This is a genomic window from Roseivirga spongicola (genome assembly GCF_001592965.1).
Taxonomy (GTDB): Bacteria; Bacteroidota; Bacteroidia; order Cytophagales; family Cyclobacteriaceae; genus Roseivirga; species Roseivirga spongicola.
The window spans coordinates 1-57,671 of sequence record NZ_LRPC01000023.1 but is presented as its reverse complement, the minus strand read 5'-3'; the positions used below and the strand labels follow the sequence as shown (position 1 = coordinate 57,671).

Here is a 57,671-nt window from a genome sequence, read left to right as displayed (position 1 = left end):
GGTAGAGGTTCCATCGGCCAATTGACCTGCATTACCAGCAGTAGCCAGTTGGTTTCTATTTGGGTAAATCTCATTGATTTGACCTGCAATCCAGCTTTCGAACTGAGCCTTAATTTGAGACGACTCTGTGGTATTTGCAGCAAATAGATCTTGAGAAGCGGCTACTTTACTTTTGATGCTTTTGGTAGCGCTATTCAAGTCGGCATCTTCAAAAGGACTGACATCTCCGCCTTGTCCATCATCATTCCTAAACATTTCTAGCAAAAGCGCCTCTGTTGTATTGTCAAAATCCAAAAAGGCCGAATTCAATTCTTCTGCCATTTTTATTCTAGTTGTCTGTCCCGAGAAAGAAACTGTGCTTTGTGAGTTTCTCTCGAAGGAGTAACTCGAAGGAGCTTCAACTTCTGGTAAACCTTCATTATCATCACAAGAGAATAATGCTAAAACAAGGAGTAAAACAGCCAAGGGATAATTTCTGGTCATCTTTTGTTTTCTATTTTTATTTGGATTCATTTTAAACAGTGCGCAAAAGTATAACAGAGCACTCAGGCTAACAAGCATTAGGTTAACTTATTTTTAATCGATCTAAATAATAATAAAAATCAAAGGCCTATTCTAGATAACGGAAAAGTACCAGAAACAAGCAAGCTAGTCTATTGATTAGGTCTGCACTAGTTAAATAGCCTGGAGATTTAGGGATAGACTAGCAGGATGCTAAAGACTGGAAAGTTTTTTTGTAGTGCCCCAAACTTATTCGTCTGACCACTTTGAGTGGTCTGACGAATCCCCTCCTAGTTGAAGCGTCTCGCTTCAACTAAACACCAAGGCCTTGAACAAACACCTCGGTAACAGTCATGTTGAGGCCCCAAAGTATCGGGGGAAACATCTTATTACCCTTTGCTAAGCGCCTCTATTCAAGTATAAGATTCTTCGCTGCACTCAGAATGACATAGACGAGAGAGCATCTGGCAAAACAATCTAAGACAACTGCTATAATCCTTGTGACTACTAGTTGAAGCACCTCGACTCGACTAATCGCTGCGGACTTAGCGAGACACTAGAGACCAGCGTGCCTTCCACAAAAACCTCAATAACAGTCATGCTCAGATGCGAGCGATCAAATCCTTTTCCGACTTCTATTTAATAAATGTCCTAGCTCCATTCGTTTATCAGCAAACTAGTACTAACTGAAACACCAAATCCCACTTGTACTGAAACAATAATTGACACTAAAAATCATTTATGCTCATTTAATATTCGCATTTGTTATTTTTTGTTCATTATTTTGAATCACTTACTAGTATAGTATAGTTATGAATTACAATTTTATACAAGAAGCAATAGACAAAAGCGGGCAATCTATTACAAGCATTGCTGACAAAATTGGCATCAACAGAAACACACTATATAATTGGATAAAAGAAGGTGAAGACCTTAAGAAAAGTAAGCTTATCAGAATAGGCCAAGCAATTAATCATGACTTTACAGATGTAAAAAGAACCATTTACAATAAAAATGAAAATGAATTGATGATGTTGGACGAAGCTGAATTATTACAAAAGGTTCAAGCCCTGAGTGAGCAAATCCAACTATTAGAAAGTAAAGTGACACGTCTTGAGGTAGACATAATTAGGCTTAAAATGTATAAATAAATTAGGCAGTGGGTGGTGTACAAGTACATATACGCCAAGATTTGCAATTAAGTAAATTGAGATTTGCTGAACTACTCCATAAATAGCTCCAGCCACAATCACCCACTGCATCTAATTTGATATTATTAACCTAAAGAACCTTTCAATAAATATGTCTAGCCGATTTGAAAGACACATCAAAGAGGTAATCAGACCTACTGCTTACTGATTAATTCCTTTATAATCTTAGTCATTCCCTTCTCTGCTTTGAAGGCTGCTGCAAGAATATTGGCTATTTCAGCTTTCTCGAGGTTATCTGGATCGCAGAGATCTGTGATGGCTGACACCGCAAACACTGGCAAGTCCATATGCCGAGCCACAATCACTTCTGGAATGGTAGACATGCCTACTGCATCGCCACCAATTCTACCAATGAATCTGTACTCAGCTCTGGTTTCTAGGTTCGGACCGCTTACTCCGGCATACACTCCTTCGTGACAACGGATGTTATTAGCTTTGGCAATCTCTAGTGCTTCATCGATCATCTTACGCTCATAAGGCTCGCTCATGTCAGGGAAACGCCCGCCAAACTCATCAAGGTTTTTGCCTGTCAACGGGTTCTCTTTGGTTAGATCTATATGGTCTTCAATAATCATCAGATCGGCCACTTGATAATTCAGGTTGACTCCCCCAGCAGCGTTTGAAATAAAGAGCTTCTCGATGCCCAGTAACTTCATAACTCGTACAGGGAAAGTAACTTCCTTCATAGTATAACCTTCATAGTAATGAAATCGGCCTTGCATTGCCACTACCTTCTTTCCAAAAAGTTCTCCAAAAATGAGCTTACCATGATGGCTCTCTACCGTAGACACCGGAAAATGAGGAATCTCGTCATAGCCAATTTCAGAAGTGACATTAATTTCATCGACCAAGGCACCAAGCCCTGTGCCCAGAATAATTCCAAACTGAGGCACTACGTCAGTTTTAGATTGAATGAACTGAACTGATTCTTGAACTTTCTCTGTATAAGTCATGCCGTGAATTTAGTAGCTTATTTTTTATCAAGTAAGCTGAAAAACGACAAATAATCAGATTTCAATATCGATGATCCTTTGCCTCTAAAAGCCAACTCTGGCCGAATGAATGATGGAAGATTTACTAGTTAGCCTGAACTTTTTAGCTCAATTTAATTTTACCAATAAATACAAACAGATTTAGAGCCACCGAAACTCGGTCAATTAACTGAATGCCTTTAAGTTTGTAGCATAAGAAAAAGCATGATTAGTATAGTAGTTGGAACCAATAGAAAGAATTCAATGAGCACCAAAATCGCTCATTACTATAAATCGATTTTAGATACCAAAACCGACAGTGCCTGTCAAATAGTAGATTTGGTAGACTTACCCGAAGATTTCTTGTGTAATGCGTTATATGAAAACAACGGCAACAACGAGTCATTCAATGCTATTCGAGAAAAGGTTCAGGCTTCGGAAAAGATTGTTTTTATAGTTCCTGAATACAACGGTTCTTTCCCGGGTGTGCTAAAGGCTTTTTTAGATGGGTTGAAATACCCTGAAGGGGTTAGAGATAAAAAAGGAGCCTTAATTGGGGTTTCTTCTGGCGTACAAGGTAGTGTAATGGCCATGTCTCACTTAACCGACATACTTAACTACCTAGGTATGAATATTCTTGCTTTAAAACCTAAGCTTGCAGGCATTGAGCAACATTGGGACGGAGAGAAAATTACCCAGCCGTTGTACAACACTCTCCTACATCAACAAGCAGAAAAATTGGTGGCGTTTTAAAAAAGGAGACTGCCCCAAAAGCTAATCGTTATTCTCAACTACAGCCCGTTAAAGTCAAAAAAAGACTCTAAAGACCTATAGGGATTCCCAGTCGAGCTGGGAAAGACGAAAATAGCAGCACTTGAGGCAGTCTCATTCAATGAGAAGGCAAGTAGTTTATTGGTTATTTATATAAACTAACCTTGCCAATCTGTCCAATTCTTTCTCATCTACATACTTGCCGATTTCTTTGTAGAACCTATCCATATTATCGTAAGGTCTATACTCAAGAAATTCATGCACCATTTTATCGCTTAAGCCTGGTAGCGCCTTTATATCATCTTCAGAAGCAGAGTTTAGCTCAACTGGTACAAATACGTAGCTTTCGTACCTCTTCACTTCCGCATCGTCTACATACTTGCCAATCTCTCTTCTAAATTGTGCAATAGAAGTATATGGTCTGTATTCTTCGAACTCATGAGCCATTTTATCTCCAACACCTGGAATCATCTTGAAATCTCCTTCAGCAGTTGTATTCAAGTTAAAAGGAACAAAAATGCTTTTGTAAAGCTCTTCTTTGTTCATGTCTGCCGGCACTAGAGCATCAAAGTCATTCATGGTAATGAATGGACGATTTTCCATAACCTGCTGAATCATATCTGCTGTTAAACCAATCTGAGTGAGTTCTTCTTCACTAGCCAAATTAGCATTCAACACTACACTTGGAGCTACTTTTGATTCTGACTCTGTACTAACAGCATCGGTAGACTCTTCATTGCTTTTAGTATTACCACATGACACTAGACCAATTAGGGCTAAGGCCAAGAATAGAATGGAAATTTTATTTTGTTTCATTCTCGTTATTTATGCTTGATAAGTAAATAAATCCTAATAGTGTAAAGACCAACATGCTCATTGGAGCTAAGGCTGGCAGGGCTCCTGAAAAGCTAGCCCAAAACAAGTCTCCCCCAGAGTCATTTGGCCTCATCTCTTTTTCAAACTGGAAATTTGAGTCTAAATGAAAATAAACTCCGAGGACTCCAGCTACAGCACAAATACACAACACAACTCTGAAAATCTTTCTAATAGCTATAGTGTTATTGAGGAGTAGAATAATAAAAAGAAAGAGAGCCGACCCTATTGATATTATTGGTATCAGTTGGTTTGTGCCTTCATAATGCTCAATGAGAATTAACTCAAGCAAAGCTCCGACAGACGCCAGTACGATGCTAGTTACCACCAGAGAAATGGTCTTCGATTGATGATTTGAATTGAGCTTCTTTTCCAACGGTCACAAAAGTAGAAAAGGATTATTCTCACAGAAAATTATTTAGAACATTTCTAAATAATTTTCAGCTCGCACTCGTCTAGTAGCTTTTTCGATTCAGACAATGACCAGTTTTTATCAGCACTAAAAGAAGTAAGGCTTCTAGCCTTTAAGGACTGGAAGCCTTAAAGAAAAATTCTATCAACTAAAAAAGACAGCCCATGGCAGTAGGCTGTCTTTGTTCACATGTCTCAACTTTAACCGTTGATCAAGCTAAAAAAATGGATATCCTTAATCGACATTGTCATGAAGGAATTTATTGTCCCCCATAATCTCATCGTCATCATTTAGGTTATATCTTGAAATATTTCTCTCAGAAGATGGAGAGTTTTCACTCAAACGCACTTGTCTTCTTTGGTAAGCAGGAACTTCTAGTTTCTCCTTAAAATCATCGTTATTCATACCATAATTAGAAGAACCTCTGAGCCTTTCTTCTCTCAAACGTGCCTGCTCTTGAAGCTTCTGACGTTTCATTTCTAAGAAGTTCTTATTCCTGTCTTCATAGAAATCATTATCTAAAGACCTGCTTCTCTCTTCAGCCTCATCTTCTCTATCAGCATTAGATGAGTACTCTTCAATCTCATACTTTCTGGCCAACTTGGCTAAGAATGAATAGCCTGCTGGTAATTCGTTTTCATCCTCATCTTCTTGCGTATTCACTTCTGGACGAGACTCTTCTTTAGGCGTTTCTTTTGGAGCCTCGAAAAGAGTAGTCTGAGACTGTGGCTGTGGAGTGGTAAAGTTGTTTTCAGGCCTCATGTCGATCTCTCGATTACTCTCGAGATCAATCACCTTTTTTGTTGCCTCACTCGGACGTGTTTTCAACTCTGGAGATTCGAACCCCGTAGCGATTACAGTTACACTGATGTTCTGACCGTGGTTAGCATCGATACCATGCCCGAAGATCACCTCAGCATCATCACCAGCTTTCTCCTGAATGTATTCCGTAATATCGGTTAGTTCATCCATTTGCAACTCTGCTTCTTCTCCAGAAATAATGGAAAGAAGAATCTTGGTTGCTCCGTTAATATCTTTGTTGTTCAGTAACGGAGAAGAAATGGCCATCTCGGCTGCGCGAAGTGCTCTGCCCTCACCATCGGCAGTTGCTGAGCCCATTACTGCTGCTCCAGCTCCTTTCATTACCGTCTGAACATCCATAAAGTCCACATTCACATAACCAGGCACCGTGATTATTTCGGCAATACCTTTTGCTGCAGTGGTTAAGATGTTATCTGCTTCACCAAAGGCTTTACTAATCGGAAGATTACCGTGCACCTCTCTCAATTTATCATTGAGGATAACGAGCACCGTATCGCAATTCTCCTTGAGCTCCGCGATTCCTTGATTTGCAGCATTTGTCTTTTTCTTTCCTTCAAAACTGAAAGGAGCAGTTACAATACCTACTGTAAGCAAATCCATATCTCTCGCAATTTTAGCAATGATAGGAGCCGCACCAGTACCAGTACCTCCACCCATTCCGGCTGTTATGAATACCATTTTGGTATCGTCAGAAAGCATGGTTCTAATCTCTTCCTTACTTTCTATTGCTGCGTTTTTACCAATTTCAGGATTAGCACCCGCACCGAGTCCTTCGGTAAGGCCCATTCCCAATTGCAGTCGGTTAGGAACCGGACTACTTTTTAAAGCCTGCGCATCTGTATTGCACACTACGAATTCCACATCTTTAATCCCTTGATTATACATGTGGTTTACTGCGTTGCTTCCGCCACCGCCAACACCAATCACTTTAATGATTGATTTGTGGTGCTTTGGAAGTTCAAACATATATGAATCTGCCATGTCGTTATGTTTTGAGCTGGGAGCCAGAAGCTTGAAGCTTGAAGCTCACAGCAGTTATTTTAATCTTTTTCTAAATCCTACTATCATGTTCAAGAGGTTGAAACACCTGTCATAATTGACTGTAAATTCATCCTCAGTTAAATAACTCCTGTTCCTTGCTTTATAAAGACAAGTCACAACCTCTGCAATCGATCTTACAGAGTAACCTAAAAACCTACTGAACTCAGCGTCTGATTGACCAATCGATCCCTCTGAAATATTCAGAGCAACTGAATCTATCGCTCTTGTAATCTGACTAGAGAGATTGAACTTTTCCCGATCAGGGAACTTATAAGAAAGAGTATTAATCTCCTCACCTAAGTCCATCGCTTCTATCCAAATTTTCATTCGCTCAAACCTAAAGCTCATTTTGTGTGTGATCTAATTTCAAGTTTATAAGGAAGCCATTTGCTTCCCGCCTCATGCTCCTAGCTTCGTGCTAGTACTCTCCTTTATCATGGAAATCATCCATCAAAAGGCCTTTGGTTTTGTCTATCAGTTTGCTGAAAAACTCAGCTCCTTTTTTCTGTCCTTTGAACTCTTTTTTAACTCCCATGCCTGAAGCTTTAGTTTCGTTATAGCGATTTTCGCGCTCATCTAAAGCTCTAAAGCCTGAAAGGACCAAACCTACCGTTGTAGCATACATTGGACTTTTAATAGCTTCAATTTTAGATTTGCCCAAGTGTTCGTTAGGGTAGCCTATTCTCGCATCCATTCCTGTCATGTATTCGAACAGTTGCTGCACATAAGCCAGCATAGAACCACCACCGGTAATTACAATACCTCCGGCTAACTTATTGGCATAGCCTGAAGTAATGATTTCAGCATGTACCAACTCAATAATTTCCTCCATTCTAGCCTCAATTATGTGGGCCAGATTACGGATAGAAATCTCTTTTGGCGGTCTGTTTCTCAAGCCTGGGATAGACACAATCTCGTTTGGATTGGCCTCTTCGGCAATAGCTTTACCAAATTTGGTTTTCAACAATTCCGCCTGATTCTGCATCACCTTAAGGCCTTCCTTGATGTCGGTAGTTATTATGTTTCCACCGAAAGGAATTACCGCAGTATGACGAATAATATTATCGTGGAAAATAGCGATGTCAGTAGTACCACCACCAATATCCACAAGGCAAACACCAGCCTCTTTTTCTTCATCACTTAGTACCGAAAGGCTAGATGCCAATGGTTCTAAAATGAGATGTTCTATTTCTAAGCCACCACGCTTAACACACTTATTTATATTTCTAATAGCGTTAGTCTGAGCAGTAATTACATGGAAATCTGCCTCTAACTTAACACCAGACATACCTACAGGATCTTTAATGCCATCTTCATAGTCTACAATGTAGTCTTGTGGCATTACGTGAATAATTTCACAGCCCGGAGGCATTACTATTTTATGAATATCGTTGGTTAGCCTGCTAATATCTTCAACGGTAATCTCATCATCTACCCTATCTCTGGTAATGCTTCCGTGGTGTACTGAGCTCTTAATGTGCTGCCCAGCAATACCTACGTTCACCACATTAATTTCAATACCAGATTGCTCACCGGCCTCTGCAATGGCCTTTTCTATGGCAATGATGGTTTTGTCGATGTTGGTTACTATTCCACGGATTACCCCGTCTGAAACAGCTTTTCCCATTCCCAAGACTTCGAGCTTCCCGTACTCATTCTTGGTACCGACAATGGCACAAATCTTTGTTGTCCCTATGTCTAGTCCTACTACTATTTTATTGTGTTGCATGGCGTTGTTATTCACAAATTATCTGATCCTTATATTCTACATTTACCCTCTCATAGATGTTCCATCCTTTGCTTGGCATTATCTGCTTGAAGAATATCTCTAACTTCTTAAACTTCCTCTCCAAATCTTCAGCATAACCAAACTCCAGTCTCTGATCTCCCACCTGTGGGTACATTACTACTTTACCTTTACTATTAATATCTATCTGACCAATCTGCATGGCCCAAAACTTATGCTCATTGATGTAATTGATGAGTTCAAATACTTTCGAAGCATATTCATCTTCTGCCACTTCGCCTAAACCCATCAATTGCTCCGTATAACGCCCAGTAACAACCGGTACTCGAGCAGTATATTTAGGCGACACCGGAAGAATGTCTCCATCTTCTCCTATGTATGCATTTCTACCATTGTTAGAAATGAGTCGAGCCACAGGCTTATTCTGTCTTGCCTTTACTACCAAATGACCTTTCAGGTCTCTGTAAACCTCGGCATCCTTTACAAAGCTGTGCGACTTGATTCGTTGTTCAACGGCCTTTAAACTGACTGCATTAAAGCCGTCTCCAAGAATTGAATCGCTCTCATCTTGCATAATAAGCGCCATTACATCCTCTGCATCTACAAAGAAGTTCTCATAGGCATTTTCTATCTCCACATCGATATCTTCCATGTGATACCCCATGTCTCTGTTCTTCACAGAGCTTGCTAAAACCACCAAAATGAAGCACCCTACAACAATGCCTAGCACTCTCAAAACAGTATCTCTATTCTTCATGACAATGCATTTTTTATTGGTTGAACTAATTTGTCTATGTCGCCAGCACCCACGGTTAATAGCACCTCAGGCTGCCATGCTTTTATATTATCTATCAAGCTTTCTTTGCTTGAAATCATTTTCTTTTCACAGCTGATGCCTTCCATTAGCATCTCTGAATTCACTCCTTTAATTGGAAGTTCCCTTGCAGGATATATATCCAGCAAAATCACTTCATCGGCCAAAGACAGACTTTCAGAAAATTCTTGAGCAAAATCTCTAGTTCTGCTGAAAAGGTGTGGCTGAAAAACAGCAGTCACTTTCCTCCCTGCAAACAAGTCTTTCACAGACTTGAGCAATGCTGTAATTTCAACTGGATGATGCGCATAGTCATCTATGAACACCAAGTCATCTCTTTTGATGATGAACTCAAATCTCCTTTTTACTCCTCGGTAGCTTTCTACTCCAGCTTTAATGGAAGTATCATCTGCTCCTAGATGACGGCTTACTGAAATAGCCGCAAGCATATTCTCCACGTTGTGGTAGCCTGGAACATTCAGTCTTATCCCTTCAATAGTTTGTGCTCCATTCTTATAATCGAAGATGAAAGCGGCATCTTCAAAGCGAATATTTTCAGCAGTTATTGAAGCATCCGTCAAGGCGTAACCTTCATAGTTCAGCTCATCATCAGAAATCAATTCGGTAGCCAATTCATTCTTCACGAAGAGCTTACCTTCTTTCTTGATCTTTTTGATGAAATCCTTAAAAGAGTCTTTCAATGCATCCTTATGACCATAGATATCTAAATGATCTGCATCTGCTGCCGTCACCACCGCCCATTCAGGATGAAGTGTCAGGAATGATCTGTCGAATTCATCAGCTTCAATCACTGCGATAGCCTCACTGCTTTCGTTGAGGATCATGTTGGTATCGTAGTTGGCACTGATTCCACCAAGGAAGCCCGCCACATCGAAGCCAGATGCTTTGAGCAAGTGTACAACCATAGATGAAGTAGTAGTCTTTCCATGAGTACCTGCCACAGCAACGCTTCGCATATTCTGGGTAATAATTCCCAAAACTTGCGACCTCTTCAGCACTTCAAAACCATTATCCTTCAACCAATTCAACTCTGAATGATCTTTAGGAATAGCTGGAGTGAAAATGACCAAACTACCTTCAGGATTTGCTTTTACCTGATCATCTATCAGGTCGATATTATCTGTAAAGTGAACCTCAATTCCTTCCTGAGCCAATCGATTGGTTAACTCAGTTTGGGTGCGATCATAACCAGACACACGCTTGCCATTGTGCTTGAACCAACGGGCCAAAGCACTCATACCGATACCACCGATACCGACAAAATAGACGCTATGTATCTTTTCTAAATTCACGCGATGAGTTTCAATATTTCATCTACAATTTCATTGGCCGCATTTGGCTTGGCCATAGCCTTTATGTTAGAGCTCAATTGAGCTTTCTTCTCTTCATCTTTTAGCAACTCAATAGCTCTGTCAATAAGCGATCCCCTTGCCTCAGTATCTTTTACCAAGACAGCGGCATTGCTTTCTACCATGGCCTGTGCATTCTTAGTCTGGTGGTCTTCCGAGACATTGGGTGAAGGCACAAAAATGGTCGGCTTGCCAGCTATACTTAATTCAGAAACCGATAATGCTCCAGCTCTGCTAATCACCACATCGGCCACAGCATAAGCCAAGTCCATTTCTTTGAGAAACTCAAAAAGCTTAACAGAACCATTGTTAACCACCTTAGCAAGTTTTTCCTGCATTTCTGTGTGGTAGAACTTACCACATTGCCACAGCACCTGAACATTAGAATCTATTAGCTTCTCAATATTCTGAATCATACTGTCATTCAATGTTCTCGCCCCAAGACTTCCTCCTAATACCATTAGTACTGGTAAATCTGGATTCAGACCAAAGTGTGTAGCAGCAGTAGCTCTTTTATCGGCTAACTCGGTTATATCTTTTCTAACAGGATTACCCGTTAAAACCACCTTTTCAGCAGGAAAGAATCGATCCATATTTGGATATGCCACACATATCTTTTGGACCTTCTTTGCCAACATTTTATTGGTTAGACCAGCGTAAGAATTTTGTTCCTGTACTATGGCAGGCACCTTATTCTTTACGGCCATTCTCAATAATGGACCAGAGGCGTAGCCCCCAACCCCAACAGCCGCATGTGGCTTAAACCTTCTGATGATTTTTTTACTCTTCATCAGACTGTCGAGCACCTTAAATGGAAAAGAAAGATTGTCTAAAGTCAGCTTACGCTGAAGACCACTGATCCAAAGTCCCTTAATGGTGTAACCAGCCTCGGGCACTTTCTGCATCTCCATTTTACCCTTCGCCCCAACGAACAAAATCTCGGCATCTTCGAAGCGAGCTTTAAACGCGTTGGCAATGGCTATGGCAGGATACACATGTCCTCCGGTGCCTCCACCGCTAATGATCAATCGATATGGTTCTTTCTTTTCGATGATTAAGCTGTTCTTAATTTATTTTTCACTTCGCCATTCATGGCCGAATAATCTTCTTGTTCTCCACGGCTCACACTGAGGATAATTCCCAGAGAAAGGCCAGTGAATAGTAGGGAAGTTCCTCCCATACTTATCAGCGGAAGCGTTTGCCCCGTAACAGGACCAAGACCTACCACAACGCCAATGTTTACCAAAGCTTGAATCACAATAGCAAAGGTGAGCCCTGCCGAAAGCAAGCCGCCAAAAGCCCTATCACTGTTTGCCACTACTCGCATACCTCTGTAGAGCAAAACCAAGTAGAGGAAGAGTACAAAGACACCTCCTACCAAGCCATACTCTTCGATGATAATAGCGTAAGCAAAATCTGAATAAGCCTCTGGCAAGAAGTTCCTCTGAACACTACCACCGGGACCATTCCCAAAAACACCTCCTGTAGCAATAGCCATGTTGGCTACTTTAGCCTGATAAGGCACTTCCGTAGGATTAATGAACGATTCAACCCTGCTCAAAGCCGTAGCTCCACGTTGACCAACCTTCATTGCTATTAACCCGGCAAAAACACCCACTACTAAAAGCATAGCGAGGTATTTCACTGGTACACGACCAATGAAAAGCAAAAGCATACAGGTTGCAAAAAGCAACACCGCGGTAGAGATATTGGTCATGGCGATGAGGGCACAGATACCCCCACACCAAGCCAACATTGGAATTAAAGATTCTTTAAAGTCATCTATCTTTTGCTGGCGTTTGGCCAACATGGTAGCCAAGGCCGCAATCAATGCTAATTTTGCTAAGTCAGACGGTTGAAATTGTAATCCAATGAATGGTAATTGAATCCATCTAGAAGCTCCATTATGACTCTCCCCTTTTAGCCAAGCATAGAGTAAAAGCGGAACAGCCAAAAGCAAAGCATAACGAGTAAGCTTTGAATAATATCTATAATCAATCTTGTGGGCAATCCACATCACGAATAAGGAAAGACCAACCATAACGGCATGTCTTACCAAATACATTTCAGTGTTCACCCCTGCTCTGTAGGCTAATGAGCCTGTAGCCGAATAAACTACTAGAATACCAAAAACAGAAAGGCAAATAACCACCAGCCAGATGACTGGGTCACCCTCAATGTTTTTATCTGTCCAACTTTTTACTTTGTCTAGCATTCTACTTTCCCCCTTGTATCCCCCTGCTAAAGGGGAATTGGGTTTCGTTTATGTTTTTGGTCTCATCTTTACGATGAGGGTTCTTCTTTTCAAATTCCAACCAATCGATCGGAATCTAATTTCTCCCCTCTTAGGGGAGTCCCGAAGCTTCGGGACAGAGGGGTTACCCCCGACCCCTAAAGGGGTGCCTAGTAATCAGAGATCTAGAACAGCTTTCTTAAACTGTTTTCCTCTATCCACATAATTCTGGAACAAATCGAAACTGGCGCAAGCTGGAGAGAGCAATACTACATCTCCTGGCTCGGCAAGTTCTTTTGCCCAGCGTACTGCCTGAATTAAATCGTCAGTAGATTTTACTGTTGGCACCAGGTTTTCGAAAGAAGTGATGAGCTTGGAATTATCTTTTCCCAAGCAGATCAGCGCTTTCACTTTATCCTGCACCAATTGATTTACCAGACTATATTCATTTCCCTTATCAACTCCTCCGGCTATCCAAACAATAGGACTATCGAAGGCATCTAGGGCATACTTTACTGAATCTAGATTGGTTGCTTTAGAGTCGTTGATATACTCTACTCCATCGAGTTCGCGAACAGGTTCTAGCCTATGTTCAGCGCCTTTGAAAGTCTTAAGAGCTTCCAACAAAGCTTCTGGAGAAACGCCAGCTACCAAAGCTGCATTTCCGGCCGCGGCTGCATTCAACGCATTGTGTAGTCCCTTGATTGAGATATCTGCTCTGGGGGCAGATACCTCAATACCATTAGGGACATAAAACAACCTATCATTTTGTATATAAGTTATCTCAGCAGCGTCTCCGCTGAGCGAAAAGGGATGTGCATTTAGGCCATAAGTGGCTTTTGCAATGCCTTCCCCGATTTGGGTGTCATCCTGCCAATAAACAGCATGACGTCCCAGGTGTACAAGGTGAAATATGCGCATCTTAGATGCGATATATTTTTGAAAGTCATTGTCATATCTATCCAGATGATCTGGAGTGATATTCAATAGAACTCCTATTTCTAATTTCAATTCGTAGGAATCGTCTAACTGGAAGCTACTCAGTTCGAGCACATACCAATCAAAGTTTTCAGTCAGCACCTGACGTGCAAAACTTGTCCCTACATTTCCTGCCAGCCCAACATTAAACCCACCAGTTTTTAGTATGTGGTAAGTGAGCATTGCAGTGGTGGTTTTACCATTTGTTCCAGTAATACCAATCAATTTGGCATTGGTGAATTGCGCTGCGAACTCGATTTCTGAAATGATCAGATTTCCGTTAGCTCTAAGCTTTTGAATCAACTCAGCCTTTTCCGGTATACCTGGACTCTTTACAACAAGATCAGCCTGTAGTGCTTTTTCCGTTGTATGCTTCCCAGACTCAAACTCAATTCCATTATCCTGAAGCTCTTTGAGATATTGCTCTTTGATCGACCCAGCGTCAGACACGAAAACCTCATAGCCCTTTGCTTTTCCAAGCAAGGCTGCTCCGATTCCGCTTTCTCCAGCACCTAGTATGACCAACTTTCTTTTCAAGCCTATCTCAGTTTCAATGTTGCCAAAGCAATAATTGCAAGCAGGATTCCCACAATCCAGAATCGCGTAACGATTTTAGGTTCTGGGATTTCCATTTTCTGGTAATGATGGTGAAGCGGAGACATCTTGAAGATTCTTCTACCTTCACCATATTTCTTTTTAGTGTATTTGAAATAGCTCACCTGCAAAATCACAGAGAGGTTTTCTATCACGAAGATTCCGCACAATACAGGAATCAAAAGTTCTTTTCTGAGCACTAAGGCCAAAACCGCTATAATTCCACCTAATGACAGACTACCGGTATCTCCCATAAAGACCTGAGCCGGATAAGAGTTGTACCACAAGAAACCGACACAGGCTCCAACAAAAGCAGTACAGAAGATTACAAGCTCTCCTGAGTTTGGAATGAACATTACATTCAAGTACTCAGAAAATATGGCGTTACCCGATATATAAGCCAGTATAGCCAGCGTCAATCCTATAATAGCTGAAGTACCAGCAGCCAAACCATCGATTCCATCGGTGATATTTGCTCCATTAGAAATGGCGGTCACAAAAAAGATCACAATCAGAATGTAAATAGCGGCCGTAATCAGGTCATTCTCTGTTGGATTAAGTTTGCTGTAGTCCAACTCATTATTCTTAACAAAAGGGATTGTTGTGGTAGTAGACTTTACATCTTCATAATTAATAACAGTATCTCCGCTAGCCTGAATTTCTGTTGGCGTTTCACTGAATTCGCGCACCACTACATCTTCGCTAAAGAAAAGTGTAGCTCCAACAATTAAACCTACCGCAACTTGACCTACTACCTTGAACCTTCCGGCAAGGCCTTCTTTGTTCTTCTTAAATACTTTGATGTAATCATCTAAAAAGCCGATAGCTCCTAAAACCAAGGTGGTTACCAAAAGCAGAATGACATAAATATTTTCCAGCTTGGCGAACAACAGAGTAGGCACTACAATGGCCGCAATTATGATAAGCCCACCCATAGTTGGCGTACCCTTCTTCTGCATTTGACCTTCGAGCCCTAAATCACGTATGGTTTCCCCCACTTGCTTCTTTCTAAGCATAGTAATGAGAGACTCCCCAAAAGTGATAGTGATAAGTAAAGAGACCAATACAGCCATACCCGCCCTGAAGGAGATATACTGGAATACACCAGCTCCGATCAGGTCAAATTCTCTATCTAAGTAGTCGAATAAGTAGTATAACATGCTTAGTTAGGCTTATGTATTAGGTTCAACATTTCACTCAATACTTTTCGGTCGTCAAAGTCATTTCTCACTCCTTTAATTTCCTGATATGTCTCATGACCCTTTCCAGCCACAAGTATGATGTCATTTGGCTGCGCCATAGCACAAGCAGCCTTAATTGCCTCTCTTCTATCTTCGATAGTTAAGGTTTTTCTGAAGTTGGAAGGCGTTATTCCTGCCTGCATATCCTTCAGAATGTCGCCAGGCTCTTCGAAACGCGGGTTATCGGAGGTAAGAATTACCTTATCGCTTAAATCGCAAGCAATCTTAGCCATGATTGGTCGCTTGTCTTTATCACGATTCCCACCACAGCCTACAACTGTAATGACAGTTTCATTGCCTGTTCTGAATTCTTTTATGGTTGAAAGCACATTTTCCAGTGCATCTGGCGTATGAGCATAATCTACCAAAGCGGTAATTCCAGTATTGGTAATTACTTGTTCGAACCTGCCAGGTGCAGGATCCAAATTAGAAAGCTGCTCTAAAACCTCTGTTTCTTCCTCGCCCAGCAATACTGCAGTACCAAAAACCGCCAAGAGGTTATATGCATTGAAATCGCCAATGAGCTTAAACCAAACCGTGTAACCAGAAATATCTAGTTCTAAGCCCTGAAGGGTATTGGATAGTATTTTGGCTTTATAATCGGCAAATGACTTTAAGGCAAACTTATGCTTCCATGCTTTTGTATTCTGGAGCATGATTGGCCCTCGTTTGTCATCATAATTTACTAAAGCGAAAGAACCTGCTGGTAAATTATCGAACAGCAGTTTCTTCGCTTTAATGTACTCATCGAATGTTTTATGATAGTCCAGGTGTTCGTGTGAAAGATTTGTGAAGACAGCTCCTTGATATTTAAGTCCTGCAATTCTGTTTTGCACAATTGCGTGGGAGCTTGATTCCATAAAACAATGAGTACAGCCTTTAGACACCATCTGTGCCAAGGTTTCATTTAAAGTGATAGCATCCGGAGTGGTGTGTGTTGCCGGAAGCTCCTCTTCATTTATTTTGTTGACAACAGTTGAAAGGAGGCCTGTATTATACCCTAGAGCTCTGAACAACTGATGTAATAGCGTAACACAGGTAGTTTTACCGTTTGTACCTGTTACGCCAACTAATTTTAATTTCTCTGATGGGTTGCCGTAGAAGTTGGCAGCCATAAAGCCCAACGCTTTTGAAGAATCTTGCACCTGAATAAAGGCAACTCCTTCAGGTTGGTCTTGAGGCATTTCTTCGCAAATAATGGCAACAGCACCACTTTCAATGGAAGAAGAGATAAACTCGTGCCCATCTACCTGCGTGCCTTTAACTGCTACAAAAGCAGTTCCGTCTTGTACCTTTCTAGAGTCGAAGGCAAGCGATGTTACTTCAGTTTCCATATTACCAGAAACCGACTGTAAGGACACTTTATATAATATGTCTTTTAATGCCGCCATTACCCTAACTCCAATTCTATAGTCCGACCTTTTGAAGCCCTAACACCTGGCCCTAACGACTGCCTTTTGACACGTCCATTACCAGAAATAGAAACTTTCAACCCAATATTCTCGAGGATGTATATAGCATCGCGCAAAGTCATACCTTCCACATCGGGAACTAAGCCAGTATCCTCATGATTTTTTCGCCAAGTAATGGCATTGTTATTTACAGAGCTCCTCACCCATTCACCAGCCTCTTGGTTAGGGTGATTGGAAATACCTAAAAGATTACAAAGCTCATTCAACTCCTCTAATCTTCCCGCACGAATCACAGGAAACGTCCCGTTGTTAGCAGCCGTATATTCAGGAGTAAAGGAATCGTGAATCTCAAGATTCTGAGCATAGATCATGTCTGCAATTTCTTTGAACACCGGAGCTGAAACATCACCTCCATAGCGATTCCACCCCTTTGGGTTATCGATAACTACTATGCATGAATACAGAGGATCTTCAGCTGGGAAGTAACCCGCAAACGAAGCATAATAGCTTTGAGTCATGTAACGACCATTCACTAACCTTTGAGCTGTACCCGTTTTACCAGCAATTTTATAGTGTTCGTTTCTAACGTTTTTGGCAGTTCCTCTTTCCACAACCCCCTCTAACATTAGACGCAATTTCTCGAGTGTCTCGTCTGACGCAATCTTCTTATTCAACACTTTGGCCTTGAAAGTTTCAACAGGCTTATTGGCCCTGTTGATACTCTTTATAAGAATTGGCTGAATCATTTTGCCATCGTTGGCTACAGCGTTATAGAAAGCCAAAGTTTGAAGCGGAGTAAGATTAGTCTCATAACCTACTGACATCCAAGGCAATGTTGTACCATACCACTCAGGATCATCAGGCCCTTTGATTAACGGCTCTCCCTCACCAAGTAATTGAAAACCGAGAGGCTTACCATAACCTGTTCTCTTAATAAGATCTACATATTCTTGTGGATCATCGCCAAAATGATCAACCACAAGCTTTGCTATTCCTACGTTTGAAGACTTCTCAAAAACCTCCTGAACAGTAATCTTGCCGTAACCGCCATTCTTAACATCAGTTAATGTTCTATCGAAAAACTCAATTGTACCTTCACCAGTATCAACAGTATCAGACAAATCAACTTTTCCAGCTTCGAGTAAGGCTAGCATAGAAGCTAACTTAAAAGTGGACCCAGGGTCATTATTGGTTCCTACAGCATGATTATACAATTCAGCATAGCCACCAGAACTCGTTCTCTCAAGGTTAGAAATAGCCTTAATCTCACCAGTTTTTACCTCCATGAGAACAACCACTCCGTACTCAGCCTCATAGGTTGAAACAGCTCTTAACAAAGCATTTTGAGCAACATCTTGGAGGTTTATATCTATGGTAGTATGAACATCGTAACCATCGATTGGACGAACATCGGTTGAAGCATTTACCGGCTTCCAATTTCCACCAGCCACTCTTTGAAAGAGTCCTTCACCATTTTTACCCGCCAAATAATCTTCAAAACTTGCTTCGACACCAACAAGCCCTCTGCCTTCATTATCAAGAGAACCAACTGTTCTTTGTGCCAAGCGCCTGAAAGGCCTATGCCTTTCGTCCTCTTTTTCAAAAATAACACCACCCCTCATCTGGCCTTTTCTAAAAATTGGCCACTGTAACATCTCTAGCCTGTCTTGATAATTCACCAACTCTCGGTTAAGCACCAAGTAGCGGCTCTTCATTTGCCGAGCCTCCGAGATCTTCTTCTTATAGTAGTCTGAAGAATGATCTCGGAAAAATTTCGACAATAGGTATGAAAGGGAGTCTATTTTAGACGTAAATGTTTTATCATCGACCAACGAGGGATCAAATGCCAGCTTGTAAAACGGAAGTGATGTAGCTAACAGGTCTCCGCCATCGGCATATATATTGCCACGAGTGGCTTTAATAGTTCTATAATCGAGACTACTTTGCTGAGCCATTTCTCGCCAGTGATCTCCATCGATCATCTGAACCTCGACAAGCTTATAGACTACGGCCAAAACAAACAAAACCGCAACCAAGAAAGCTATTCGAACACGAAGCAGTATGGATCGCTTAATATTCATCTTTGTCTACAATGATTTTGATTGGCGGCTCTTTACTCTCTTCCAAACCAAGATCTTTAACCTTCTTGGCCACTTCAGACTGCTTACTGCTGTACATGTACTCCGCTTCTAGCGTAGTTACATCCGCGCGCAAATCTTCCACTTCTCCTTCTAGTTTATCCAGCGTTCTGGTAGACCTTTCGGCATAGTGGTTGTTCCATACGTAGACAATACCCAACAGAACTGCGAAAATCACCTTAGGCATATATTTAACAGGAAAGCCTGTCTCGAAGGCCTTGCCTAACTTTAAACCAGACGACAAAAACCCGAAGAATCCCTTCCCCGAGCCCTGATTTTCCGATTTAACTTTAAACCTGTTTTGTGCCATCTTCAATACGCTCAGCTACGCGAAGTTTCGCACTTCTCGATCGGCTGTTTTCTGTTAGTTCTTGTTGGTTTGCCGTTACCGGCTTTCTATTCACTGCCCCAAAGGGCTTTAATTCGTTTCCAAAAAAATCTTTCTCCACATCGCCAAAGACCTTGCCCTTGTTGATGTAATTCTTCACCATTCGGTCTTCCAGAGAATGGTAGCTCATCACCACCAATCGACCTCCTGGCTTCAGCACTTCTGCACTTTGACTTAAAAAGTCTTCCAACACAGCCATCTCTTCATTCACCTCTATTCTGATGGCCTGAAAAACCTGCGCGTAGTACTTGAATTCTTTTCCTCTTGGCGCAAACTTCTTCAGCAGCTCTATCAGATCGAAAGTAGTCTGAAATGGCTTCGAGAATCTTTGAGAGACAATTGCAGCAGCCACAGACTTTGCATTTCTGATCTCACCATAGATTCCGAGTATTTTATGCAACTCCCTTTCTTCATATTCATTCACCACGGTTTTAGCAGATTTAGCAGCCGACCTATCCATTCTCATATCCAATTCAGCATCACCGCGAGTTGAAAACCCACGAGAAGCCTCATCTATCTGATGAGAAGAAATTCCCAGATCAGCCAAAATTCCATCTACCTGCCTTACACCATGCAGTTTTAGGTAGCGCTTCAAATACCTGAAGTTGGCTTGTACAAATGTGAAAGAACGATTTTCTATAATCTCAGCATTCGCTTTTGCGTCCACATCTTGATCGAAACCAAAAAGCTTTCCGCCATCAGACAAATGCTTTAATATCTCTTTTGAGTGCCCTCCACCACCGAAGGTCACATCAACATAAATTCCGTCAGGTTTGATATTGAGCCCTTCAATACATTCTTTCAGCATTACGGGCACATGATATTCAGCCATCACTTGTTAATCTTCTGCCAAGTACTTTTCGGCCAATTTGGAGTATTCCGAAGTGTCGTTGATGAGGTTTTCTTCATACAGATCAGGATTCCATATCTCCACACGATTACCCAAACCCACCAAGACCACATCCTTTTCCAGCGAAGCAAAACTCATCATTCTTGCAGGGATATTAATTCTCCCAGAACCGTCCATCTCTATTTCTAGATTCCCACGGAAGAAGCTTCTCTGAAACCTCCTGTACTCTTCATTAAACTCGCTCAATGACCGAACGCGGTTGATAATCTTTTTATACTCGAGCATTGGATACAACACCAAACATGACTCAAAGCCCCTCCTAAGAACAAGCTCCTGAGCAGCCACATCAGGCAACGCTGCTTTCACCTTTGCAGGCAAAGCCAACCTTCCTTTTGCGTCTAGCTTACAGTCATATTCTCCAGTAAAAAAAGTCATTACACACCTGAACTAATACAAAGATAGAAAAACATTCCACTTCACCCCACTTTTTTCCCCTTTTTCCCACTTTGTGGTAGAAATTAAGAAAAAGCATTCAATTCAGCACTATTCAGCCAAAAACTAATCTGAAAATATTTCTAAGAAACATTTTACAAAATACTGTAAATCAGTTCTTTAACTCAATGCAAAACACCACAAGAAAGAAGAGTGTTAGAAAAGTGGAACTCGGTGGGAGATTTCCCCACACATGCTGTGGTTTACGAAAAAGAAGAAGCTAAAATGATTTTTAGAAGTGGGAGACTAAGGTTCTAAGCTAGTCTGGTTGTTCAAATTTTACAGATGAGAAATAACTAACTCATCGACCAACGAAAACAAATACTTTAACTACTAACAAATAGCACCCGTTGAGAAACACAGCGGGTGCTATCATTTTGAACGCTCGATAGTGAATTGAACAAGATCTAACAGACTCTGGCGGTATTTAGAATCAGGAAACTCCATTAATAGATTGCGAGACTTTTCGTAATACTCTTGCATTACCCCTTTAGCGTAATCGATTCCACCTGAGGCCTTTACGTAGTCAATTACTTCCTGTACTTTTTTGTTGGTCTGCTTATTACTCTTTACAATCCGCTTAATTCGCCTTCTATCTGAAGCACTTGCTTTTTGGAGCGCATAAATAAGCGGCAAGGTCATTTTCTTCTCTTTGATATCTATGCCTAGCGGCTTGCCTATTTCATTAGTACCATAATCGAATAGGTCGTCCTTAATTTGAAAGGCCATCCCCACATTGAGACCGAACTCTCTCATTTTCTGAACCGTTTCTTTGTCGGCTCCGGTAGACGCTGCTCCTACCGCACAGCAAGAAGCTATCAAAGAAGCCGTTTTCTGTCGAATGACTTCATAATAAATCTCTTCAGTAATATCTAGATTTCTGGCCTTAGCCATCTGAAGCAATTCACCTTCAGACATTTCCCTAACCGCCTCAGATACAATCTTAAGCAGATCGAAATCTTCATTATCAACCGAAAGCAACAAGCCTCTTGAGAGGAGATAATCTCCTACCAAAACTGCGATCTTATTCTTCCAGAGGGCATTAATTGAGAAGAAGCCTCTTCTGAAGTCTGAATCATCGACAACATCATCGTGAACCAATGTGGCAGTATGGAGCAATTCTATCAGAGACGCTCCCCTGTAGGTTCTATCTGTAATGGAGCCAGCGGCTCCTGCAGATAAAAACACGAACATAGGACGCATCTGCTTACCTTTCCGCTTGACAATATAACTCATGATCTTGTCTAGCAGAAAAACTTTGCTCTTCATGAATGACCTGAATTTCTCTTCGAAATCGACCATTTCGGAGGCTATCGGAGCCTGTATTTCTTTTAGTTGGAGGGCCATTTGACTTGAGTGGTACAATGATAATAGTTAAACTAGCAACCGCAAAAACATAACCGCAAATTCAAATAAACAAGGTGCATCAACTGACCAAAAAAGAACTTCTTATTTCGGGCCAAAGCCCGCTGAAGCCAATTACCGCAGACATTACCTTTAAGGACAATAACCAGCTCAAACCTTTGGTTATTTTTATTCATGGTTTTAAAGGATTTAAAGACTGGGGACCTTGGCCAATTGTAGCCAATAAATTTGCCGTTGAGGGTTTTTGTTTCTGCAAACTCAATTTTTCGTTCAACGGAATTACACCAAACAATCTCTCAGAAATAACTGACCTTGAAGCGTTTGGATACAATAACTTTAGCAAAGAGCTAGATGATATAGATAGGTTATTAGCGCATCTGGACGCTAATAATCTGTCAGATCAATTACAAATAGATCTAAATGAAGTATACCTGATTGGGCACAGCAGAGGTGGAGGCATCTCCATTATTAAAACCTCAGAAGATAGCAGAATAAAGAAACTTGTGACTTGGGCATCGGTTTATGACTTCGCTACATACTTCTCTCCTGCCGAGCTTATGTACTGGAAAACTCATGGAGTAGTTTATGTGAAAAATTCTCGCACAGGCCAGAACTTCCCTATGTATTACCAGTTTGTTGAAGACTTTTTGAGAAATGAAGAAAGGTTTGTGATAGAGAAAGCTATCATTAAAGTACAGCAACCTACATTATTCGTTCATGGCACAAATGACGAAACCGTAAATATCAATGCAGCCTTTCAGCTTAAGGAATGGAAGCCAGAAGCTTACTTACATGTAATAGAGCGAGCCAACCACACTTTTGGAGGAACACATCCATTTAGTGAAGAAAAACTACCAGAAGACTTAGAAAACGCAACCGATAAAACCATAGAGTTCCTTAAGGAGTAACGCCCTTAAAAGGTAACCTGAGGTCTAACTGAAAAGATATATAAGAATGCCTGCCGGCCCTGGTCTTAACCTCTCTACTCAACCAATTATATAATACACGAAATGTACTATGTTGGGTGTTAGTTACAAACCCAAGCCTTAAATGGCGAACCCACGGCACAATTTCTTCAGTTATCGGGCTATCATCATCAAAAACATGTCCTTCTATGGTTACATTATGGCCCACAGCCTCAATTCCATACCCAGCAAAGAAGTAGCTATGCTTTTCAATGGCATCGCTACCTTCTCCAATCAGGGCATTAAAAAAGGAACTATGCCTAAGGCTTTTAAGATTCCCAAACCTTAAGTCTACACGCTGCCTTAAGTTGGTAAATGCATTGCCTAGTGATCCAGAAGTAGATGTAACAAGGTCTATCTCCGAAGGTATGAGTTGAAATTGATAATTAAACTCTAGTTTGAAATCAGCCACGAAACCCGTAGAAATCTGCGTATCCCACCCTTCGGGATCTGGAAAGCCAAATAAGTTGTGATAACCTTCTTGAAATGCCTGTGCCCCAGATGGCTTACCAGTAACTCCAGCATCTACACCATACATTAACCTTGAGTTTTCACCATAAAAGCTAGCATCTCGGTACGACACATTAAGCATACCCGCGTATGGGCGATAATAAAATTGACTTCTCGTGATGGTAACATCTTGGGGAGTCCAAAACCTGTGAGATAAGCCTAGGGTGTAAACTCGCTTAACCCCACCTTTTGTAGAATCCTCTCTTGGAGACCACCTGTAATTCAGAAACACACCATTAGAATAGTACTTATCGAAATTCATTAGCAAGTACACATCATTCTCATTAGTGATAGACACCTCCTTATTACGGAACTCAACCTGAGCGGATAGATTTATAGAAATGAGAAAAGATGCTACAGCAATTGCCTTGAGAAACCTCATGTATTTGTAGATTGGTGGCAAAAGTGGCAATATTTTTCGTGTTGCCCTACCCTTTAGACTGAAATGGACTCACTAGAACACAAGCTTGAAGCTAGAAAAAAGGACAACTCCTTTAGGTCTTTAAAGAATGAAACTTCGGACTTAATAGACTTTTCTTCAAACGATTACCTTGGCCTGGCTAGGTCTGAAGAGTTGAAGCAGAAAATACTTTCTTCATACCAAAACGGACAGTGGCCCAATGGCGCCACAGGCTCTAGACTAATTACAGGCAGTAATGAACTAAGTAGCCTTGTTGAAGATAACTTATCTGCCATATTCAACTCACCTTCGGGATTAGTATTTAGCTCTGGCTACATGGCTAACCTAGCCATTTTCTCTACACTACCTCAAAGGGGCGACACTATTGTATATGATGAACTTTCTCATGCATGTATTAAAGACGGTGCTAGATTAAGCATGGCCAAAAGGCTCTCCTTTAAACACAACAGTTTAGAAGATCTGGAAAGGAAATTAAAAGCTGGCGAAGGCCAAATTTATGTGGCATGCGAATCTGTCTACTCAATGGATGGAGACATGGCTCCACTGAAGAATCTCAGTGAGCTTTGTGCTACTTATAACGCAAGACTGATTGTAGATGAAGCCCATAGTACAGGTGTTTGGGGTGCCCATGGATCGGGGCTAGTTAACGAACTAGGCTTAACTACTTCGGTATTTGCAACCACCTACACTTTTGGAAAGGCTATGGGAATACATGGAGCATTTGTAGCCTGCAGCCAAAATGTCCGAGATTTCCTGATCAACTTTTCTAGGCCATTCATTTACACAACAGCACCTTCTGCCTTCGAGCTTATATCAATACAATCGGCTTTCGAGCACCTAAAAACTCACCCAAGCCTTCAATTAAACGTACTTAGTAAATCTACTCTTTTCAATAGCCAACTACCTGAATTTTCGAGCCCTACTCCTATAAAATCGGTAATGATTGGAGGCAACAGCCAAACCAAAGCACTGGCTGGAGAGTTGCAAGAGTCAGGCTATGACGTTCGTCCTATCTTAAGCCCGACTGTAAAAGAAGGGACCGAAAGGCTCAGGATTTGTCTTCATAGCTTCAATACTGAAGAAGAAATTATATTACTTTGCGACCAATTAAAACGGCATTTAGACTAAACTGACCTTTCTAATGCCCGGTGATTCTTACTGAATGCAACAAATCTCTAAAGACTACAAAAAGCAAAAGTTCGACCAGGTGCTGCCTGGCGGAATTAATGAATGGCCTGTTGTTGAGCTTAGTAGAAACAGGGAAGCCTTTATTAAAGAGGTGGCCGAAGAGAGTATTAGAAGAATTAAAGCCCAGAATAAATCTCGCGATGCGCTCATTGAAGAAATCGAGACTACCGTCTATAGAGAAAAGTTAAGGATAAAGAGAAATCCTTGGGCTGTAGACCCACCAGACGAACAGAAATTTCTGAATTCGGTAAAAGCGCGATTAGTAGATATTTCAAACTCCGATGAGGAAGAAGAGAAGAACAGAATCTTAGATCAGATTCTATCTGAGTTTGTAATTCGCTATGCAGATGAAATTGCAGGCAACTTCAAAAAATCGCGCTATAGAATGGCCCGATCGATTGTTACTTTCGGTTTTGCCAGATTGCTGAACGCTTCTAGAGCTAGAGGTTTTTGGTCTATTTTCAGTACGCAGTACACTCTCCAAGATAAAATTCATATTACTGGGCAAGTAGACCAGATCAGAACCCTGGCTAAGAAAGGAACCATTATTATGGTACCTACTCATTTCAGTAATTTGGATTCCATTTTGATTGGTTGGGTTATTAACGCTTTGGGGCTTCCAGCCTTTATTTATGGTGCTGGCCTTAACCTGTTCAACATAAAAATCTTTGCCTACTTTATGAATAGCCTAGGTGCTTATAAAGTAGACCGGAGAAAGAAGAACATGCTTTACCTAGAGACGCTAAAAACTTACTCTAGCATGGCCATTCAGAAGGGTTGCCATAGTTTATTCTTTCCAGGAGGAACTAGGTCTAGGTCGGGACAAATTGAAAAAAGATTGAAGCTTGGCCTCTTGAGTACTGCTATTGAAGCCCAGCGCATCAACTACCAGAAAGGGAAACGAGATGAACTGGAAAAGATTTTCGTAGTACCAGTAACGCTCAATTACAACTTTGTTCTTGAAGCTCCAAGCTTAATAAAACAATACCTAAAACTACAAGGCCAAGAGCGATACTACGTAGAAAACGATGAGTACTCTACCTCATATAAGATTTCTGCCTTCTTACTAAAGTTCTTCACCAAAGGGTCCGACATTTCTGTTTCTATAGGTAGAGCAATGGACGTTCTCGGTAACTTTGTAGACGACCAAGGCCAGAGCTATGATAAAAGTGGACGAGTGATTGACACCCAAGAATACTTTACCCATGACGGGAAAATCATTTCCTCTAACCCACAAAGAGAAGACGAGTACACCAGAATGCTCAGTGAACGGATTGTGGAAGAATACCACAAAATTAATAAGGTCTTCGCCAGCCACTTAGTGGCTTTCACTGCCTTTGTTATTTTCCAAAGACAGTTCAAGAAATTAGACTTATATAACCTACTCAGGCTTCCGGAAGAAGACCTGTCTATTCCTTATGAAGAGTTTAAGACAGCCTTCGAAAGCGTATTAGCAAAGGTTCATCGCATGTACAATGCTGGTGAAATTGGAGTCTCACCATATTTAACTGGAGACGTTGACAAAATCATTAATCACGGACTAAAAAATGTGGGCATGTACCATGCTAAGCGTCCATTGATTAAGACCAAACGAGGTGATATTACAACGCAGGATCTTAACCTACTGTATTATTATCACAACAGACTATCGGGCTATAACTTAGAAAAGTATGTCTAAAGAATTGGTTGGAGTAATAGGAGCTGGCAGTTTTGGCACTGCGGTATCTAACATTCTAGCAAAAAACGTCAACGTGTTGCTCTATGCTCGTAACCCCGAGACCTTTGCAGAAATAAGTAAATCCAGAATTTCTGCTGGCCAAAAGTTAGATGACAATGTAGAGGTAACTAACTCATTAGAAGACCTTCCTCAGCAGTGCAATGTGCTATTCCCTGTAATCCCTTCCTCTAGCTTCAAGGACATGATCAAGGAGTTGGCACCGCACCTCAGACCATATCATATGATGATTCATGGCACCAAAGGACTACACTTGGAGTACCCTGAAAAGAGAAGCCATGATTTTGTATTGAACAAAGATTGCCTCTTTACCATGAGTGAGCTCATCAGAAAAGAGACTGTTGTTGTACGAGTCGGTTGTATGGCTGGGCCAAATTTAGCCTCTGAACTCTCTTTGGGTCATCCTGCGGCAACGGTTATAGCCTCTCCTTTCACCGAAGTGGTAGCAAAAGGGAAATCTTTGTTAAGATCTGAAAGCTTTCAGGTATATGGCAATTCTGACCTTAGAGGAGTAGAACTTTGCGGTGTACTCAAGAACATTATTGCTATTGGTTCTGGAATTCTCTCAGGTTTAGGTTTAGGCGAAAACTCTAGAGGCTTATTGGTAAGCCGTGGCTTGGTAGAAATGATTTATTTAGGAAAGGCACTTGGTGGAGAAATTAGCTCTTTCGTAGGACTGGCAGGTATTGGAGACTTGGTTGCAACCACCACAAGTACCAATAGCCGAAACTATACGCTTGGCCATAAAATAGGCAAAGGGGCAACGCTAGACCAAGCGCTTTCAGAAATGGACGAAACAGCTGAGGGAGTTAACACCATTAAGATTGTAAAGCAACTGGCCGAAAGTCAAGGCCTAAAACCACTTATTACTGATACGCTGCATAAGATCCTTTTTGAAGACATGACAGCAGAGCAAGGCGTGAACTACCTCATGCGCTACCAAGGCAATATTGATATCAACTTCCTTTAGTTAACTCTTCCATAGCCTCTAACCTTTGCAACAATGGCGGATGCGAATAATGGGCGAATACGTAAGCTGGGTGTGGAGTAAGATTACTCAAACTCGAAACAGAAAGCTTCTTCAATGCATCCATTAATGGCTTTCCTGCATATGTTGTAACTGCGTAAGCATCTGCCTCAAATTCATTTTTCCTACTTAAGGCATTCATCGCTAAGCCTGTCAATCTAGAAATAGGTGTGTATAGTAAGCCAAAAGCAATAAAGTTTAAGTGAATTGCCATTTGACTTCCACCTAAGGCTACCGATAAATTATCACTAAAAACGAATAGAGACAGCACATAAAATGTAACAGCCATCTGCAAAATGCTGAGCACCAAACTCAGCACAATGTGCTTCTTCTTAAAGTGCCCTACCTCATGCGCCAAAACAGCTACTAGCTCTTCTTCAGAATGCTTCTCGATTAAGGTATCGTATAACACAATCTTCTTCTTTTTCCCTATCCCTGAAAAGAATGCATTCGCTTTAGTAGACCTCTTGGAACCATCTATGACGAAGATATTATCTAGTGGAAAATCGACTCCTGAAGCATAGGCCATAATTTTTTCCTTTAGCGCGCCATCTTCCAATGGCTTCAGCTTATTAAAGATTGGAAGAATCAGTGAAGTATAAAACAGGTTCATAATCAGCATAAATGCCGAAACCAAGGCCAGTGCATACAGCCAAAAGTTATCTCCTAGTTGGTGAACAATCCAAAGTAGAGCATACCCCAGAACCCCACCTACAATGACGGTGAGTAAATAACCTTTGAGCTTATCCATCACAAAGGTTTTTACGGTCGTTTTGTTAAAACCAAAGCGCTCTTCAATTACAAAAGTTGAATAGAGCGAAAACGGTGTATTTACTATATCAGAAAGAATAAAAAGCACACCGAAGAAAGCCAAAGAAAGCAAAATTGGGTTTTCTATATAAGCTCTTAGAAATTCATCTAGCACACCAAAACCACCGAATAACAATACTACCATGGTCAGCAGCGTGCTAAATGCCGAAGTCAAAAATCCGAACCTAGACCGGGCTTTCTGGTAGGCTTGAGACCGAGCGTATTCCTCTTCATCGTACAGATCTTTAAGCTTATCGGGTACAGCAGTTTTCGAATGCTTGAAATTCAAGAAGTCGAGCAGTTGATCTATTACATAGTCTACCACTACTATACCTAAAATGAGGTAAAGCCATTCGTTCGGATTCATAAGAAAATGATTAGTTCTTAGGACAAGGAATTCTCCACCTATCTCTTGGCACCTTAACTGGCTTATTGAAATCTAAGAAATAGGAAAGCGAAAACTCATGAGCTCCACCAGCTTCTATGCCCAGCTCAGAGATGGTGTAATCAAAGCTATACCCAATATTGAAGTTGTTGGTAGTAACTCCCACCGAAAAAATGATAGCCTCATTATTCGGAAACTCTTCAAACTGTTTAAATGGCACTCCTCTATACTGAACACCAAGATTAATTGGCTCCAAATGAACAAAAGCACCAACATCTAGCTGAGAGAATTTACCTTGTGTTTTATACTGAAAAACCGGAGTTATACTTCTTTCTGCTCGAGTATAGGTTAGGTCTCTTCTCAACGGCCCCTCACCTATTTTTAATTTTATACCACCATGAATAGTTAACCTCTGTTGAAGCGGGCTTACTCCATCAATTAAAGACTGATTCGGTTCTGTTAGGTGTTGTACCGCAGCACCAAGAAACAAGGTTCTTGAATAAAGCACTCCACCAACACTAATATCTCCAAAAGAGGCTCTTAAATCTTTATCTAGTACGGAAGGGTCAGTCACGTTGAGATCCACCTGCCCAGTTATCGGGTCTATCTGATTGGCGAAAATAAGTCCATAGCCAGAGCTTCGTGTAAAGTAGCTAAACTGAACCCCAGGTCTAAATACCAGATTATCATTGATCTTTAACTGATAAGCATAACTACCACCAATACTGGTAGACTTTAATCCGATAGAGCCTTCTTGGTCTGTAGTTACAATTAAACCGATTCCACTATTGGCACCATACAAGTAGTGATCCATATAAAACGAAAAGGTCTTGAAAGAAGACTGAAGGTTAGGCCACTGATTTCTATAGTTTACTCCGAGCCGAGTGTAACCAGAAGCTCCGGTAAAGGCTGGGTTAATGTATAAAGGTGCCGCGTAGAACTGCGAGAACTGCGGATCTTGAGCCTTAAGCTCATTGAAAGACATTAGTGAGATTATCACAAATAAGAGTAGGCCGGTTCTGCGCATCTAAACTTTTAACAATTAAACGGAAAGAAACCCTGTTACTATTATATGATAGAATGAGGATTTTTTACTTTTTCTTGATTAACACCTCGTTCCAACATACAAGATTTCCGTTATCTTAGGGCATCGTAACGAAGGGCTGAATATAATAAAAACCTTTATAAATGCGTATAAGGGATACCGATTCGGCCGTTGTATCTAAGTTAGAAATCATAAAGTGTCCGTAAAGAAGCTAACTCTCTTACTAGTTGCTGTTCTGTTTCAAACTTTCTCCCTAACAGCACAGAATTTCACCCAGCATAATTGGTACTACTCTGGCAATGATCAGGCGCTGATTTTTGGTAAATCACCTGAAGCAACACCAATCTTAAGTCCTGGCAAAATTCCTTTAACCAATATTGGAGAAAAGCTAACAGCAACAGACCCGACCACTGGCGATCTGCTTTTTTATTCTGATGGAGTAAACATTTATGATGGAACAAATCAGGTGATGGTAAATGGAGCAGGCATAACGTCTGATCCGACCGCTATTCAAGGCTTAAGCACTAGCCCAGTACCCGGTACAGGCAATGAGTTTTTGCAGTACTTTTTCTATAGAAACGCTACCGGTGACATACTCTACACTATCGTTAATACCAGCGCCCAAGGCAATAGGCTCGAAGGCCCTCCGGCAGGAGAAGTTTCACTAGGCACTAAAAATATTCCCACCGGGATTACAGGCAGAGGAGATGGCATGATTGCCATTGGCTCTAGAGATTTAAGCGAGTTTTGGCTCCTTACACAAGACGAGGCAACTGGAATGTTTGAGTTGTATTCTATCCCTCAACCTGGAGGCACATTCGACCTTGTGACCAACCTTAATCTTACTGTAGACATAGACGCTTCTCATTTTTCCTATCACAATGCAACAGGTCAAATAGCCATTACGCCAGCGAATTCTACGAACATTCAGGTAATACAATTTACAGAAGGAGGAACCGGACCAGAATTAAACTTTACCAGAAGTATCTTAAACTCTTTCAATGCTGCTGAGCGCTTTGGCGGATCAACAGGTTGGTCTTATTCAGGGCAATTTCTCTACTTCAGTAGAAACGGTGCCGAAGGAGGGCTATATCGTTTCGACATTACTGACAATAGACCTGAAGCCTCTATAGAAACGGTTGAAACCTACAGTGGCCAAGAAAGCTTGAGTTTACAGCTAGCTCCAGACAGTACTATCTATCAAATTACTCAAGAAATAGGCGGAGGAGTAATGCAGGTAAATCGCATCAACTATGGAGATAGTGCGGTTGCCCAGTTACAATTCGAGTCTGGACTATTTGATGGCGAAGACCCAGAGTCTTCATACTTCAGTCAATTCAGTCCGCTAAAGAACCTACAACCTACCATAACAGTAGGCATCCAATCTGGCAACCTTTGTCAGAACACACCTATTCAGTTTTACCCAATTATTGACCCACCAACCGCAATTCCTAGCAGGGTTTTGTGGGACTTCACTTCACTTGGCATTGAGTCTGAAGCTTTTGCTCCTGTTGTAACATTCGATCAGGCAGGCCCTTTAATGGGTTCACTAGAAGTTGAAATTAACGGAATCACCTATCCAGGCATTATTTCTGGCAACATTGAGCAAAACGACCTTCAGTTATCATTACCTGATACTACCATTTGCCCAGGAGAAACGCTAGAGCTAGACGCTGAACCACAAAGTTCAGGAGGCGGAGGTGCTGGTGGTGGCGGCACCGGTGGCGGTGGTTCTTACGACTACCTTTGGAGCACAGGAGAGACTACCCAAACCATTGAAGTATCCGAATCTGGAGATTATTGGGTAGTAGTTACCCCAACAGGTGGAGGCTGCCCAGTGTATGGCACAGGACGAGTAACCGTTTATGGGGACGAAAATCAGACTTCTAACATTTGGTATTTTGGAAATGGTGCAGGACTAGACTTTAACGAAGAAGAAGGACTAGACCCTCCTCCACGGAGTATCACGGAAGCTCATGCTATGGATGCACCCGCAGGAACTTCTACCATTTCAGACGCCAATGGAGACGTACTTTTCTATACTAACGGAACCTCGGTTTGGAACAGAGAAAACGGCCTCATGCCGAACGGAAATCAAATTGGTGGTGATAGTGTGGCTGTTCAATCCGTGCTCATTATTCCGTTTGTGGAAGATGAAACCATGTACTATCTGTTTACAACCGAGCAGGTTTATGGAGAAAACACCTTCGCCTTAAAGTATTCAATTGTAGACATGAAGGCCGACAATGGCCGTGGTGATGTGGTAATGAAAGATGTGGTGCTTTATGCCAATAATACTGAGCGCTTGGCTTCTTTTGAAGGCGGAGATGGCTATTGGCTAGTGGCTCATGAATATGGCAATAATACATTCAGATCTTATCCAATTACTCCTGATGGAATTGGCACACCAATATTGTCTTCCGCAGGAGGTGTTCACTCTTACAATAATGCCTCCACAGCCCAGAGTGGAATGAAATTCTCTAGTACTGGCGAACGAATTGCAGTGTCTATAGTAGAGGGGAATGAAGACTATGTAGAGCTTTTCAACTTTGACACGAACACTGGAGAAATTACCGAATTTGAATACAGAATTGACCTCAATGAGGGAAGTGCTGGAACAGACGATGTTTATGATGTGCATTTTTCCCCTGGAGGAAACAAGTTGTTTGCTTCCATGAACAATAGGTCTGGAGGATCGCCAGGAGGAAGAATTCTAGAATATCGAGTAGACTCTATGTCTACAGAAACTACCAGACTGGCATCGCAAACCAACATTGCTGCCGCAACAACAGGCCTTAATTTCGGGCAAATACAAACAGGACCTAACGGAGTAATTTATGTTGCTGTTGAAACCCCAGGCAACCCTAGTGGATCAGCCTTTGTAAGCTCAATCAACGTAAATGAAGATACCTCAGCCACTTCAGGAATTACAGCTCAGGCTGTAGCCCTTACCGTAGGCAACTCTCGCCTTGGTCTTCCAAATATTGTACAAAGTAATGCCAACCCTCAGCAAGAGCCAGGCATGACTGCGCCAGATGAAGTTTGTGTGGAGCAACGAGTAGAAATGACTGGCTCTGGCACTTCAGATATAGATGTATTTGTTTGGTCTATTACTAGCCAAGATGATAACAGCACTGTATTTAGTGCAGAAGGTCAAGATACAGCCTATGTTTTCCCTGCCGAGCAATCTGGCCTGTTTAATATATCACTCAATATTTCCAACCGATGTGGTTTTGACACTACATTGGTGCAGCCGATTGAGGTACACCCTATTCCAGACCCACCACTTATTCCTCAATCCATTGCATTGTGTGAGGGAGATACCCATATTCTAGATGCTTTGGGCGAAGGCAACCCCGACAACCCAGATTTAACATTTGAATGGACGGATAGTCAGGGTAATGTGGTTTCTACGAGCAGAACCTATGAGGTCACTCAGCAAGAAATATACTCTGTAACTATTTCTAACCCTTTAGGGTGTAGTAGTTCTGGAGAAACTTTTGTTGGGCCTCCTTTTGAAATTCAGCTACCCGAATCTGCCACTATTTGTCAGGATGGATCTCTCACGTTAGATCCAGAGGTAAATGCCGACAATTATATATGGACAGTTACCGACTCTAACAACGCTACCACTACTCTACCAAATCAAAGAACCGCGGATGTTGATAGTAGTAATCCTGGAGATTTCCTGTATGTTGTATCAATAGAAGACCCAATCAACCCTGGCTGTTTTGTAAACGACTCAACCAGAGTTACCATTAACCCATTGGCTCAGGCTTCAGCTCAAAACATAATAAACCCAGCATGTGGTGCTACAAATGGAAGCTTTGAATTGAATATTAGTAGCACAGGAAGCTACTCATACACAGTTAACGGAAACTCGGCAGGACAAGTAGCGCAAAACTCTGTTACAGGCCCAACAACTCAACTTATAGACAACCTGACAGCAGACACTTATTCAGTAACCATAACTGATAACAGCAGTGGTTGTGTGAATACAGTTTCAGACATTCAGGTTCAAAACGATCCTCCTGACTTCACCATCACTTCCACTACTCCGTCAGATGCAGATTGCACCAACCCTACCGGAAGCGTGATTGTAAGTTTAAGTGCCGATGTATTCCCAATTGATTACGTGCTAACGAACAACACAGATGGAACAAGCTATACTGGAACAGTTAATACGGCCATACCTGCTACTACCTTTAACTTCGAAGTAACAGGGTTAAGCGGGGGTGAATATGATTTAGAAGTAACTTCAAACGGAGGCTGTGTTCAAAGTAGTACAGGCATTACTATTGACCAACCTCAACCTGTGCAGAACTTACAAATTAACGGAGACACGGAGGTTTGTGCTGTAAATCCTAGCACCAGCCTAACCGCTACTTCAGATAACGGCACTGCCTACACTTGGGTCACACCAAGTGGAACAACAATAAATGGCGCTACAATAACCGCTACTGAGTCTGGTGATTACACCGTGACAGCCGATGCTCCTGGCACAGCATGCCCTACTTCCGAAACCGTAACTGTAACACTTACTGTTCAGCCAGATGTAAGCTTCACTGTTGGTGATGTTTGTACAGGTGAAGCTCGCCTTGAGGCTGTCATTAATAATACTCAGCCTAATGCCTCTTACAACTACAGATGGACTAACGGCAGTGGAGATGTTATTGGAACGAGTAGAGTCATTACCGTAACTACCACCGATAATTACACATTAATAGTTAGAGAAGCCGGAGACCTAACTTGCTCTGGTACTTACAGCGAAGCAATTGATATTCCGGAAGAGCTTGAGGCAACTATTACTTCTTCTCCTGCTTGTGACGATGGTTCACCCGTAACACTTACTGTAGATGTTACCTCGGGCAATGCAACTAGTTTTACTTGGGTAAGAGGAGAAAATACTCCTGTACCTCAAACAGGATCTACTATTAGTGTAGACCAAGAAGGGGCTTACACAGTAACCATATCTAATGGCACCTGCTCTATTCAAAGAAGCATTAATGTTAGAAGACAAGCTATTCCTGAAGGCCTGCTTCCTGAGGTGGAATATTATTGTTCTACCAGAACCACCAACCCTACACTTTTAGCCGGCAGAGGTTTTGAAACCTACGAGTGGACATTAGATGGTCAACCTTACCCGGCCGCAGGCAGAACGCTAGATGTGGCTGCTCCAGGCGTATACGTAGTGACAATGACTACTGCTATAGGTTGTGTACAAACCGACACGGTGACTATTATTGAAAGCTGCGACCCTGAGGTTGTAGCACCAAATGCTTTTGCACCAAGTAGCCCTGCCCCTAACAATACTTTCTCTGTATTCCCGAACGACTTTGTAGACAATTTTGAAATTTTCATTTACACCAGATGGGGTGAATTGATCTACCAAAGCAACACCACAGAATTTAAGTGGGATGGAACATTGAACGGTGAGCTCGTGCCTGTTGGAGCTTATCCTTATGTAATTAGGTTCACTTCGAGGTTCGAGCCTGAGAGAGGAGTTTTTGAACAGCGGGGAACAGTGGCAGTCATCAGATAAAATCTTTACTCCCAACCAAAAAAAGGGTGCTCAAAATTAGATTCAAGCACCCTTTTTCTTTGATAAAGTTCTCTTTTAGTCTTCTAAAGCAGCAACTCCAGGTAACTCCTTACCCTCCATATATTCGAGCAAAGCACCTCCACCAGTAGAAACATACGAAACATCATTTCCATAACCCAAAGTGTTTACCGCAGCAGCAGAGTCTCCTCCACCAATGAGAGAGAAAGCACCGCCTTTTGTTGCTTCAACAATTGCTTCTGCCACAGCCTTAGTACCTGATGAGAATTTCTCCATTTCAAAAACACCCATTGGACCATTCCAAAGAATAGTTTTAGACTCTTTTACGGAGTTACTAAATACCTGAGCAGCTTCTGGACCTATATCTAAGCCCATCCAACCTTCCGGAATGGAAACATTCAGGCATATCTGTGTATTTGCATCATTACTGAAAGCATCTGCAATTACTGAGTCAATCGGGAGCATAAGGTTTACACCCAACTCTTTAGCCTTTTTAATCAGTTCTTTGGCTAAGTCTAGCTTATCTTCTTCTAGTAAAGAGCTGCCAATATTACCGCCCATTGCCTTAAAGAAGGTATACGCCATACCTCCACCAATCACTAGGTTGTCTACTTTTTCCAATAGCCTCTCAATAATTAAGATTTTATCGGAAATTTTGGCTCCACCCATAATGGCTGTATAAGGCTTTTGAGCATTATCTAATACCTTTTGAGCATTGTCTAACTCTGCCTGCATTACAAAACCACAGCCCTTTTGCTCAAAGAATTGAGCTATTATTGAAGTAGAAGCATGTGCTCTGTGAGCCGTACCAAATGCATCATTTATGTAGATATCTCCATGAGATGATAGCTTTTTGGCAAAGTCTTCATCTCCCGCAGTTTCTTCTTTGTAAAACCTTAGATTTTCCAAAAGGAGAATATCGCCAGATTCTAATGTAGAAGACAGCTTATTGGCCTCTTCGCCTACACAATCATCAGCAAACTTCACCTCTCTATTGAAGACTTGAGATAAATGAGACACCAAATGCTTTAGTGAGAATTTATCTTCTGGTCCCTCTTTAGGTCGGCCTAGGTGCGACATAAGTACTACTGCTCCTCCCTCATCCAAAATCTTTTGAATGGTTGGCACGGCAGCCTTAATTCTTGTATCATCAGTAATATTGAAGTCACTATCTAAAGGAACATTGAAGTCCACTCGGATGAGTGCTTTCTTTCCTGAAAAATCAAAGTCGTTGATGGTTTTCATAGGTTATTTTTTATTAGCTGTAGCTCTTTTTATACGATCGTTTATTGCACGACCTAGCCCTTCATTGGGCACAAATTCGACAAGTATGGTTTTTATTTTAGCTTCCTGATCCAGCCTTCTCAAAGCTGAAAACAGATTTCTAGCAGCCTCATCTAGGTTACTGGTATGCGAAAGAATCACTTGGTTTTCCAGCGGGATATCCTTCAGTGGCTTATTAAATACAATGGTACCAATTTGAGAAAAATCGATCTCCTTATTCCAATCGAAATCATTTATCAATTCAATCGATTTACCTGGTGCATAATGACTTTTAAGCATTCCAGGCGCAGTAGGTCTAGAACTAGAGTGCTGATTCACTTCCACTGAACCTATAACCTCTTCTATCTTCTCCACTGCTAAACCTCCCAGTCGTAAAACTCGAGGATTACCTTCCAAGAAGCTGACTATGGTAGACTCAACACCTACTCTACATTCGCCACCGTTCAATATATAAGCCACCTTTTCTCCCAGCTGAGCCTCTACATGCTCTGCAGCTGTAGGGCTCACATAACCAAAAGGATTCGCACTTGGAGCAGCCAGCGGAAAATCTATCTGCGAAAGTAACTCTAAGGTGAGGGGGTGAGAAGGAATTCTGACAGCCACCGAATCTAATCCTGAGGTGACTAGGTCTGGCACTATGGCCTTCTTTTTGAGCAAAATAGTGACGGGGCCAGGCCAAAATTCACTAACTAAAAGCCTTGCCTTTTCCGGTATAGCTTCAACAAAGCGTTCTACCTTTTCAATGCTGTTGGTATGAACAATGAGTGGGTCAAAGGAAGGCCTGTTTTTGGCTTTAAAAATTTTAGCAACAGCTTCCTCATTTAAGGCATTGGCCGCTAAACCATAAACAGTTTCAGTCGGAATTGCCACCAGATCTCCAGAGACAAGGCTACTTCTGGCTTCGGCTATATCGACTCCAATCTTTGCCACTACTGCATACAGTTTTGAGCAACCGCATCGGCCGCACCCTCAAAATTTAGATTTTGAGCCTCCATGAGGTAAGTACAACCATCTGTTTTATTGTCTAAGGCTAACTCTGCAAGACCTAACCAGTAGTAGGCTTCCCCATACTGAGGGTTCATTTCAATGGCCTTTTTCAAATCGTAAATAGCATCATCAGAATTATTAATCCTTAATTCGGCCTTCCCTTTGTTTAGATACAAAAGTGCGTTTTCAGGATCCATTCTTAAGGCAAACTCAAAGTCGAACAAAGCCCTGTCGAATTCATTATACTTAAAAAGGATAGCACCTCTATTGAGGTATGCATCTACTACATCTGGCTTCAACTCTATTACATAATCGTAATCTAGCATTGCCTCATTATCTCTACCTAATAACCTGAATGAATTTCCTCTATTAAAAAAGGCTTGGTACTGAGTTGTATCCGTATTAATAGCTTTAGTGAACACCTCTATAGATTCATCTAATTGGCCTAACCTGAGTAAGGCCACTCCCTTGGCATTCAATGCTGTATAATTGTTCGGCTCTTTCTCAAGGGCCTCATTGAACACTTTAACTGCCTCGGCATACTTATCGGCTGCCATTAAGTCTCTTCCTGACTCCACAAGTTCCTCTACTGGAGGAGAACAGGCTGCCAAAAAAGTAATTAGAATGATACCAAAGACTGATTTCCAGGTGGTTTTTAACATATCCTTTGTTTAAGGCTGTAAAGATAGCAGTACTATGAGAGTTGCGAAAAATTAATTGCGCTGAAGGATAACTCTTTTACTTTCCTCTCCACCTTCATGGGTGATTCTGATAATATATAAACCACTAGAAACTGGTTGTTCTTGGTTGTTAGTTCCATTCCAGAAAAAGTCATTCTCTCCCTGAAAAGCTAGACTACTAGTGATGCGCTTTACCTCGTTTCCATTGGTATCATAAATTCTCATAATAACGAATCGAGTATCAGGGGAATTGATTTTGATCAATACTTTTTCAGAAAAAGGGTTCGGATAGACCGTTTGAACTTCAAGTTTGTCTACCTCTACAAGGTTATCATTTTGCACAACTGAAGCAATCTGTGAAGTATACAAACCACCTCCATGAGTGGCTACTGCAATTTTACCATCTACCTGACGGTAATCGATCATATTGACAATAGTATTCCCTATACCCTCTGGAGATTCTTGTACCCAAACTGGTTCTACTCCTTCCTCAATAGATGTAGTAGAGAATAAACCTATACTCGTACCAGCATAATACTCATATCTACCTGATGTTTTCGGTACTATGGAAACCCACCTAACAGAAGGGCCTGTTCCTGCACCAGTTGGGTCTCCCTCTAGGTTGCCAGCAGCCATGTGAAAGCTCTCTCCCCCATCAACACTTCTATATATACTGTGAATATTATAGTTAGAAAAAGCTACCAGAATATGGTTTGCGTCTGTAGGGTCTACAGCAATACTCCTTATATATCCCTCACTGCTAAAAGATGAACTGGTAATCTCTGTAACCTCGTAAAGCTCACTATGAGCATTTTCTACCTTATAGAGTTGTCCGTTAGAAGTCCCAAAGTAAAGTATATTTCTAGGGTTGGTAGAGACTTGCAATGCACTTATAGTGCCGTCAGCTATTTCAGTTTCCTCTAATTTATCCCAGTTCACCGAGGTAGGCTGTTGAGAGCCTGACGGGATTTGAGACAAATTCTGGTTTCTCCAGATATGATCACCTCCTGCCAGATACATCCTATTGGCATAATTAGGGTCTAAAATATAAGGGTTAATAAAAAGATAAGATTGGGAAGGGTCGCTTCCTCCACCTATAGGATCTACTCTAGCAAAAGAGGTAAGCTGAGCCCTCTCATTCAGTGCAAGCCTGAATATTCTCGAGTTCTGAAATGACATGTAATAGTAAATCCCAAAGTCTGTAGTGGCAGAAAAGCCACCGTCTCCACCAATTACAGTCACCCCATTAGGGCCATTGTCTGTAGCTGTGTTAAAAGTGAGAATAGAGCCATTATCTTGAGTACCTCCAATAACTAAGTCTTCTGCCTGGTTTCTGCTAATTGCACCTGTGTAAAACTGAGTTGTAACATAACCATTGTTTAAAGAAATATATTCAACCTCATCAGCTAGGTTGTTTTCTGTTAAAAAGAGCCCGCCATCATTGGCAGAAATCATCTTATTCGGGTCACTTGGTAAGAATACAAGGTTATGCTGGTCTGGGTGGTGATTTTCATAAACAACTACATCTCCATCTTCGTCTAAAGCATAACCACCAATCCATTGAGTATTTTCGCTAGAAGTAAAACCATCAGTTGACCTGTATAAGTTAGTTCCTCCTACATAAACCACATTTGGATTTTCAGGATGAACACCTACTACCAGATTATATGATTCTTGAGACTCCAATTCTTCTATATCATCTCCCCCATCAGGAAGGTTGTCACCTAAATCAGTGAGCGCATCTGTAGAGGCGTTATACCTATACAGACTATAACCTCTATTCGCTCTATCCGATAAAAAATAGACAATGTTCGGATCAGAAGCCGAAGATGCTATTTCTGTTCTCTGCACAGGGCTAGAGTTCCAATTGGCTATTACAGACCAAGAGGCTCCATCATTTGACCTATAGACTCCTCCCTTAGATGAAAGATTACCACTTGAGTTTGTTACATTACTGAGTGTAGCGTAAAATACACCATTACCTGCCCTATGTATATCGGTATAAAATATAGCCTGAAGCTCATTAAGATCTGTAGACGAAGGTTGATTAAGAAAATTATCTCCCAATACAGTTGTCCACGTGTTACCTCCATCTGCCGACCGAACAATTCCTCCCCATACAGCTGCTAAAATCACATCTTCAGGAGAGTTAGGGTCTGTGGTTATATCCCACACATATTGAAAAGGAGATACAAAACCTGCCGGAGTTAAGCTTTGAGTAGATGTCAGTACCTGCCAAGATAAGCCTCCATCAACTGATTTAAAGATGCCGTCACCCCTAAAAGGTGCTCCAGGAGCTCTACCAGAGTTACCTACTAGCTCGCCTGTTCCATAATACCAAACATCTTCTTGGCCCGACCTTACATCTTGGGTAATTGCGGTTACACTTTGTATTTGATTTGGCGAGGTAGTTTTAGACCAAGACTGTCCGCCATTAGTTGAACGCCAGACTCCTCCTGAAACCCCTCCTGCTAGAATGGTATTTTCATTTCGAACATCTAAAGCTAAGGCCCTGGTTCTTCCTCCTATATTTTGTGGGCCAATTGATGTCCATTGATTTAAAACACTTAGGGCGTTAAAGTTATCGCTACCGGCAAGAGACTTCTGCAACCTCAGTTTTTCATTCTCGAATTTGAGTTGATTTAAGAACTTGAGCTCTTTGCTACGAATATCTTTAGGAACTTCACCCGTTTTTGGGTCGACCAGCATTTCTCTTTCGTAATCTGCTCTAGATTGAACATTTCCTTCCTGAAAGAAAGAAGCTTCAGGAGCAATCAGCTCTACAGATTCAGTTTCTGGTGAATGATTAGGCTTTAGAGAAATCACTGTGCAGGCTAATACATAGCACAGAATGGCACCTATTAAGAGGGACTGCTTTCTTATTATGGTCATTACTCAAATATAAATTAGAACCATTAAGGACGGGTAAATGGGTTTGCTAATTTCTTAACTTCTCAGTTTTACTAATCATTCTGCTAATAGAATCATTTTCTAGAAAGTAAGTCTTAGCTTCCTCTAACTTAACCCATTTCATGGAGTTAGACTCATGATTGATCTGAATTGTTTCGTCCATGTTTCCGTAAACCAAGAACCTAACATCATAATGATCGTGGCCCGGAATACCCTTACGTTCGGGAATAAAATGTATATCTAAATCAAAGATTTCGCCATCTGCCAGACAGATGTCTTTTAAGCCCGACTCTTCTGTAACCTCCTTCAAACAAACTCTACGCAATTCAGAGTCGCCATCGGCATGACCTCCAAGCTGAAGCCATCGGTTAAGTTTAGCATGGTGAGTAAGCAAACAATGAGTAAGCTCTCTGTTTACTAGCCAAGCAGAGGCCGTAAAGTGAGCATGGAGCAAGCTACGCTCGAAACAGTTGGGGTAATTGTTAAGCAAAAAAAGCATTCTCTCACGGAATGCCTTTTCTATCTCGCTGCTCGGCTCATAGGCCGTTAGCATATTTCTTAATACCTGTTTGTCAAAGTTCGGAGATGACGACATTGGCTTTATTCAACTTTTTCATTTCTAAATCGGAGATTATCTCTCCACCACCAGCATTGGTCATGTCGTCTTTCTCAACTCTTACGTAATATTCTTTCCTTGTAAGCTTTTTAAAAGTAACAACTCCTTTTTTGCTGGTTAATAAAGACTCTTGTACTGGGTTTTTCTCAGCTTTATAGTCTGCTGCGTTGGCATACAAGGTTACTCTGGCAGCAACTACCACATTCCCTAAATCGTCTACAACAGTAATTTTCAACTTAGTATTGAAAATTTGAGCCTGCGCTTCTGGCTTTATACCGACCGCAGCAATAGCTAAAAGTAGTACTACTAAATACTTTCTCATGTTTATGGTTTTATATCAAAGACTTTATCGAGTAAATCCTGAAAAGGTTCTGCTTCTGTATATTGGCGATCTTGATAGACATTTGCCATAAATTTTATATAACTGGGCTTTCTGTCTACATCAATCTTCTCAATGAGTACATTACCGAACCTCTGGTTTACAATTCCTGCCTCAAGTTCTTCTGAAATTGGCTTTAAATACCATTTTTCTATCGTTTCCTCATGACTCTCCTTGTCCAGAATTCTTCTATCTGCTTGAGCAATTTTGTAGCCATTTTCTAGAACTTTCTCTTTTAGGTAGTCGAAAATATTTCGAAAATTTTCTTTCCCTATGTTCTCATTATAACTGATAGCAAAGCCGTTGGCATATTTACTGTCTAGCAAATGTACATCTATCTCTGAAAGCATGCCTTGCTTTTTAAGATAGTAACCGCGTTCAATTTCCTTTAGCAAGTCTATCCCCTCCTCTGTGTGCAGCCATGCCTGATAGTTAGCCAACTGCTTTTCAGATCGCTCCAATACTTCGTGTATATAAGCGGCTTTTGAGGGCTGCTTACCGAAGAGTTTACCTACTACATCATCGAAAAAGCTCATAAATCAAAGGTAATGATAAGGCTTCAACTAAAAGACTTATTTGATAGTTCGTGAAAGTTTCAGAAAGCCGAATTCGTTGTAATGCAAATCTCCATGATCGATCAACTTAGAAAGCAAATTTAGAAAGAGTGTTTTGTCTGAAGGGTCTAACACTCTCACCATTTCATCTTCATTGAAGTCCTCATCTTTAGCTAACAACTCTAGTATTTGCTTTTTGTAATGAACTCGATGATAGCCGTCCTTTTCGTGCTTATGTCGGTTCAGACAGTTGTCGCATACCTCACAGTTTTTATAATCCTTCTCTCCAAAATAAGCCAATAGCAACTTGGTTCGGCAGTCTTCTTCATTGTGCAGGTAAGAGATTACCGACTCCATTTTATCTAGCTTCAGCTTTCGCTTAGCATTTAGTGCTTTTTGGTCGAGTCCTAATTTATCAGGGGCTTTCCTAGGGCTAAGAAAACTCAGCTGTGGCTTTTCCTTTTGCTCATTGTATTCTACAATCTCTCGTTGACTCAAATGCTTTAAGCTAGCGCGAAGTTGGCTTACACTTGTGCCCAAAAGAGCAGAAAGGTTGTTTTCTTGAAGACTAACGAAGTTCTGATATAGCTCCCCGCCATGAAGTCTTAGTAGTGCTTTTATTAGCGGATCGAACTGAGCATTGGCTATCTGAAACTCATACAACTTTCGCTGGTCAATCCTGAATTTGAGTTTACTTGGGCTGAAGAAAGACTCTGAGAGCGTGATGAGCCCCTGTTCCTGCAGCACTTTAACCGCATTGAATATCTCTAGTGGATGACGTTTAAAGCGTTTCGAAAATTCATCAAAATCAAAGTCGAAACTTTCCTGAGGCCAGCTACCAACAGCCAATTGGTAGTAATTTCCAAGCATTTGATAAACCTCCTTGAGCGTATCTAAATCGGGTAAAGACTGTTCTGTTTTTCGTCTTATATGCTCAATATCGGCCTGATTGCAAATGACTACAGCAAAAGCCTTTTTCTCATCTCTTCCCGCACGGCCAGCTTCCTGATAATAGGCCTCCAGATTATCTGGCAAATCCATATGCGCCACAACTCGTACATCGGGCTTATCGATTCCCATTCCAAAAGCATTGGTAGAAACAATGACTCTGGTTCGGTTGTGAATCCAGTCCTCTTGCCTAATATTTCTCTCCTGAAAGGTTAGGCCAGCATGATAGAAATCCGCTGAAATATGATACTGACTTAGCATTTGAGCAACTTCCCTAGCATGCTTTCTAGTACTTACATAAACCACTGCAGAACCCTGAATCTTTTGCAGAACTTCGAGCAGCTTTCGCTCTTTGTGTTCTTCATACCGAACAGAATATGAGAGATTAGGACGTGCAAAACTTTTTGTAAAAACCTTGGCCGACTTGAAATTCAGTCGTTTCTGAATATCCTCTCGCACCTTTGGGGTTGCCGTAGCAGTGAGAGCAATTACAGGCGTCTTGGGCAAAACCTCTCTCAGGTCGGCTATTTCCAAATAAGCGGGTCTGAAATCATAGCCCCACTGAGAAATACAGTGCGCTTCATCTACAGCAATAAGGCTTACACCGCGTCTATCGGCTACTTTCCTAATACGCTCAATGAAAATCTCGGTCTTCAACCTTTCTGGTGAACAATAGAGAAACTTGAGGTCGGAATTGGCCGCATTATCCAAGAGGTAATCAATCTCTCTTTTGGTTTGCCCTGCATGTAATGCAGCAGCAGAAATCCCCCGTTTTTGTAGTTGCTGTACCTGATCTTTCATCAGAGCAATAAGAGGAGAAATCACTAAACACAATCCATCCATTGCCATGGCCGGCACCTGAAAACAAATGGATTTACCTCCACCCGTTGGCAGCAGGGCCAATACATCATTTTGCTCAATTACAGCCTGTATTATATCCTCCTGCAGCGGACGAAAAGCATCGTATCCCCAGTATTGTTTAAGGATGTCTATTGGCTGGTTCATTTTTTTTGAATATAGTGATCGGTTGATCAGAAAATGGTTAATCATCTTAAAAGCCTATGGGTGCCCCTAAGAACAGATAAGTCTAACTATTTAAGGAATTGTGCCATATTCAGCAACTGAATTACTTTATAATATTAAGTGTTGTTTCTAAAGATAAATCACTAAAGTTTGCCGTTGTAGCTACCTTATAATAATCCTTGCCAACCTCGAGAATGGTAACAGTCAAAGTATCTCCTTCATTACCTAACAAAGAATCATCTCCACTTAAAACTTCCGAATTGAACAGTTGATATTTACAGTTGTCCAACCACTTTAATGAGTACTTCATTTTTATTCCCGATTTCTCATTGTATTCAACTTGATTCTTTTCGGTTCTAGTGATCAGAAAGTCTCCAAATTCTTCTGACTTCAACACAAACTCACCAGTCCTGACTGATTGACAGTTGTCTTGAGAAAAATTGGAAATACTGAGGAAAACCAAAAAATAAAAGACTGCCTTCATATGTTTATCGTTTTTAGCTATCGTTTAGGCACTAAACGAACCCAAATACAAGCCTGAGTGTATTTATGGTCTCAGGGTGACCCTAAGACCAGATTCGGTTTTGGAATCCAATATTTACCCCAACCCTAAAGGGTGAAAGATAAAGCTTCTACTCCATCCAAGTCCCCTTTAGGGGATTTAGGGGTCACCAGCTAGGCTTCTCTTTATTTAAGAAAGATGAAATTCCTTTCTGACAATCTTCTGAGGCTCGGGCTTTGGCATTTTGTTCTGCAGCGTGATTCAAACCATCTTCTAAACTCATTTCTTGAACCCCAGCAATCATTTGCTTGGTGAACTGCATAGATTGGCCAGAATTCTTCTTTACTAACTTCTTAGCAAAATCGCTTACCGTTCCATCCAACTCATCTTCTCCAACCACCTTATTCACAAGACCGAAATCTTTAGCTTCTTCTGCGGAAATCAGATCACCAGAAAGCAGCAATTCTTTTGCTTTTCCTTCTCCAATCTTTCTCAACAAAAACACTTTAACTATAGCTGGAATAAACCCGATTCTTACTTCGGTATAGCCAAACTGAGCTTCTTGAACAGTGAACGAAAAGTCGCAAACGGTAGCCAATCCACAACCACCTGCAATAGCATGACCTTGGATTTTAGCAATGACAACTTTCGGATGAGTGTAGATTTGGTAAAACAATTCTTTCAAGTGATTAGAGTCGGCTAAATTTTCTTCAAAAGTATTCTTCTGAAGCTGTTGTAAATAGGCCAAGTCTGCACCTGCACAAAAGGCTGAACCTCTAGCAGCCAAAACAATCACCTTGGCGTCAATATCTTCAGCGGCATAAGCAAATGCCTGCTTCAATTCACTCACAACCTGCTCGTTCAGAGCGTTTCGCTTGTCAGGCCTGTTGAGGGTTATGGTACAAATTCTGTCTTTTACCGAATATTCAACAAATGTCATTTTCTCCATAGACTGCTAAAATAGCCATTGGCACTGACTTGGTGTATATCAACTCGGTTTTCCTTAGCCTCTTCCAGTAAACTTCTTTGAGTGTAGAATGAATTAGACTTATCCAGAATAATCTGATCGGCTAAAATGAATGCTTCTAACTGTTTCAAGCTTTTAATCGCATTGTTAGAAATGATAAGAAAATCAACTTCTATCCGGTCGAAGTCAAAGTCGCCAAGTGGGCTGTTCAACCAAAGGATTGATTTTCCATCAAGTACTATAAGTTCGCCAAAAGGGAGTTTGGTATGTGGAACAGCTAATTCATCTTCCGTTATTTGCTGCTTCACCCCAGACATTAGCCTTTTTCCAGATAAGCTGAACTGTTGACTTTCAGGATCGTTCAAAAACTCATCATTGGCAAAAACTCTCCCCTTAAAACCAGTACGCAGATCTATTACTGAATGATTAGAAGCATTCAACACAGAAAGCTCTAGCGAATCTGAGTAGGAGCTAAAATGGGCAATCTGCGAAATACCGAAAGCCAAGGCACAGCTCAAACCTAACTTCAAATAGGCACCCTTCTTAGTTACCAAAAACAGAATTGTTCCACCTAAAACAGCATATACTAACCATGTATCTAGTATGGAAAAGTAAACGCCATCGATAGTGCTGTTTGGAAAGCCGCTGACTTGAGATACCAACCAATTCACCAAGCTGACCAGTCCTCCTAAAACAATTCCAAATAATGCTGCAATGGCTGGAGCAAAAGAAAGAGCTAAGAGTATCAGTCCACCAATCAGAATGGCAAAGGCAGCAGGAATGATGAATAAGTTGGAAACCAGAAAGTAAGTTGGGAATTGATGGAAGTACAGCATACTTAAGGGGCCTGTAGCTAATTGGGCCGCAATTGACACACAGGTTATCGTCCAGACTTTGTCTAGAAAACAGTTGTCAACTTGCCATAGTCCATAGACTTTTGGGTGCAAGTATACTATTCCGAATACTGCTAGAAATGAGAGCTGAAAGCCAACACTCATAATGAGGTAAGGATTGTAAAGCAGCAATGCCAAGGCAGAAAGAGATAGCGTATTGTAGATATTTCCCTTCCTAAAAAGTGCACGCCCCAAGGCCACAAAGGAAAACATGGTAACTGCCCTAAGCACCGAGGGTGACAGACCTGTGAGTAAAGCGTAAGTCCAAAGAACCAGAATACTAATAGCGGCCATCCACCATCTGTACTTTCTTTTGTGGAGCCCAACAGCCTTCAGCACCCAAAATATGATTCCGAAAATAATCCCAACGTGCAAACCCGAAACAGCCAGCACATGCATGGCACCGGTTGCAGAAAATGATTGAATCAATTCATTATCCAGCTCATCTTTCACACCGAGAACCAAGGCTAACACAACTGCTCTAGACTTTGGATTTTCTATATACTGGCTTAACTGGGCTACACAGACTTCTCTAATTTTTATAGCTCTTGCCACAAACCAATTGGGTTCAGCATGGCCTATTACATCAAAATCATCACCGACAAACTGCTGAAAATGAATATTCTGGTATGCCAGATAGTTTCTATAATCGAACTCGCCCGGGTTGGCAGGAGGAGTGGTTTCATTCGGAGTTCCATCAATTAGAAGTAAATCGCCATAAGAAAGAGCTACCCCCTCCTCTTTTGAGAAATAGCCATTTACTCTACTTTCACTTTTTACCCAACCAGAATCATTGAGCAATTCATAAACCTCCAAAACGGCTCTTGCCGAATTTTTCTTTTCCTCTGGTTCACTAATCAATTGCGCTTTGTAAGCCTTGGTTGACTCAAAATCTCCTTCATCATCTACCAAATAGAAATCTAACCTGTAGGCCCCTAAACTAAAGAGCAACACAAAACTTAGAATTGCCAATACCCGCTGATATTCAAGTGAATTCTTAAATAGCAGCAACAGATAACCAAGGATAACGGCAAAAAGCAGTAGTTCCGGTACTAGGACAACTTCGCCCAAGTAATGCCTAGAAACAATACCTAGAGCAAAGAAAAAAGTGAAGCGAACAAATGGAAACCGCTGAAACATTGTGTTGTTGCTTATTGATGCAGTAAACTCAACTTTACTCAGTTATTAAACCATTAATCACTCTTAAACTTAAAGCAATATTGAGTTCACAGCCTGTTGAATTTAGTGAATTTACTTTGAGCAAAAAATAAGATGGAGCTCTACGACTACCTCAACCAGTCATCAGCCTACGACTTAAAAGCTGTAATGAAGGAATACACTGTTCCCAAAGGGCATTCTATCTATACGCCTGGAGCATCTACCCATTATATGTATGAGGTGGTTAGTGGCGCTGTAAAACTTGGCAGCTATGGCAACCAAACCCAGAAAGTAACCTACGACATTCTTCCCCCTTCATTTACTTTTGGTAATTTGAGGTATTTAGATGGGCAGTTTTTTGAGTATGCCGAATCTATTATGCCTACCACTTTAAGAGCTTATCAGCTCGATTTTTTCAAGCGAATCATTGAAGAAGACCCAGTGGCTTCTGCTTGGTTTAATAGAAAAGTGGTAAGAAGATGGTGCATTGCAGAAACTCGTCTTTTCAAAATTCGTGGTCTAGACAAAAAAGAGAACCTCAAATCGATTATTACTGAGTTAAATACCGTTGTAAAAGATGCCTACGGCAGAACTAGAAACCTACTAAGTGAACTCAGTATGCAAGACTTGGGAGATCTTTCGGGCATGACCCGACAAACTGTGAGCACACAACTTAAGCAGTTAGATTTAGGGAAGAGCATTATCTTGAAAAAGGCGTTGTAAAGGTTAACAGACTGCCCAAAGTCTAGCTGCTCTGGAGCAGTCTGTACAACAACCTAATCGCTCTTATTTTTGCTTGAGAATACCCGGAAGTAATACTCCATCTGGTGCTTCAAAATCTAGCTGAAGCAGCTCTGAAATTAGAGGCGCTACATCTTCCAAGCCCATAATATGGATGGTCTTCCCTTTCTGCACTCCAGCACCAAAGGCTACAAAACCAGTTTCAATCTGCTTGAATTCAGGAAAATAACCGTGGGTACCTCCCCCGCCAGACACTACATCGTTTCCAGTAGCCGATGACGACATGGCCACTCCTGGAATTGGTGCAATACCAAAGGAAGCATTCGGGTCTGCCCCTACTTGGTTAAGCTCTTCTTTCTCTACTATTCTGAAAAGCTTTTTAGTTCTTTCTGGCAGTGCTTCTATTGCAGCTCTTACTTTCTTTAAAGTGGCTTGATCATTCTTGTCTTTTAAGTGTAAAAAGGCCGATGCCCCAGAAGTATGAAAAGCAGCCTTCCAGTTACCTCTGTCTTTCTCTTTTCCTATTAATCCCTCTTTCTGCAGCCATACATTTGGAGCTAACCTTGTATGAACATCAACAAAGCCATGGTCTCCCGATACTATGATGGTAGTTCTATCGGCAATACCAGCTCTTTCGGCTGCTTCCCAAATCTTACCGATGGCTCTATCTGCAGCAGCAAGTGCAAAAGCTACCTTTTCACCATCTCTTCCTCCTTCATGCTGAAAGTGATCAGTTGCAATAAGATGCAAGGTCATCAGGTTTGGCTTATACTTCTCTAGCACATAAGCAGCCATTTCACCAGTTCGGTCTTCACGGTTCATATAATCACCGTTGAAGGTTCTCTGATTTAACTTTCCAGTTACTTCTAACTCTAGTTCTTCTAAAAATCCATCAGGCACATCTTTGTCCCTCATAGGTTGAATTCTGTCGCTTCCACCTTCTAAATACCAAAACTCTGGCAGGTTATAATCAATAGGCGCATCTACTGAAACTGGCCAAATGAATGAGGCCGATTTCATTCCCTTTGCTTTAACAGCATCCCACAGAGTTGGCACCTTTATTTGGTTTTCGAACCAATACCAAGCACCTGTTTGGCCGTTCTCTTCGAATGGAGAGTTATAAAAAACACCATGTCGGGCTGGCTTGGCCCCCGTAATCAAAGTGGTGTGAGAAGGATATGTAACTGTAGGAAAAACACCCCTTACTCCTTCGGCCTTGGCTCCATTTTCGGCCATATACTTAAGGTATGCAGCTGGCCATTTTTCTTCCATATAAAAATCTGGCCTAAAGCCATCTATGGAAACCAAAACCACATGGTCAGAAAGTCGCTCTTGAGCACTTGCTGCAAAGCTGGCCAAGAGCGTTAAAATGAATAATACTTTTTTCATGAATAATATGATTAGCAAAAGCAGGTAGACTTATTCGTCTACCCGCCTTTACACTATGAAGAAAACTAACTAATTACTGACCGAAGGTGTATTTCAGGCCAAGCTGAAGCCTCCAAGGCGTTCCGCTTATTGGCTCGTTGGCCGAACCTGTTTGCACTGAATACTCATAGGCATTGGTTGCCTGATCGAAACCGGTGATTCTCATCAATTCACGGTTTCTTCCATAATTGTGGGTATTACCTTTAGACTTGTTCAAGAAATTGGCAAAGTTGAATAGGTCGGCAGAGAATTCTAAACCATGACCATGAGGCAACTTAAACTTCTTAATCAACCTTAAGTCTATGTTCGCAAAGAATGGGTTAACACCGGCATTTCTCTCGGCAAACCTTCCGAAATTATCTCTCAAGTAATCTTTGAAATGTTGTGGTACCTCAGGATCATCCAAAATCTCGTTGTAACCATTTCTAATAGCTTCAGGAGTTGCCGGATCATTCGGATCGAAGATATAGGCTTGGTCGTTTGAAAGGTTGAAGTCACCATTTGCACTTCTATTATTGTTGTCTACCACAAAGTTGAATGGAGTTCCACCAGTTCCTGTAATTGTAGCACCAAGCACAAAACCGTAGAACGAAGGAGTTGCAGCATTCACCACTAACTTCTCTCTAAAATTGTTGTCAGAGAAGCCATAGTTTAAATCTCTCGGATCTCCAGTAACAGGAAGGAAAGTTGAGGTATTTGCCACACAACAGTTGTAAGAAGAGTTGTCTTTAGATCTGTTCCAAGTGAAACTGGCATTTACGTAACCATCTTCTCCCACTCTAGCTGAACCAGAAACAATAAGGGCTTGCTGTCTAACAATACCCTCAGACTCAAGCACCAATGTTCTACCAATTTGATCAGAGATTCTGCTGTTTGTCCAGTCTGTAATACCGCCACTAGTAATAGTATTAGCAGGAACAAACACCTCTCTACCTTCAGGAGTAACAAAGTACGGCTGCTGAACTAAGTTGGCCTCTTGGTATACATAATTATTGGTGGTTTTACTTGCAATGAAGTTAACTGATACTGAATATCTATCATCGAAGTAGTGGGTATAATCCAAGTTCATTTTAGCAATAGTAGGCACTTCAAAATCATCGCCCACAGCATTGATTGTGCTGAATGGAGTCTGACCAGCAGGAACACCAGGAGCAGTACTCGGATCGTTTCTATAAGAATTGAAATCAGGAGTAGGCACATTGGCACCCGTTACGTCAATAGCACCTAATAAAGTACCTGAATTCTGAATGTTATTTACCTGAGCGTAATAGTGAGGCTGTGAGTTAAAAATACCTCCACCTAGCTTAATTACATCTGTATCTTTTCCACCAACATTCCAGATAGCCTGTAGCCTTGGCTGAATATTATCTAAGTCTGAAGGCTTGTTGTCTGTTCTGATTCCAAGTTCGTTAAACACTAGCGGGTTAAACTCAGCAGCTTCGCTGAAAATAGTAGCATCCCATCTCAAGCCAGCCGTTAAGTCTACGTCTGGGTGAGGCTGAAACTCTGCCTGGGCGAAAAGTGAAAGGTCATATACCGTTTGCTTTACCAAAGGCAAGCCCTGAAGTGGCACCTCTCTAGCATATCTGCTTGGCGTTAGGTTATCGAAATCATCTAATGAGTCGAAGAAGAACCTACCGTTTTGCTCATTGGAAAGTAAAGTTTCCAGATAAGTAATCATGTTATCTGTACCGAAAGTAAAGTTGAACTTTCCGCTTGTTAAATAAGCCGTGTTAGTAAACTGAACTTGCTTTTCTAAGTTAGTTTCTGGCGTAAAGCGTTGACCACCAATCTGAGCAGTAATTGTTCTGTTAGAACCATTTGGCAATACAGAGTTGATGTTTACAATAGCTCTTGGAATATTGGCTGAAGGCAACAATGGGCTAGCTTGGAAAGCTCTTTCAGCATGCTGATACTGTAGCTTAAACTCATTAGTAAAGTTGGCGTTGAAGGCAGAACGCAATGACAAGCCCAAAGTATTTTCTTTCGACTCAAAGTCTGACCAGCTCTCTCTAACTTCTATGCTTGAGTTATCACTAGTATTGAACGGTCTGAACCACTTGTTATAGTTGTTCTTGATGGTCAGTCTATGAATATCATTCAACTGCCAATCTATTCTGGCAAAGAATGTATTAGCTTCAGAGCTTCTTTCGAACTGACCTACTTGCTGATCGTCAGAAAGTCCATACTTATCTCTTGCAATTTGTAAGAACCTGTTCAGGTTAGCATCCGTTACACCCAATCTGTTCTCATCATCTTCAGTATTGATGTCGGCAATAAATAATGGCTCAGTAGCATCTTGCTGCTCATACACTGCAAAGAAGTGTACCTTGTCTTTGATTATTGGTCCGCCTACACTTAACCCATACTGAGTATTATTGAACTCAGCGGTTCTTTCGTTTTCTCTGATATCGAATTTATTCTGAAGGTTCTCATTTCTGTGGAAGACAAAGGCGCTACCAACAAAATCGTTAGTACCCGACTTGGTTACAGCTTTGATGGCTCCTCCACCCTGACGGCCTTGAGTTACATCATAATCGTTGGTAGAAACTTCGAAAGTACGGATAGCTTCTTGCGAAATAGTATAAGGACCACGGCCAATTTCACCTGCAGTAAGAGTGTTTCTAGCATTCAACCCATCGATAGTTACATTGGTTGAGGTTCTTCTCTGACCACCCAAGTTGATGCTTCCGCCTCCTTGAAGTGGAGAGAGGCTCACTAGGTTGGTAAAGTTTCTTCCTTCAGAGGGAAGGTTCTGAATTTGTCCAGCATCAATCAAAGTTCCCTCACCTTGTCGGTCTATGCTGGTTCTTAGCTGATCTGCGGTCACCACAAAAGTTTCCAAATCAACAGCCGACTCGCTTAATGTAAAGTTGATTTCCAGTTGGTCTCTCTGGTTGATGAAGAAACCTTCTTTCTTTTGAGTTCCAAAACTCACAAAGGAAACCGTGATTTCATAAGGACCGCCCAACGGTACTTGGCGGAAACGAAATTCGCCAGTGGCGCTAGTTAATGTTCCAGTTTCAAAGCCCGTAGCGGTATTTTTAAGCACTACGGAAGCTCCCGGAAGTGTAGTATTGTCGTCTGTTTTGACAACACCACGAATGTTGGCATCGGTAGCTTGACCGAATACCGAAGTGCTTATGCCAAATAACATAAGCAGCATCAGGGCACAAAAGGCCTGACTCTTCTTGATTAGGTTTGTTAGTCTCATAAGGATAGCATTTTGGTTCGAAGCTATCCTAAGTACTCTAGGCCGATATGTTAAAAATTAACATGCCGCCCTTAATTAACACAAGCATAAGAAAACTGTCAGATTGTTAACCCAACATTAATCCGACAGTAAAGGTGGGTTTAAGGTTGAAGGCTATTCTTTAGCCCTGAACCTTTTTCTGCATTTCGTAATGATCGATACCTACTTCATCGAACATTTCGCCAACTTTTTCAAAGCCAAAGCGGGTATAAAGGCCCATGGCCGCTACTTGAGAGTGAAGGTATATCAAAGTACCTTCCGCTAGGTCTTCCTTATCCAAGTAACCCAAAACGGTTTGCACTAATCTTTTACCAATACCCTCTCCTCTGAATTTCTCTAGAACAGCAAAGCGCTCAAGCTTTACGCCTTTAGAGGTGGTTCTAAATCTACACGTACCAGCGGGTTCGCCTTTTACATAGGCTATGAAGTGCGTGGCTTCTTCATCGAAATCATCGAACTCTTCTTCTTCCGGACAGGCTTGCCCTACAATGAATACTTCTCTTCTGATTTCAAAAGCTTCATCAAGCTCCTGCTGATTCTCTATTTTCTTTACTCTGATCACTTTTTTTAGTCGGTTTGTCGTATGCGTTTATAATCTCTTTAACCAATTTGTGTCTTACCACGTCCTTCGTATCCAACTCTACGGTAGCAATGCCCTTAACGTTTCTTAAAAGTCGCACTGCTTCGGCCAGCCCTGAATGATGATGACGAGGCAAATCTACCTGAGAACCATCTCCTGTTACTATCACCTTGGAGTTTGGTCCCATTCGGGTAAGAAACATTTTCATCTGCATAGATGTAGTGTTCTGCGCCTCATCTAAAAGTACGAAAGCGTTATTCAACGTCCTACCTCTCATGTAGGCAAGCGGAGCAATTTCTATGATATTATTCTCTTGATAGAACTTGAGTTTTTCGGAAGGTATCATTTCACCTAAAGCATCGTAAATAGGCCTTAAGTACGGATCTATCTTTTCCTTCAGGTCACCAGGAAGAAACCCGAGGTTCTCACCTGCTTCTACAGCCGGCCTGGTAATAATAATCTTTTGTACCTCCTTATTCTTCAGGGCTCTAACAGCCATTGCCACAGAAATGTAAGTTTTACCCGAACCAGCAGGCCCAATGGCAAACACTAAGTCGTTGTTATGCACCGCCTCAACCAACTTTCTTTGATTGTTGGTTTTAGGCTTAATTACATTGCCCCTGTTACCATAAACCAGTGTCTCATCACTAGCATCTTTGTCTAAATGACTGATTTCGCTACGTACGTAAGACCTAACGCTTTCTTGCGTTACTTTTCCGAATTTATGATAATGCTTTACCAATGACTGAACGATGTCATTGATCTGGATGATCTCAGAAGCACTTCCTTTTATCAATAGTTCATTTCCTCTTGAAACGATCTTGCTTTTTGGAAAAGCAGAGGCTACTTCCTTAATATTTTCATTCCCCACACCGAGGAAATCGACCATAGTAATATTATCGAGAGTTATAAGTTTTTCTACCAAATTTCAGATGCTTCTAAATGATTGTCTAAGCCTAAATTTTCAATACTTTTGCTATCACTAAATTATAGAATTAACGCCAAAAGCACATATGACCCTTATTACTTTCACTTCAGATTTTGGACGGAGTGACCACTACGTGGCGCAATATAAGGCGAGAATTCTATCGGAGTATTCAGAGGCTCAAGTGGTTGACATTTCTCATGAAATCAAAGCCTTCGATATTGCACACTTGTCATACACTGTTGGCTCAGTTTTTAGAGACTTCCCGAAAGGCACCATACACCTCATAGGAGGAAACAGCCGTGGCATCTATTTGGTTGCGCAGATTGAAGAACATTTGTTTGTTGCGCCAGATAATGGAGTACTCAGTCTTATTTCTGATCAAATAACTCAGGTTTATCAATTAAGGACTGAGAAAAACCCGAACAAGGAAATACCAGCCGCCATAGCCAAATTAGCACAAGGTGTAAAGCCAGAAAATATGGGTGAACCTGCTGCTGAATACAAGCAGTTTATGCGTAGAAAGTCAAGAGCCACTAAACAGGAAATTTCAGGCCATGTAATTCACGTAGATCATTTCGGTAACCTCATAACCAATATTGACAAAGTAGATTTCGATATTCTAAGCAGAGAAAGAAGGTACACCATCTTCTTTGCAAGAGAGAAAGTAAAACGAGTGCAATCTTCGGTAGACGAAGTAGACCCTGGAGATGTGTTTATTGTATTCACTGATGGAGAGCAATTAATGATTGGCATCAATCAAGGAAATGGAAGCCAACTGCTTGGTTTGGAATATGACAGCCCTGTAACTATTCAGTTTGAAGATTAATGACCCGGCCACTTCTGGTGTCTCAGCAAAAGAAATAATCATAGTGTAGACAAAAGTCTCGCTACCAAATAATTTAGACATGTTAGTACGCATAGTAAGAATGACCTTTAAGCCCGAAGAAGTTGATGCTTTCTTAGAACTATTCCACACCACTAAAGAGAAGATCAGAAACTTTGAAGGCTGTCAGCACTTGGAACTCATGCAAGACTTCAACCAAGATAATATTTTCGTTACCTACAGCTATTGGGAGTCTGAAGAGCATTTGAATCAGTATAGATTCTCACCTCTATTTGGTGAAGTGTGGAAAGCTACCAAAGCTAAGTTTGCCGATAAGCCAGTGGCGTTTTCTTCTAAGAAGGTGGTTGAGGTGTAATAAGTACGTCATAGCGGAAGAATAGGCCTTAAATTTAAAAAAGGGCCTATTCTATCCGGCATCTCACTATGGCTAGTGAGAAAAGAGATTCCGGAATTTTTCTTCCCCATTTTAATTTGAGCAGAAAAATTCCGGAATGACGATCAGATCAATTTTCCTTTACTTCAGTGTTGTTTAATAAAAAATCTTTATCCATTTTTGCACTCCCAATTTCAAGGGAGAAACGTTCTCCAAATGCCTTGGTGGCGGAATTGGTAGACGCGTTGGTCTCAAACACCAATGTCTTCGGACGTGCCGGTTCGACTCCGGCCCAAGGTACAAAAGCCTCGACATTGTCGGGGCTTTTTCTTTTTACCACTGAATTTATCGGAGAACTTACCCGATCTTTCCAACCTTGAGCTTGCCGAAAGATCTGCCCTATCGAATTTTCGTTTCAACACTATTTCTCTTGGCTGATCCCTCCGTTACGGTCGGGATGAAAAAGGATACCGCTTCTACGAAGCTCAGGATTCGGTCAAAACACTTTGGTTATGACATTGGGCTACGCTGTAGCCAGAAACGTGCTAATACAATTTAGTCTTAGAGCAAAGACCAATAGGCCGACTGCAAACCCTAGCTCCGCAGGATCTTAATGTTATAACAACCAAACTTAAAAGTAAAGTGAGTTCCAGAGGAGCGAAATGTCCAAACTATATAGACTACCTAATAATCACCAGCTTGCCGAAGTCGTTATTGAAGGCTTTGTCTTTACCTGTGCCGCGGTGGCCGAGG

The 57,671-nt window shown here is 41.4% G+C and carries 46 protein-coding genes and 1 tRNA gene (1 of these 47 running past the window's edge); 11 read left to right on the top strand and 36 right to left on the bottom strand.

The genetic code is table 11. The features are described 5' to 3' along the window. A protein-coding gene (locus tag AWW68_RS11240; protein WP_068221383.1) for a DUF4856 domain-containing protein crosses the window boundary here: on the bottom strand, nucleotides 1-483 show its start. 732 nt of this gene lie to the left of the window's left edge; the window shows 483 of its 1,215 coding nt (coding positions 1-483); the start codon lies at nucleotides 481-483; the stop codon falls past the left edge of the window. 830 nt (nucleotides 484-1,313) lie between these two features. On the opposite strand from AWW68_RS11240, the gene AWW68_RS11235 reads away from it, so the two are divergent. After that, nucleotides 1,314-1,652 (top strand): helix-turn-helix domain-containing protein, encoded by a 339-nt coding sequence (locus AWW68_RS11235; RefSeq protein ID WP_068221011.1) that lies wholly within the window; start codon nucleotides 1,314-1,316, stop codon nucleotides 1,650-1,652. 194 nt (nucleotides 1,653-1,846) lie between these two features. On the opposite strand, the gene AWW68_RS11230 is transcribed toward AWW68_RS11235, so the two are convergent. After that, on the bottom strand, nucleotides 1,847-2,665 hold the full coding sequence (locus AWW68_RS11230) for a purine-nucleoside phosphorylase (protein WP_068221008.1): 819 nt from the start codon (nucleotides 2,663-2,665) through the stop codon (nucleotides 1,847-1,849). A gap of 243 nt (nucleotides 2,666-2,908) precedes the next feature. Here AWW68_RS11230 and AWW68_RS11225 point away from each other — a divergent pair, with 243 nt between their 5' ends. Then, on the top strand, nucleotides 2,909-3,436 hold the full coding sequence (locus AWW68_RS11225; protein WP_068221006.1) for an NADPH-dependent FMN reductase: 528 nt from the start codon (nucleotides 2,909-2,911) through the stop codon (nucleotides 3,434-3,436). A gap of 156 nt (nucleotides 3,437-3,592) precedes the next feature. Here AWW68_RS11225 and AWW68_RS11220 read toward each other — a convergent pair whose 3' ends face one another. The 16 genes from AWW68_RS11220 to AWW68_RS11140 form a co-directional block, all read right to left on the bottom strand. Then, a complete protein-coding gene (locus AWW68_RS11220; protein ID WP_068221005.1) occupies nucleotides 3,593-4,270 on the bottom strand; it encodes a helix-hairpin-helix domain-containing protein in 678 nt (225 codons plus the stop codon). Between the two features lie 703 nt (nucleotides 4,271-4,973). Continuing rightward, nucleotides 4,974-6,542, bottom strand: coding sequence for a cell division protein FtsZ (gene ftsZ / locus AWW68_RS11210; protein ID WP_068221001.1), 1,569 nt, complete (start codon nucleotides 6,540-6,542; stop codon nucleotides 4,974-4,976). A gap of 54 nt (nucleotides 6,543-6,596) precedes the next feature. Further along, nucleotides 6,597-6,929 carry a four helix bundle protein gene (locus AWW68_RS11205; RefSeq protein ID WP_245660231.1) on the bottom strand — a complete coding sequence of 111 codons (333 nt, stop codon included), beginning with the start codon at nucleotides 6,927-6,929 and terminating at the stop codon, nucleotides 6,597-6,599. Nucleotides 6,930-7,020: 91 nt separating this feature from the next. Beyond that, nucleotides 7,021-8,331 carry a cell division protein FtsA gene (gene ftsA / locus AWW68_RS11200; protein ID WP_068220994.1) on the bottom strand — a complete coding sequence of 437 codons (1,311 nt, stop codon included), beginning with the start codon at nucleotides 8,329-8,331 and terminating at the stop codon, nucleotides 7,021-7,023. 7 nt (nucleotides 8,332-8,338) lie between these two features. Next, the gene (locus tag AWW68_RS11195; protein ID WP_068220991.1) at nucleotides 8,339-9,106 is read right to left on the bottom strand and encodes a cell division protein FtsQ/DivIB; all 768 of its coding nucleotides are present in this window, start codon (nucleotides 9,104-9,106) and stop codon (nucleotides 8,339-8,341) included. Continuing rightward, nucleotides 9,103-10,476: a UDP-N-acetylmuramate--L-alanine ligase gene (gene murC, locus AWW68_RS11190; RefSeq protein ID WP_084375666.1), complete on the bottom strand. Its 1,374-nt coding sequence runs from the start codon at nucleotides 10,474-10,476 to the stop codon at nucleotides 9,103-9,105. Before murC ends, AWW68_RS11195 begins: the two co-directional genes overlap by 4 nt. Further along, nucleotides 10,473-11,558 carry an undecaprenyldiphospho-muramoylpentapeptide beta-N-acetylglucosaminyltransferase gene (gene murG / locus AWW68_RS11185; protein ID WP_068221381.1) on the bottom strand — a complete coding sequence of 362 codons (1,086 nt, stop codon included), beginning with the start codon at nucleotides 11,556-11,558 and terminating at the stop codon, nucleotides 10,473-10,475. Before murG ends, murC begins: the two co-directional genes overlap by 4 nt. A 29-nt stretch (nucleotides 11,559-11,587) precedes the next feature. Continuing rightward, nucleotides 11,588-12,748 carry an FtsW/RodA/SpoVE family cell cycle protein gene (locus tag AWW68_RS11180; protein ID WP_068220985.1) on the bottom strand — a complete coding sequence of 387 codons (1,161 nt, stop codon included), beginning with the start codon at nucleotides 12,746-12,748 and terminating at the stop codon, nucleotides 11,588-11,590. 195 nt (nucleotides 12,749-12,943) lie between these two features. Beyond that, nucleotides 12,944-14,281, bottom strand: a complete 1,338-nt coding sequence (gene murD, locus AWW68_RS11175; RefSeq protein WP_068220981.1) for a UDP-N-acetylmuramoyl-L-alanine--D-glutamate ligase — start codon at nucleotides 14,279-14,281, stop codon at nucleotides 12,944-12,946. A 2-nt stretch (nucleotides 14,282-14,283) separates the two neighbouring features. Continuing rightward, nucleotides 14,284-15,498: a phospho-N-acetylmuramoyl-pentapeptide-transferase gene (mraY, locus tag AWW68_RS11170; RefSeq protein WP_068220978.1), complete on the bottom strand. Its 1,215-nt coding sequence runs from the start codon at nucleotides 15,496-15,498 to the stop codon at nucleotides 14,284-14,286. Between the two features lie 2 nt (nucleotides 15,499-15,500). Next, nucleotides 15,501-16,970, bottom strand: coding sequence for a UDP-N-acetylmuramoyl-L-alanyl-D-glutamate--2,6-diaminopimelate ligase (locus AWW68_RS11165; protein ID WP_068220975.1), 1,470 nt, complete (start codon nucleotides 16,968-16,970; stop codon nucleotides 15,501-15,503). Beyond that, nucleotides 16,970-19,072, bottom strand: a complete 2,103-nt coding sequence (locus AWW68_RS11160; RefSeq protein ID WP_068220972.1) for a penicillin-binding protein — start codon at nucleotides 19,070-19,072, stop codon at nucleotides 16,970-16,972. The genes AWW68_RS11165 and AWW68_RS11160 overlap by 1 nt, the downstream gene beginning before the upstream one ends. Continuing rightward, nucleotides 19,062-19,439: an FtsL-like putative cell division protein gene (locus AWW68_RS11155; RefSeq protein WP_068220969.1), complete on the bottom strand. Its 378-nt coding sequence runs from the start codon at nucleotides 19,437-19,439 to the stop codon at nucleotides 19,062-19,064. The genes AWW68_RS11160 and AWW68_RS11155 overlap by 11 nt, the downstream gene beginning before the upstream one ends. Further along, nucleotides 19,420-20,349: a 16S rRNA (cytosine(1402)-N(4))-methyltransferase RsmH gene (gene rsmH / locus AWW68_RS11150; RefSeq protein ID WP_068220967.1), complete on the bottom strand. Its 930-nt coding sequence runs from the start codon at nucleotides 20,347-20,349 to the stop codon at nucleotides 19,420-19,422. The genes AWW68_RS11155 and rsmH overlap by 20 nt, the downstream gene beginning before the upstream one ends. A gap of 6 nt (nucleotides 20,350-20,355) precedes the next feature. Beyond that, nucleotides 20,356-20,802: a division/cell wall cluster transcriptional repressor MraZ gene (gene mraZ / locus AWW68_RS11145; protein ID WP_068220963.1), complete on the bottom strand. Its 447-nt coding sequence runs from the start codon at nucleotides 20,800-20,802 to the stop codon at nucleotides 20,356-20,358. A 429-nt stretch (nucleotides 20,803-21,231) separates the two neighbouring features. Beyond that, nucleotides 21,232-22,206, bottom strand: a complete 975-nt coding sequence (locus tag AWW68_RS11140; protein WP_068220960.1) for a polyprenyl synthetase family protein — start codon at nucleotides 22,204-22,206, stop codon at nucleotides 21,232-21,234. A gap of 74 nt (nucleotides 22,207-22,280) precedes the next feature. Between AWW68_RS11140 and AWW68_RS11135 the strand changes: the two genes are divergently transcribed. After that, a complete protein-coding gene (locus tag AWW68_RS11135; protein WP_068220958.1) occupies nucleotides 22,281-23,132 on the top strand; it encodes an alpha/beta hydrolase family protein in 852 nt (283 codons plus the stop codon). On the opposite strand, the gene AWW68_RS11130 is transcribed toward AWW68_RS11135, so the two are convergent. Further along, a complete protein-coding gene (locus AWW68_RS11130) occupies nucleotides 23,122-24,081 on the bottom strand; it encodes a lipid A deacylase LpxR family protein (protein WP_068220955.1) in 960 nt (319 codons plus the stop codon). The two genes, AWW68_RS11135 and AWW68_RS11130, sit on opposite strands and share 11 nt — an antisense overlap. Nucleotides 24,082-24,144: 63 nt before the next feature. Here AWW68_RS11130 and AWW68_RS11125 point away from each other — a divergent pair, with 63 nt between their 5' ends. From AWW68_RS11125 to AWW68_RS11115, 3 genes are read left to right on the top strand one after another with little or no spacing between them, the layout of a single operon-like run. Further along, on the top strand, nucleotides 24,145-25,248 hold the full coding sequence (locus tag AWW68_RS11125) for an aminotransferase class I/II-fold pyridoxal phosphate-dependent enzyme (protein WP_068220952.1): 1,104 nt from the start codon (nucleotides 24,145-24,147) through the stop codon (nucleotides 25,246-25,248). Between the two features lie 43 nt (nucleotides 25,249-25,291). Next, on the top strand, nucleotides 25,292-26,986 hold the full coding sequence (locus AWW68_RS11120; protein ID WP_068221380.1) for a 1-acyl-sn-glycerol-3-phosphate acyltransferase: 1,695 nt from the start codon (nucleotides 25,292-25,294) through the stop codon (nucleotides 26,984-26,986). Then, nucleotides 26,979-28,013 (top strand): NAD(P)H-dependent glycerol-3-phosphate dehydrogenase, encoded by a 1,035-nt coding sequence (locus tag AWW68_RS11115; protein ID WP_068220949.1) that lies wholly within the window; start codon nucleotides 26,979-26,981, stop codon nucleotides 28,011-28,013. Before AWW68_RS11120 ends, AWW68_RS11115 begins: the two co-directional genes overlap by 8 nt. Here the strand turns inward: AWW68_RS11115 and AWW68_RS11110 are convergent. Together AWW68_RS11110 and AWW68_RS11105 are read right to left on the bottom strand one after the other, a co-directional pair. Then, nucleotides 28,000-29,247 (bottom strand): M48 family metallopeptidase, encoded by a 1,248-nt coding sequence (locus AWW68_RS11110; protein ID WP_068220946.1) that lies wholly within the window; start codon nucleotides 29,245-29,247, stop codon nucleotides 28,000-28,002. The genes AWW68_RS11115 and AWW68_RS11110 overlap by 14 nt on opposite strands. Nucleotides 29,248-29,257: 10 nt before the next feature. Continuing rightward, on the bottom strand, nucleotides 29,258-30,292 hold the full coding sequence (locus AWW68_RS11105) for a PorP/SprF family type IX secretion system membrane protein (protein WP_084375664.1): 1,035 nt from the start codon (nucleotides 30,290-30,292) through the stop codon (nucleotides 29,258-29,260). Between the two features lie 214 nt (nucleotides 30,293-30,506). On the opposite strand from AWW68_RS11105, the gene AWW68_RS11100 reads away from it, so the two are divergent. Continuing rightward, entirely contained in the window at nucleotides 30,507-35,852 is a 5,346-nt protein-coding gene (locus AWW68_RS11100) for a T9SS type B sorting domain-containing protein (protein WP_068220940.1), read from the top strand. 75 nt (nucleotides 35,853-35,927) lie between these two features. Here AWW68_RS11100 and AWW68_RS11095 read toward each other — a convergent pair whose 3' ends face one another. From AWW68_RS11095 to AWW68_RS11045, 11 genes are all read right to left on the bottom strand, one after another. After that, nucleotides 35,928-37,115: a phosphoglycerate kinase gene (locus AWW68_RS11095; protein WP_068220937.1), complete on the bottom strand. Its 1,188-nt coding sequence runs from the start codon at nucleotides 37,113-37,115 to the stop codon at nucleotides 35,928-35,930. Between the two features lie 3 nt (nucleotides 37,116-37,118). Then, a complete protein-coding gene (locus AWW68_RS11090; RefSeq protein WP_068220934.1) occupies nucleotides 37,119-38,084 on the bottom strand; it encodes an L-threonylcarbamoyladenylate synthase in 966 nt (321 codons plus the stop codon). Then, nucleotides 38,084-38,803, bottom strand: a complete 720-nt coding sequence (locus tag AWW68_RS11085; RefSeq protein ID WP_068220931.1) for a tetratricopeptide repeat protein — start codon at nucleotides 38,801-38,803, stop codon at nucleotides 38,084-38,086. Before AWW68_RS11085 ends, AWW68_RS11090 begins: the two co-directional genes overlap by 1 nt. Nucleotides 38,804-38,854: 51 nt before the next feature. Further along, a complete protein-coding gene (locus tag AWW68_RS11080; RefSeq protein ID WP_068220928.1) occupies nucleotides 38,855-41,713 on the bottom strand; it encodes a T9SS type A sorting domain-containing protein in 2,859 nt (952 codons plus the stop codon). A gap of 46 nt (nucleotides 41,714-41,759) precedes the next feature. Beyond that, the gene (locus AWW68_RS11075) at nucleotides 41,760-42,326 is read right to left on the bottom strand and encodes an NUDIX hydrolase (protein ID WP_245660230.1); all 567 of its coding nucleotides are present in this window, start codon (nucleotides 42,324-42,326) and stop codon (nucleotides 41,760-41,762) included. Beyond that, on the bottom strand, nucleotides 42,304-42,669 hold the full coding sequence (locus AWW68_RS11070; protein ID WP_068220922.1) for a hypothetical protein: 366 nt from the start codon (nucleotides 42,667-42,669) through the stop codon (nucleotides 42,304-42,306). Before AWW68_RS11070 ends, AWW68_RS11075 begins: the two co-directional genes overlap by 23 nt. Nucleotides 42,670-42,671: 2 nt before the next feature. Further along, nucleotides 42,672-43,262 carry a hypothetical protein gene (locus AWW68_RS11065; RefSeq protein ID WP_068220919.1) on the bottom strand — a complete coding sequence of 197 codons (591 nt, stop codon included), beginning with the start codon at nucleotides 43,260-43,262 and terminating at the stop codon, nucleotides 42,672-42,674. Between the two features lie 36 nt (nucleotides 43,263-43,298). Continuing rightward, nucleotides 43,299-45,233 (bottom strand): RecQ family ATP-dependent DNA helicase, encoded by a 1,935-nt coding sequence (locus tag AWW68_RS11060; RefSeq protein WP_068220916.1) that lies wholly within the window; start codon nucleotides 45,231-45,233, stop codon nucleotides 43,299-43,301. 121 nt (nucleotides 45,234-45,354) lie between these two features. Then, nucleotides 45,355-45,735, bottom strand: a complete 381-nt coding sequence (locus AWW68_RS11055; RefSeq protein ID WP_068220914.1) for a hypothetical protein — start codon at nucleotides 45,733-45,735, stop codon at nucleotides 45,355-45,357. A 184-nt stretch (nucleotides 45,736-45,919) separates the two neighbouring features. Further along, nucleotides 45,920-46,693: an enoyl-CoA hydratase/isomerase family protein gene (locus AWW68_RS11050; RefSeq protein WP_089082293.1), complete on the bottom strand. Its 774-nt coding sequence runs from the start codon at nucleotides 46,691-46,693 to the stop codon at nucleotides 45,920-45,922. After that, the gene (locus AWW68_RS11045; protein WP_068220909.1) at nucleotides 46,690-48,753 is read right to left on the bottom strand and encodes a ComEC/Rec2 family competence protein; all 2,064 of its coding nucleotides are present in this window, start codon (nucleotides 48,751-48,753) and stop codon (nucleotides 46,690-46,692) included. The genes AWW68_RS11050 and AWW68_RS11045 overlap by 4 nt, the downstream gene beginning before the upstream one ends. 132 nt (nucleotides 48,754-48,885) lie before the next feature. Between AWW68_RS11045 and AWW68_RS11040 the strand changes: the two genes are divergently transcribed. Then, a complete protein-coding gene (locus AWW68_RS11040; protein WP_068220906.1) occupies nucleotides 48,886-49,494 on the top strand; it encodes a Crp/Fnr family transcriptional regulator in 609 nt (202 codons plus the stop codon). Nucleotides 49,495-49,557: 63 nt separating this feature from the next. Here AWW68_RS11040 and AWW68_RS11035 read toward each other — a convergent pair whose 3' ends face one another. The 4 genes from AWW68_RS11035 to AWW68_RS11020 all read right to left on the bottom strand — a co-directional run bounded on the left by AWW68_RS11035 (nucleotide 49,558) and on the right by AWW68_RS11020 (nucleotide 55,698). Further along, nucleotides 49,558-50,901, bottom strand: coding sequence for an alkaline phosphatase family protein (locus tag AWW68_RS11035; RefSeq protein WP_068220904.1), 1,344 nt, complete (start codon nucleotides 50,899-50,901; stop codon nucleotides 49,558-49,560). 73 nt (nucleotides 50,902-50,974) lie between these two features. After that, nucleotides 50,975-54,154 (bottom strand): TonB-dependent receptor, encoded by a 3,180-nt coding sequence (locus tag AWW68_RS11030; protein ID WP_068220901.1) that lies wholly within the window; start codon nucleotides 54,152-54,154, stop codon nucleotides 50,975-50,977. 160 nt (nucleotides 54,155-54,314) lie between these two features. Then, nucleotides 54,315-54,755, bottom strand: a complete 441-nt coding sequence (locus tag AWW68_RS11025; protein WP_068220897.1) for a GNAT family N-acetyltransferase — start codon at nucleotides 54,753-54,755, stop codon at nucleotides 54,315-54,317. Next, nucleotides 54,715-55,698 carry a PhoH family protein gene (locus AWW68_RS11020; RefSeq protein ID WP_068220894.1) on the bottom strand — a complete coding sequence of 328 codons (984 nt, stop codon included), beginning with the start codon at nucleotides 55,696-55,698 and terminating at the stop codon, nucleotides 54,715-54,717. Before AWW68_RS11020 ends, AWW68_RS11025 begins: the two co-directional genes overlap by 41 nt. 88 nt (nucleotides 55,699-55,786) lie before the next feature. Here AWW68_RS11020 and AWW68_RS11015 point away from each other — a divergent pair, with 88 nt between their 5' ends. The 3 genes from AWW68_RS11015 to AWW68_RS11005 all read left to right on the top strand — a co-directional run bounded on the left by AWW68_RS11015 (nucleotide 55,787) and on the right by AWW68_RS11005 (nucleotide 57,218). Then, on the top strand, nucleotides 55,787-56,527 hold the full coding sequence (locus AWW68_RS11015; RefSeq protein ID WP_068220890.1) for an SAM hydrolase/SAM-dependent halogenase family protein: 741 nt from the start codon (nucleotides 55,787-55,789) through the stop codon (nucleotides 56,525-56,527). A 79-nt stretch (nucleotides 56,528-56,606) separates the two neighbouring features. Beyond that, nucleotides 56,607-56,900, top strand: coding sequence for a putative quinol monooxygenase (locus AWW68_RS11010; RefSeq protein WP_068220887.1), 294 nt, complete (start codon nucleotides 56,607-56,609; stop codon nucleotides 56,898-56,900). Nucleotides 56,901-57,136: 236 nt separating this feature from the next. After that, nucleotides 57,137-57,218: transfer RNA gene (locus AWW68_RS11005), tRNA-Leu, on the top strand. Nucleotides 57,219-57,671 lie beyond the last annotated feature (453 nt).

Coding starts and splice junctions, on each gene's coding strand:
- AWW68_RS11205 (WP_245660231.1), bottom strand. CDS start 6,929: ATGAAAATTTGGATAGAAGCGATGGACTTAGGTGAGGAGATTAATACT.
- ftsA (WP_068220994.1), bottom strand. CDS start 8,331: ATGCAACACAATAAAATAGTAGTAGGACTAGACATAGGGACAACAAAG.
- AWW68_RS11140 (WP_068220960.1), bottom strand. CDS start 22,206: ATGGCCCTCCAACTAAAAGAAATACAGGCTCCGATAGCCTCCGAAATG.
- AWW68_RS11030 (WP_068220901.1), bottom strand. CDS start 54,154: ATGAGACTAACAAACCTAATCAAGAAGAGTCAGGCCTTTTGTGCCCTG.
- AWW68_RS11085 (WP_068220931.1), bottom strand. CDS start 38,803: ATGTTAAAAACCACCTGGAAATCAGTCTTTGGTATCATTCTAATTACT.
- AWW68_RS11080 (WP_068220928.1), bottom strand. CDS start 41,713: ATGACCATAATAAGAAAGCAGTCCCTCTTAATAGGTGCCATTCTGTGC.
- mraY (WP_068220978.1), bottom strand. CDS start 15,498: ATGTTATACTACTTATTCGACTACTTAGATAGAGAATTTGACCTGATC.
- AWW68_RS11115 (WP_068220949.1), top strand. CDS start 26,979: ATGTCTAAAGAATTGGTTGGAGTAATAGGAGCTGGCAGTTTTGGCACT.
- AWW68_RS11125 (WP_068220952.1), top strand. CDS start 24,145: ATGGACTCACTAGAACACAAGCTTGAAGCTAGAAAAAAGGACAACTCC.
- AWW68_RS11180 (WP_068220985.1), bottom strand. CDS start 12,748: ATGCTAGACAAAGTAAAAAGTTGGACAGATAAAAACATTGAGGGTGAC.
- ftsZ (WP_068221001.1), bottom strand. CDS start 6,542: ATGGCAGATTCATATATGTTTGAACTTCCAAAGCACCACAAATCAATC.
- AWW68_RS11065 (WP_068220919.1), bottom strand. CDS start 43,262: ATGAGCTTTTTCGATGATGTAGTAGGTAAACTCTTCGGTAAGCAGCCC.
- AWW68_RS11055 (WP_068220914.1), bottom strand. CDS start 45,735: ATGAAGGCAGTCTTTTATTTTTTGGTTTTCCTCAGTATTTCCAATTTT.
- AWW68_RS11050 (WP_089082293.1), bottom strand. CDS start 46,693: ATGACATTTGTTGAATATTCGGTAAAAGACAGAATTTGTACCATAACC.
- AWW68_RS11160 (WP_068220972.1), bottom strand. CDS start 19,072: ATGAATATTAAGCGATCCATACTGCTTCGTGTTCGAATAGCTTTCTTG.
- AWW68_RS11060 (WP_068220916.1), bottom strand. CDS start 45,233: ATGAACCAGCCAATAGACATCCTTAAACAATACTGGGGATACGATGCT.
- AWW68_RS11035 (WP_068220904.1), bottom strand. CDS start 50,901: ATGAAAAAAGTATTATTCATTTTAACGCTCTTGGCCAGCTTTGCAGCA.
- mraZ (WP_068220963.1), bottom strand. CDS start 20,802: ATGACTTTTTTTACTGGAGAATATGACTGTAAGCTAGACGCAAAAGGA.
- AWW68_RS11225 (WP_068221006.1), top strand. CDS start 2,909: ATGATTAGTATAGTAGTTGGAACCAATAGAAAGAATTCAATGAGCACC.
- AWW68_RS11105 (WP_084375664.1), bottom strand. CDS start 30,292: ATGCGCAGAACCGGCCTACTCTTATTTGTGATAATCTCACTAATGTCT.
- AWW68_RS11040 (WP_068220906.1), top strand. CDS start 48,886: ATGGAGCTCTACGACTACCTCAACCAGTCATCAGCCTACGACTTAAAA.
- AWW68_RS11095 (WP_068220937.1), bottom strand. CDS start 37,115: ATGAAAACCATCAACGACTTTGATTTTTCAGGAAAGAAAGCACTCATC.
- AWW68_RS11015 (WP_068220890.1), top strand. CDS start 55,787: ATGACCCTTATTACTTTCACTTCAGATTTTGGACGGAGTGACCACTAC.
- AWW68_RS11070 (WP_068220922.1), bottom strand. CDS start 42,669: ATGAGAAAGTATTTAGTAGTACTACTTTTAGCTATTGCTGCGGTCGGT.
- AWW68_RS11195 (WP_068220991.1), bottom strand. CDS start 9,106: ATGAAGAATAGAGATACTGTTTTGAGAGTGCTAGGCATTGTTGTAGGG.
- AWW68_RS11165 (WP_068220975.1), bottom strand. CDS start 16,970: ATGGCGGCATTAAAAGACATATTATATAAAGTGTCCTTACAGTCGGTT.
- AWW68_RS11220 (WP_068221005.1), bottom strand. CDS start 4,270: ATGAAACAAAATAAAATTTCCATTCTATTCTTGGCCTTAGCCCTAATT.
- rsmH (WP_068220967.1), bottom strand. CDS start 20,349: ATGGCTGAATATCATGTGCCCGTAATGCTGAAAGAATGTATTGAAGGG.
- AWW68_RS11010 (WP_068220887.1), top strand. CDS start 56,607: ATGTTAGTACGCATAGTAAGAATGACCTTTAAGCCCGAAGAAGTTGAT.
- AWW68_RS11045 (WP_068220909.1), bottom strand. CDS start 48,753: ATGTTTCAGCGGTTTCCATTTGTTCGCTTCACTTTTTTCTTTGCTCTA.
- AWW68_RS11230 (WP_068221008.1), bottom strand. CDS start 2,665: ATGACTTATACAGAGAAAGTTCAAGAATCAGTTCAGTTCATTCAATCT.
- AWW68_RS11075 (WP_245660230.1), bottom strand. CDS start 42,326: ATGTCGTCATCTCCGAACTTTGACAAACAGGTATTAAGAAATATGCTA.
- AWW68_RS11110 (WP_068220946.1), bottom strand. CDS start 29,247: ATGAATCCGAACGAATGGCTTTACCTCATTTTAGGTATAGTAGTGGTA.
- AWW68_RS11130 (WP_068220955.1), bottom strand. CDS start 24,081: ATGAGGTTTCTCAAGGCAATTGCTGTAGCATCTTTTCTCATTTCTATA.
- AWW68_RS11155 (WP_068220969.1), bottom strand. CDS start 19,439: ATGGCACAAAACAGGTTTAAAGTTAAATCGGAAAATCAGGGCTCGGGG.
- AWW68_RS11235 (WP_068221011.1), top strand. CDS start 1,314: ATGAATTACAATTTTATACAAGAAGCAATAGACAAAAGCGGGCAATCT.